Source organism: Ruegeria sp. HKCCD7559 (assembly GCF_013110575.1).
Taxonomy (GTDB): Bacteria; Pseudomonadota; Alphaproteobacteria; order Rhodobacterales; family Rhodobacteraceae; genus Ruegeria.
In genome coordinates, this window is the sequence record NZ_WVQU01000006.1 from 1 (window position 1) to 57,671 (window position 57,671).

The 57,671-nt window shown below is 57.8% G+C and carries 46 protein-coding genes (1 of these 46 running past the window's edge); 16 read left to right on the forward strand and 30 right to left on the reverse strand.

Annotation, left to right across the window (positions count from 1 at the left end):
• The 7 genes from GS605_RS15305 to GS605_RS15335 form a co-directional block, all read right to left on the reverse strand.
• Window positions 1-349, reverse strand: a 349-nt coding sequence (locus GS605_RS15305; RefSeq protein ID WP_253283319.1) for a thiamine pyrophosphate-binding protein, incomplete at its 3' end; no start/stop codon positions are given.
• Window positions 350-393: 44 nt separating this feature from the next.
• Window positions 394-1,797, reverse strand: coding sequence for an FAD-binding oxidoreductase (locus tag GS605_RS15310; RefSeq protein WP_171724526.1), 1,404 nt, complete (start codon window positions 1,795-1,797; stop codon window positions 394-396).
• A 37-nt stretch (window positions 1,798-1,834) separates the two neighbouring features.
• Window positions 1,835-2,221 (reverse strand): nuclear transport factor 2 family protein, encoded by a 387-nt coding sequence (locus tag GS605_RS15315; RefSeq protein WP_209835032.1) that lies wholly within the window; start codon window positions 2,219-2,221, stop codon window positions 1,835-1,837.
• 26 nt (window positions 2,222-2,247) lie between these two features.
• Window positions 2,248-2,742 (reverse strand): universal stress protein, encoded by a 495-nt coding sequence (locus GS605_RS15320; RefSeq protein ID WP_171636286.1) that lies wholly within the window; start codon window positions 2,740-2,742, stop codon window positions 2,248-2,250.
• Window positions 2,743-2,759: 17 nt separating this feature from the next.
• Window positions 2,760-4,100 carry a TRAP transporter large permease gene (locus GS605_RS15325; RefSeq protein ID WP_171117920.1) on the reverse strand — a complete coding sequence of 447 codons (1,341 nt, stop codon included), beginning with the start codon at window positions 4,098-4,100 and terminating at the stop codon, window positions 2,760-2,762.
• A gap of 17 nt (window positions 4,101-4,117) precedes the next feature.
• Window positions 4,118-4,654 carry a TRAP transporter small permease gene (locus tag GS605_RS15330; protein WP_171636288.1) on the reverse strand — a complete coding sequence of 179 codons (537 nt, stop codon included), beginning with the start codon at window positions 4,652-4,654 and terminating at the stop codon, window positions 4,118-4,120.
• Window positions 4,655-4,721: 67 nt separating this feature from the next.
• Window positions 4,722-5,738 (reverse strand): TRAP transporter substrate-binding protein, encoded by a 1,017-nt coding sequence (locus GS605_RS15335; RefSeq protein ID WP_171636290.1) that lies wholly within the window; start codon window positions 5,736-5,738, stop codon window positions 4,722-4,724.
• Window positions 5,739-5,895: 157 nt separating this feature from the next.
• On the opposite strand from GS605_RS15335, the gene GS605_RS15340 reads away from it, so the two are divergent.
• Complete coding sequence (locus GS605_RS15340; protein WP_171724527.1) at window positions 5,896-6,822, forward strand: LysR family transcriptional regulator; 927 nt, start codon at window positions 5,896-5,898, stop codon at window positions 6,820-6,822.
• A gap of 80 nt (window positions 6,823-6,902) precedes the next feature.
• On the opposite strand, the gene GS605_RS15345 is transcribed toward GS605_RS15340, so the two are convergent.
• Complete coding sequence (locus GS605_RS15345) at window positions 6,903-7,247, reverse strand: RidA family protein (RefSeq protein ID WP_171117928.1); 345 nt, start codon at window positions 7,245-7,247, stop codon at window positions 6,903-6,905.
• 450 nt (window positions 7,248-7,697) lie between these two features.
• On the opposite strand from GS605_RS15345, the gene GS605_RS15350 reads away from it, so the two are divergent.
• Both GS605_RS15350 and GS605_RS15355 read left to right on the forward strand, forming a co-directional pair.
• The gene (locus tag GS605_RS15350; protein WP_171724528.1) at window positions 7,698-9,737 is read left to right on the forward strand and encodes an NADH:flavin oxidoreductase; all 2,040 of its coding nucleotides are present in this window, start codon (window positions 7,698-7,700) and stop codon (window positions 9,735-9,737) included.
• Window positions 9,738-9,823: 86 nt separating this feature from the next.
• Window positions 9,824-11,842 carry a CocE/NonD family hydrolase gene (locus GS605_RS15355; protein WP_171724529.1) on the forward strand — a complete coding sequence of 673 codons (2,019 nt, stop codon included), beginning with the start codon at window positions 9,824-9,826 and terminating at the stop codon, window positions 11,840-11,842.
• 131 nt (window positions 11,843-11,973) lie between these two features.
• On the opposite strand, the gene GS605_RS15360 is transcribed toward GS605_RS15355, so the two are convergent.
• Complete coding sequence (locus GS605_RS15360; RefSeq protein ID WP_171636299.1) at window positions 11,974-12,435, reverse strand: Lrp/AsnC family transcriptional regulator; 462 nt, start codon at window positions 12,433-12,435, stop codon at window positions 11,974-11,976.
• A gap of 109 nt (window positions 12,436-12,544) precedes the next feature.
• Between GS605_RS15360 and GS605_RS15365 the strand changes: the two genes are divergently transcribed.
• The 3 genes from GS605_RS15365 to GS605_RS15375 all read left to right on the forward strand — a co-directional run bounded on the left by GS605_RS15365 (window position 12,545) and on the right by GS605_RS15375 (window position 16,321).
• Window positions 12,545-13,687 carry an amidohydrolase gene (locus tag GS605_RS15365; RefSeq protein WP_171636301.1) on the forward strand — a complete coding sequence of 381 codons (1,143 nt, stop codon included), beginning with the start codon at window positions 12,545-12,547 and terminating at the stop codon, window positions 13,685-13,687.
• Window positions 13,688-13,701: 14 nt separating this feature from the next.
• Complete coding sequence (locus tag GS605_RS15370) at window positions 13,702-14,874, forward strand: diaminopropionate ammonia-lyase (RefSeq protein WP_171724530.1); 1,173 nt, start codon at window positions 13,702-13,704, stop codon at window positions 14,872-14,874.
• Window positions 14,875-15,052: 178 nt separating this feature from the next.
• Window positions 15,053-16,321, forward strand: coding sequence for an MFS transporter (locus GS605_RS15375; RefSeq protein ID WP_171636305.1), 1,269 nt, complete (start codon window positions 15,053-15,055; stop codon window positions 16,319-16,321).
• Window positions 16,322-16,369: 48 nt separating this feature from the next.
• Here the strand turns inward: GS605_RS15375 and GS605_RS15380 are convergent, their stop codons facing one another.
• From GS605_RS15380 to GS605_RS15390, 3 genes are read right to left on the reverse strand one after another with little or no spacing between them, the layout of a single operon-like run.
• The gene (locus GS605_RS15380; protein WP_171724531.1) at window positions 16,370-17,287 is read right to left on the reverse strand and encodes a U32 family peptidase; all 918 of its coding nucleotides are present in this window, start codon (window positions 17,285-17,287) and stop codon (window positions 16,370-16,372) included.
• 4 nt (window positions 17,288-17,291) lie between these two features.
• Window positions 17,292-18,269: a peptidase U32 family protein gene (locus GS605_RS15385; RefSeq protein WP_171724648.1), complete on the reverse strand. Its 978-nt coding sequence runs from the start codon at window positions 18,267-18,269 to the stop codon at window positions 17,292-17,294.
• Window positions 18,269-18,811 carry an SCP2 domain-containing protein gene (locus GS605_RS15390; RefSeq protein WP_371807770.1) on the reverse strand — a complete coding sequence of 181 codons (543 nt, stop codon included), beginning with the start codon at window positions 18,809-18,811 and terminating at the stop codon, window positions 18,269-18,271. The genes GS605_RS15385 and GS605_RS15390 overlap by 1 nt, the downstream gene beginning before the upstream one ends.
• Window positions 18,812-18,948: 137 nt before the next feature.
• Here GS605_RS15390 and GS605_RS15395 point away from each other — a divergent pair, with 137 nt between their 5' ends.
• Window positions 18,949-20,457 (forward strand): UbiD family decarboxylase, encoded by a 1,509-nt coding sequence (locus GS605_RS15395; RefSeq protein WP_171724649.1) that lies wholly within the window; start codon window positions 18,949-18,951, stop codon window positions 20,455-20,457.
• The gene (locus GS605_RS15400) at window positions 20,454-21,071 is read left to right on the forward strand and encodes a UbiX family flavin prenyltransferase (protein WP_171724533.1); all 618 of its coding nucleotides are present in this window, start codon (window positions 20,454-20,456) and stop codon (window positions 21,069-21,071) included. Before GS605_RS15395 ends, GS605_RS15400 begins: the two co-directional genes overlap by 4 nt.
• A gap of 61 nt (window positions 21,072-21,132) precedes the next feature.
• Here the strand turns inward: GS605_RS15400 and GS605_RS15405 are convergent, their stop codons facing one another.
• The 3 genes from GS605_RS15405 to GS605_RS15415 form a co-directional block, all read right to left on the reverse strand.
• Window positions 21,133-23,550: an FAD-dependent oxidoreductase gene (locus GS605_RS15405; RefSeq protein WP_171724534.1), complete on the reverse strand. Its 2,418-nt coding sequence runs from the start codon at window positions 23,548-23,550 to the stop codon at window positions 21,133-21,135.
• A gap of 28 nt (window positions 23,551-23,578) precedes the next feature.
• Window positions 23,579-24,829 (reverse strand): aminotransferase class V-fold PLP-dependent enzyme, encoded by a 1,251-nt coding sequence (locus tag GS605_RS15410; RefSeq protein WP_171724535.1) that lies wholly within the window; start codon window positions 24,827-24,829, stop codon window positions 23,579-23,581.
• Between the two features lie 241 nt (window positions 24,830-25,070).
• Window positions 25,071-27,545 (reverse strand): CoA transferase, encoded by a 2,475-nt coding sequence (locus tag GS605_RS15415; protein ID WP_171724536.1) that lies wholly within the window; start codon window positions 27,543-27,545, stop codon window positions 25,071-25,073.
• Window positions 27,546-28,186: 641 nt separating this feature from the next.
• Between GS605_RS15415 and GS605_RS15420 the strand changes: the two genes are divergently transcribed.
• Together GS605_RS15420 and GS605_RS15425 are read left to right on the forward strand one after the other, a co-directional pair.
• Complete coding sequence (locus GS605_RS15420; protein WP_171724537.1) at window positions 28,187-29,293, forward strand: saccharopine dehydrogenase family protein; 1,107 nt, start codon at window positions 28,187-28,189, stop codon at window positions 29,291-29,293.
• An 18-nt stretch (window positions 29,294-29,311) separates the two neighbouring features.
• Window positions 29,312-30,808 carry an aldehyde dehydrogenase family protein gene (locus GS605_RS15425; protein WP_171724538.1) on the forward strand — a complete coding sequence of 499 codons (1,497 nt, stop codon included), beginning with the start codon at window positions 29,312-29,314 and terminating at the stop codon, window positions 30,806-30,808.
• A gap of 263 nt (window positions 30,809-31,071) precedes the next feature.
• Here GS605_RS15425 and GS605_RS15430 read toward each other — a convergent pair whose 3' ends face one another.
• The 4 genes from GS605_RS15430 to GS605_RS15445 form a co-directional block, all read right to left on the reverse strand.
• Window positions 31,072-31,851, reverse strand: a complete 780-nt coding sequence (locus GS605_RS15430; RefSeq protein ID WP_171636323.1) for an IclR family transcriptional regulator — start codon at window positions 31,849-31,851, stop codon at window positions 31,072-31,074.
• Window positions 31,852-31,862: 11 nt separating this feature from the next.
• Window positions 31,863-33,221 (reverse strand): TRAP transporter large permease, encoded by a 1,359-nt coding sequence (locus GS605_RS15435; protein WP_171636325.1) that lies wholly within the window; start codon window positions 33,219-33,221, stop codon window positions 31,863-31,865.
• A complete protein-coding gene (locus GS605_RS15440; protein WP_171636326.1) occupies window positions 33,221-33,886 on the reverse strand; it encodes a TRAP transporter small permease in 666 nt (221 codons plus the stop codon). Before GS605_RS15440 ends, GS605_RS15435 begins: the two co-directional genes overlap by 1 nt.
• Window positions 33,887-33,950: 64 nt before the next feature.
• Complete coding sequence (locus GS605_RS15445; RefSeq protein WP_171636329.1) at window positions 33,951-35,189, reverse strand: TRAP transporter substrate-binding protein; 1,239 nt, start codon at window positions 35,187-35,189, stop codon at window positions 33,951-33,953.
• 109 nt (window positions 35,190-35,298) lie between these two features.
• Between GS605_RS15445 and GS605_RS15450 the strand changes: the two genes are divergently transcribed.
• On the forward strand, window positions 35,299-36,894 hold the full coding sequence (locus GS605_RS15450; RefSeq protein ID WP_171724540.1) for a GMC family oxidoreductase: 1,596 nt from the start codon (window positions 35,299-35,301) through the stop codon (window positions 36,892-36,894).
• A 92-nt stretch (window positions 36,895-36,986) separates the two neighbouring features.
• Here the strand turns inward: GS605_RS15450 and GS605_RS15455 are convergent, their stop codons facing one another.
• Together GS605_RS15455 and GS605_RS15460 are read right to left on the reverse strand one after the other, a co-directional pair.
• The gene (locus GS605_RS15455) at window positions 36,987-38,228 is read right to left on the reverse strand and encodes an acyl-CoA dehydrogenase family protein (protein ID WP_171724541.1); all 1,242 of its coding nucleotides are present in this window, start codon (window positions 38,226-38,228) and stop codon (window positions 36,987-36,989) included.
• Window positions 38,229-38,239: 11 nt separating this feature from the next.
• Window positions 38,240-39,355 carry a phosphotransferase family protein gene (locus tag GS605_RS15460; protein WP_253283320.1) on the reverse strand — a complete coding sequence of 372 codons (1,116 nt, stop codon included), beginning with the start codon at window positions 39,353-39,355 and terminating at the stop codon, window positions 38,240-38,242.
• On the opposite strand from GS605_RS15460, the gene GS605_RS15465 reads away from it, so the two are divergent.
• Window positions 39,348-40,313, forward strand: coding sequence for a LysR family transcriptional regulator (locus GS605_RS15465; RefSeq protein ID WP_171724542.1), 966 nt, complete (start codon window positions 39,348-39,350; stop codon window positions 40,311-40,313). The genes GS605_RS15460 and GS605_RS15465 overlap by 8 nt on opposite strands.
• Window positions 40,314-40,394: 81 nt before the next feature.
• Here the strand turns inward: GS605_RS15465 and GS605_RS15470 are convergent, their stop codons facing one another.
• The 4 genes from GS605_RS15470 to GS605_RS15485 form a co-directional block, all read right to left on the reverse strand.
• Window positions 40,395-41,690: a glycoside hydrolase family 99-like domain-containing protein gene (locus GS605_RS15470; RefSeq protein WP_216600201.1), complete on the reverse strand. Its 1,296-nt coding sequence runs from the start codon at window positions 41,688-41,690 to the stop codon at window positions 40,395-40,397.
• Between the two features lie 129 nt (window positions 41,691-41,819).
• The gene (locus GS605_RS15475; protein ID WP_171724544.1) at window positions 41,820-43,085 is read right to left on the reverse strand and encodes a glycoside hydrolase family 99-like domain-containing protein; all 1,266 of its coding nucleotides are present in this window, start codon (window positions 43,083-43,085) and stop codon (window positions 41,820-41,822) included.
• The gene (locus GS605_RS15480) at window positions 43,085-43,999 is read right to left on the reverse strand and encodes a class I SAM-dependent methyltransferase (RefSeq protein WP_171724545.1); all 915 of its coding nucleotides are present in this window, start codon (window positions 43,997-43,999) and stop codon (window positions 43,085-43,087) included. Before GS605_RS15480 ends, GS605_RS15475 begins: the two co-directional genes overlap by 1 nt.
• 395 nt (window positions 44,000-44,394) lie before the next feature.
• Entirely contained in the window at window positions 44,395-44,670 is a 276-nt protein-coding gene (locus GS605_RS15485) for a hypothetical protein (protein ID WP_171724546.1), read from the reverse strand.
• Window positions 44,671-44,875: 205 nt separating this feature from the next.
• On the opposite strand from GS605_RS15485, the gene GS605_RS15490 reads away from it, so the two are divergent.
• A complete protein-coding gene (locus tag GS605_RS15490; protein WP_171724547.1) occupies window positions 44,876-45,730 on the forward strand; it encodes a glycosyltransferase family 2 protein in 855 nt (284 codons plus the stop codon).
• A gap of 73 nt (window positions 45,731-45,803) precedes the next feature.
• Here GS605_RS15490 and rfbA read toward each other — a convergent pair whose 3' ends face one another.
• The 5 genes from rfbA to GS605_RS15515 all read right to left on the reverse strand — a co-directional run bounded on the left by rfbA (window position 45,804) and on the right by GS605_RS15515 (window position 51,590).
• On the reverse strand, window positions 45,804-46,670 hold the full coding sequence (gene rfbA / locus GS605_RS15495; RefSeq protein ID WP_152460484.1) for a glucose-1-phosphate thymidylyltransferase RfbA: 867 nt from the start codon (window positions 46,668-46,670) through the stop codon (window positions 45,804-45,806).
• A gap of 18 nt (window positions 46,671-46,688) precedes the next feature.
• Window positions 46,689-47,552, reverse strand: a complete 864-nt coding sequence (gene rfbD, locus GS605_RS15500) for a dTDP-4-dehydrorhamnose reductase (protein ID WP_171724548.1) — start codon at window positions 47,550-47,552, stop codon at window positions 46,689-46,691.
• Window positions 47,549-48,589 carry a dTDP-glucose 4,6-dehydratase gene (rfbB, locus tag GS605_RS15505; RefSeq protein ID WP_171724549.1) on the reverse strand — a complete coding sequence of 347 codons (1,041 nt, stop codon included), beginning with the start codon at window positions 48,587-48,589 and terminating at the stop codon, window positions 47,549-47,551. The genes rfbD and rfbB overlap by 4 nt, the downstream gene beginning before the upstream one ends.
• Window positions 48,586-49,155 carry a dTDP-4-dehydrorhamnose 3,5-epimerase gene (gene rfbC / locus GS605_RS15510; RefSeq protein ID WP_171724550.1) on the reverse strand — a complete coding sequence of 190 codons (570 nt, stop codon included), beginning with the start codon at window positions 49,153-49,155 and terminating at the stop codon, window positions 48,586-48,588. The genes rfbB and rfbC overlap by 4 nt, the downstream gene beginning before the upstream one ends.
• Before the next feature lie 377 nt (window positions 49,156-49,532).
• Window positions 49,533-51,590, reverse strand: a complete 2,058-nt coding sequence (locus GS605_RS15515) for a dockerin type I domain-containing protein (RefSeq protein ID WP_216600202.1) — start codon at window positions 51,588-51,590, stop codon at window positions 49,533-49,535.
• Window positions 51,591-51,741: 151 nt separating this feature from the next.
• Here GS605_RS15515 and GS605_RS15520 point away from each other — a divergent pair, with 151 nt between their 5' ends.
• The 3 genes in view from GS605_RS15520 to GS605_RS15530 are tightly spaced (at most 47 nt apart) and all read left to right on the forward strand, a layout consistent with a single transcriptional unit that may run on beyond the window.
• Complete coding sequence (locus GS605_RS15520; protein ID WP_253283321.1) at window positions 51,742-55,656, forward strand: Ig-like domain-containing protein; 3,915 nt, start codon at window positions 51,742-51,744, stop codon at window positions 55,654-55,656.
• A gap of 47 nt (window positions 55,657-55,703) precedes the next feature.
• Window positions 55,704-56,537, forward strand: coding sequence for a SapC family protein (locus GS605_RS15525; protein WP_171724551.1), 834 nt, complete (start codon window positions 55,704-55,706; stop codon window positions 56,535-56,537).
• On the forward strand, window positions 56,524-57,671 hold the 5' portion of the coding sequence (locus GS605_RS15530) for a TolC family protein (RefSeq protein ID WP_171724552.1). Its footprint extends 196 nt past the window's final position; only the first 1,148 of its 1,344 coding nucleotides appear in the window; its start codon is at window positions 56,524-56,526; its stop codon lies beyond the right edge, outside the window. The genes GS605_RS15525 and GS605_RS15530 overlap by 14 nt, the downstream gene beginning before the upstream one ends.

Consider the following 57,671-nt stretch of genomic DNA (forward strand, 5'->3'; position numbering starts at 1 on the left):
TCTGCTCAACTTCCTGGAAACCGCCCTGACCGATGGTCTTGTTCGCCGCCTGCGGAGTGACCAGCAGCAGCGGCGTGTGGTTCCAGTAGGCGGTTTTCACGGCGGTCACGAAATTGGTGATGCCGGGGCCGTTCTGCGCGATCATCATCGACATCTTGCCGGTCGCACGGGTGTAGCCATCCGCCATCATCCCCGCGCTGCCTTCATGCGCACAGTCCCAGAACATGATCCCGGCCTTCGGGAACAAGTCCGAGATCGGCATCATCGCAGATCCAATGATCCCGAACGCATGCTCAATCCCGTGCATCTGCAAAACCTTAACAAAGGCCTCTTCCGTCGTCATTTTCATGTGAGTGTTTCCTTATCCTTTCAGGGCGCCGAAGCCCCTGTGAGTTACAGTATTTCGTCTTTGAGGTAGTAGCCGACATACGCCATGCGCTGTCCCAGTCGGCGGAAAGGCGTCAGAATGCCGTGGCTGGGCAGCGGGGACGTGAAGATCGGTAGTTCAAACGCCTTGTCTTTCTTACCCGCGATCAGCTGTGCCATACGACGCCCGGCCTGAGCCGAGTACATCACGCCGTTGCCACCGTATCCCATCGCGTAGAACACGCGCTGCTGCGGGTCCGGCTGGAAGATACGCGGCATCATATCATGGCTGACATCGACCCAGCCCCACCACGAGTAGTCGAGGTTGATATCCGTCAGCGCCGGGAACTTTCGGGCGAGACCCTTTTTCAGTAGCTCCAGATGTTTTTCGTTCTCGGCATCACGCCCTGTCACCGCGCTGCGGCTGCCGATCTGCATCCGATTGTCCGGCAGCAGGCGGTAATAGTGGCGCAGCGTACGCGTGTCGGTCAGGGGGGATTTGGTCTGAATGCCACACTCATCCAGTTCGGCCTGGGTAAGCGGCCGTGTCACCATCGAGTTGGACAGGATGGGCATCAGGCGGTGCTTTGTGCGCGTGTTCAGACCCGGCGGAGTATAGCCCGCGGTTGCCAAGGCCACCGTTTTGGCGCGGACGATGCCGCCCGGTGTGCGCAGGTGATGCACGCCGTTCTTCGTCTGCCATCCCATGACCGGGCTGCCGGTGTGAATTTTCACCCCCAGACGGCGCGCCATGTTGACGTAGCCGAAGGCCAGTTTACCCGCATGGATGCAGGTCCCGTCAGGTTCCCACATGGCACCTGCGGCCTCCATATCGCGCACGTGCTTTTCGTGAAGTTCTTCCCGAGAGAGAATCCGCGAACCATAGCCGAACACGTCGTTGAGCAGCTTGCTTTCTTTCTTGAGGGAGGGCATGACCTTGTCGCGATGCGCGATGTAGTAGTGGCCGCCTGGCTGCGGGTCGCAATCGATATCGTCCGACGCAATCAGATTGTTGAACAGCTGAAACGCTTCTGTGACCTCGGCATGCATGCGCTTGGCCACGTCCGTGCCCCAGCGCTGAATCCATTGCGACCGTTTCAGCCGTCCGGATGAGATCTGGGCCTGCCCGCCATTGCGGGTGGAGCAGCCCCAAGAGACTGTATTTGCTTCTAAAACAACGGCTTGAATGCCGTGTTCCTTGGCAAGATGAATGGCGGTGGACAGGCCGGTATACCCCGACCCGATCACCACCACATCCGCATCCATATCGCTGGACACAGGTCCATCATCGGCCGGAGGTGTTCCGGCCGTTCCAATCCAATATGTGGGCGCGTGGTCGCGATTGTGACCCGGACCCGCATCTATGATCGGGTCATATTTCGGGTCATAGCTGGCCTTGGGCCAGTGACGCGGGATGCTGTTATCCACCATTCTTGTTTTTCTCCGAGGCTGCGCGCAGGGCGGCGGATCAGGCTTTGAACATTGGACGCGTCTTTCGAAGCGCCTGTTTTACGACGATTTTACCGTCACGAACGGTGAACAGATCCGCACCTTCAGCTTCGATCCGCATACCGTTTGCGTCGGTTCCTGAGAAGGTCCACTCGGACACGGCACGATCACCGTGGACAAAATGGCTGTGATGGTCCCAATGGGCGTCTTTCATGCCTGCCCAGACGCCTGAAAACGCGGCGGCTATGGCTTCGGCACCTTCAACCTTGTTGCCGTATTTCTCGTCACCAGCCACGGTGTAGAACACGCAGTCGTCGGCGAAGTGGGTCATTACGCCGTCGATGTCATGGCGGTTGAACGCGTCAAACGTGTCCGCCAGGTCCTGCGCGGTCAGAGTTTTGCTCATTTTGTACTTCCTTGTCAGTGGGGTTGTTACGTTTCGTCCGGGTTCGGAACGATCAGTGTCGGTATCTTGGAGCGCCGCAAAACGCGTTTTGCGACGGTGCCCAGAAACGTATGCGAAAAGCCGTGATCATGCGCACCCAGCACGATCAGATCACAGCCCAGTTCGACCGAGCGGCGCAGGATCACTTCGGCCGGGTGGCCATCGGTGACTTCGACCGAGGTGATCTGATCGCGAATTTTTCCATCGTCGCCGTCGAACTGCGCCCAGAATTTGGCTTGCCGTTCGGCCAGAACCTTGCGCACCATCTCGTGACGACGCTCGATCGCGGTCTTGCGGGTTTCTTCATTCAGGATGAATATCTCCATCGTGATCTTGGCATCGTCCGACAGTGGCTCATTCACATGCAGCACGTGAATTTCGGCCCCCGTAGCCTGCGCGATGCTGGCGGCATGGCGCATGGCGTGACCCGAGTTTTCGGACAGGTCAGTGGCAAAGAGGATGTTTGTGACCATCTGTTTCATGTCGTCATCCTTTCAGATCAGTAGCCAAACAGCCGTGGGAGCCACAGCGACAGTTCAGGGAAGAAGGCGATGATGAAGATTGCAATCGTGTTGGCGGCCGCAAAAGGCAGCGCACGCAATGAGATCTGTTCGATCGTGATGTTCGAGATACCCGAGGCGATGAACAGGTTTTCGCCCAGTGGTGGAGTCTGGAAACCGATACCCAGCGTGCAGACCATCACCACGCCAAAGTGGATCGGATCGATACCCACCGAATAAGCCACCGGCAGCATCACCGGAACCAGGATCAGGATGGTGGCCAGCGTCTCCATGAACATGCCGACGAACAGCAGGAAAAAGATGATCAGCGTCCAGATGACATAGAGGTTGTCCGTGAAGCTGAGCATCGAATCCGCGATGATCGCCGGGATCTGGTTTTCCACCAGCAGTCGGCCAAACACGGTCGCGGTGAACAGGATCAGCAGAACACGGCCCGTGAGCCAGGTGGTGGCCTCGAGCGACTGGAACAGCGACTGCCAGGTCAGTTCGCGGTAGATAACCACGCCCACGAACAGGGTGTAGAAAATCGCCACGATTGCCGCCTCGGTCGGAGTGAAGAAGCCGGTATAGATACCGCCCAGGATCACCAGCGGCGCCATCAGCGACCAGAAACCGCGATACATTTCGCAGCCCACGTGACGGATCGACCAACCTTCGGAAACGCCCTTGTAGCCGCGCTTTTTCGACATGAAGAAGTTCAGGATCAGCAGGCTGGTGGCGATTAGGAAGGCCGGGACGAATCCGGCAATGAACAGTTTCGAGATCGAAACCGACTGAAAGGTTCCGAACTTTTCCACGGCTTCCGGCGGCGGCGCCATGCCGAGCGCGGCAATGCCGAAGATCACCATCGGGATGGAGGGAGGAATGATAATCCCGAGGCCGCCAGAGGACGCAGTGATCGCCGAGGCATAGCCGCGCTCATAGCCGCGGTCGATCATCGCAGGGATCATCAGCATCCCAACGGCCGCGGTTGTTGCCGGGCCCGAGCCCGAAATGGCGCCAAAGAACAGACAGGCCATAACCGTTGCAGCCGAAATACCGCCGGTGAATGGACCAGCCAGACTTTCAGCAACATTGATCAGGCGTTTTGAGATACCGGCGGCCTCCATCAGGGCCCCGGCAAGTATGAAGGCAGGCAACGCCATCAGGGGGAAAGCACCCACCGAGGTAAAGGCGATCTGCACGAATTTGATCGGGTTCTCGTCCAGGTAAAGGAATGAGACCAGCGATGCCACACCCAGCGCCACAGTGATCGGCGCGCCAATGAGCAGCAGAAACAGGAAAGACCCAAACAGGATTGTGACGATTTCGGATTCCATGGTTTATCCCCCTGCCCTTAGGATTTCTTTGCTGCTTCAGTCGCAGCTTTGATTTCGTCGAGGTCGATCTGATCGGGATCGTGAATATCCTCGCCCTTGATAAGGCGGCGGTAATTCACCTGAATGATGCGGACGGTCATCAGCGCAAACGCGATGGGCAGCACCATGTAGACGTACTTCATCTCGATACCCAGGGTCTGGGATTTCCAGAACTTGTTCATCTTGTTGAAGACAAAATCCGTCGCCAGATACAGGAAGTAGACATTGAAGAAGAGCCAGAAGAGATCGGCGAAGGCTTCGATGTATTTGATCGACCCATCGGGCAGGAACTTGAACTGGAATGTCACGCGGTTATGCGCACCTTTCAGAGCGGCGTAACTTGCGCCGAAATAGACGAACCAGACGAACATGTAGACCGAGAGTTCCTCGATCCAGCTGACCGAAAAGCCGAAGACCTCGCGCGCGATGATCTGCACGAACAAAAGGCAGACGAAGCCGGATAAGAGGATCCGGCAGATGACACTTTCTATGTTGTCCAGAAATTTCCAGAACATGTGGTTTCACTCCTCCCTGAAGTGAGAAGAGCGCCGCAGCGCTCTTCCCGGTATCGCCGTGCGACGATTATTGCTGGACCGGCTCGCGGCCGATGGCTTCAAGAACTGCATTCAGTTTCTCGACACCACCAATGGACTCGTAGAATTGCGGCCATACAGCTTCGGTCGCCAGTTGAATGAACTCGGCTTCGTCGTTCTCGGGGTCGATGATTTCCATCCCCTTGGCCGTCAGCTCTTCCTTGATGGCTGCTTCCGAGTCCCGCAGGAACTGGGCCGAGACCTGAGTGGCTTCCTGCCCTGCTTCCAGGATCATCTGCTGTTCCTCTTCGGACAGGTCCTGGAACACGGCTTCCGAGATGATCAGCGGTTCGATCGAGAAGATGTAACGCAGGTTGGTGACGTGGTTCTGAACCTCGTAGAACTTCATCGCATTGATCGTCAGGTAAGGGTTGTCCTGACCGTCAACCACTTTGGTCTGCAGGCCGGTGAAGGTTTCCGACCAGGCCATCGGGGTCGGGTTGATGCCCCATGCCTTGTAGGTTTCGATCATGATTTCGTTTTTGGGAACGCGAATGATCAGGTCCTGCAAATCCGCAACCGATTTGACCGGCTTCTTCGAGTTCGTCAGACGGCGGAAACCGGTATAGGTCCAGCCGATGATGCGCACACCGGCATCACGGATGGTGTTTTCGACCAGTTCCTGACCGATGGGACCCTGGGTCAGTTTTTCGGCATCTTCCAGGCTGAGGATCACGTAAGGCAGTGTGAAAACACCGACCGAAGGCGAGAACGGCGTGATGTTGTTGATCGCCAGCAGCGACATATCCAGCGTGCCAATCGCCGCCTCGTTCACCGTGTCCTGCTCGGAACCGAGCTGACCGTTGAGAAACAGTGTCGCGGTGTGCTCACCACCTGATTTTTCTTCGAGCGCTTTTACGAACGCGAGCCCCAGCGCCTCTTGTGCGCTGCCCGCGCTGTCGCCGACAGCGATCTTGAAGTTCTTCGCCTCGGCCGTGCCTGCAACCATCAGTGCGGCAACGGAGACGGCTGCGCTGAAAGTGCCAAGCTTTTTAATAAATGACATGGATTTCCTCCCATATGTCGTGTTTCGAGGTGCGCGCTGACCTGGGGAGAAGGTGGCCAGTCCGATTCTACCTCGGCGACACGAAGCTAACTTGCCAACTTGGTTTCGTCGTTGTTAATATTTGCGCGAAAGGTTTCATAAATTTCAAACATACGATATGAGACGGAACAAACTTGATACCCGGATCGGCGACACGGACATCCGTCTGCTGCGCGTGTTCAAAACCGTCGCGGAAAGTGGTGGCATCACGGCCGCCGAGATCGAGCTGAACATCGGCAAATCGACGATCTCGAAACACTTGTCTGACCTGGAACTGAGGCTTGGCCTAAAGCTGTGCAACCGGGGGCCGTCAGGGTTTTCACTGACGGAAGACGGCGAAAAGGTGCTGGCCGCGGCAGAAGACCTGCTTATTTCCGTGGCGCAGTTCAGAACCGAGGTCAACGAAGTCAAACAACAACTGGCCGGCAGCATTCGCGTGGCTCTGTTCGATCAATGTACGACCAACCCGGAAGCCCAACTTGCCCGCACCATTCACAAGTTCAATGAGGCCGCACCGGCGGTTCACATCGAACTGTCGCTGGAACCCCCCAACGTGATCGAAACAATGGTCATCAGCGGGCAACTGGATGTCGGTATCATCGCTTTGCACAGACCATCGGCAAGCCTGGAATACACGCCGCTCTACGGGGAAAACATGTATTTGTACTGTGGGCAGGAACACCCCCTGTTTGACCGCTCGGATCCAGAGTTGAAACTGAGTGTTCTTCGCAAGTTCAACTACGCCGGCCTGCACGTGAACTCTCCGAACCTCATCGTTGGTCAACAACTGGGGTTTCGACGTGCGGCCAAAGTGCAGAACGAACAAGCCCTTGTCATTCTGATACTTTCAGGTCGCTACCTTGGGTTTCTTCCCGATCATCTGGCGCAGGAATTTGTCGAACATGGGCTTATGAAAAAGGTTCTGCCCAAAGAGATCAAATACAGAACCCGTTTCGCGGCCGTGGCCAGAAAACAACCTGCGCCAACACGCGTGGCCAAGCTGTTTCTGGAAACTCTGGTAAAGGTACATTCTCAGGTACAGTAGGAACGCGGGCAGGACGTCTTGTTTCCCAGACCCAAACCCGCCCACGCCTGAAATCAGCACACGGCGCAAGGCCGGGCGGATCAATCGCAGGCTGCGGTAACGATCATCTCGACCTTCAGAACATCACGGGCCAGTTTCGCCTCGCCGCAGGCGCGGGCCGGGGCGTGGCCCTCTGGCACCCAGGCATCCCAGACCGCGTTCATTTCGGCAAAGTCGGCCATGTCCGACAGCCAGATCACGCATTGCAGGATACGCGTCTTGTCGCTGCCAGCCTTGGCCAGAAGGTCCTCGATCTTGGCAAGGATGTCACGGGTTTGATCGGCAACGGTTGCGGCATCGGAAACCTGACCGCACAGATAGGCGGTTCCGTTATGTTTGACGATGCGGCTCATGCGCTTGCCGGTCTCGATCCGAGTGATGGTCACGACTGCTGTCTCCTGTCACGAAAGGTATGTTCCAGTTGGGCGATAGAGCGAAACGACGCCAACCGCCAGCCCAGACCTTCAATCATCGAAAAACTGCCAGCCTGCCGCGCGGGAGTTTTCAGCCTAACAGCACGCTTATGTCCGGTGCGCGGCGACGGGATAAGCGGTTGCCAGCGCCTTGCGGACAGGTCGTTTTCGCGGATACCTTTTCTGTCCTGTCTTGCGCGCCTCGGCCAACGCATTCGGAGAAACATCGCGACTTTGGTTCACAAGGCGTTTGACGGAGGTTTCCCAGTCTGCTTTCAATCGGTCAAGAGCTTCTCCGCTCGCCCCAATATCGGAGCGCCATATGCCACCCGGCACTGCCGAAACACTGCTTTTTGCATGTCCGATGCAGGACAGCGAAGTTGGTCGACTGACGTCAATGGTTCCAACAAAGGACGGGTGGTCATGACCCGCGATGTGCTGCTGCAACCCTATCAGCTGAAGCATCTGACGCTGAAGAACAGGATCATGACGACCAGTCATGAACCCGCCTACCCCGAAGACGGTATGCCGAAAGAGCGTTACCGCGCCTATCATGAGATGCGCGCGAAAGCTGGGGTCGCGATGACCATGACGGCGGGTTCCGCCACCGTCAGTCGCGACAGCCCACCGGTGTTCAACAACATCCTTGCCTACAAGGACGAGGTGGTGCGCTGGATGGCTGAATTGACGGATGCCTGCCATGCTCATGGTTGCGCGGTCATGATCCAGTTGACCCATCTGGGGCGGCGCACGGGTTGGAACAAGGGCGATTGGCTGCCGTCGGTCTCTTCTTCGCATTATCGTGAACCGGCCCACCGGGCCTTTGCCAAGAAGATGGAAGACCATGATGTCGAACGGATCGTAAGCGACTACGCCGATGCAGCCGAGCGTATGAAGGCCGCGGGTCTCGACGGAATCGAATTGCAAGCCTATGGCCACCTGATCGATCAGTTCTGGTCACCACTCACCAATACGATGGACGCGCCCTATGGCGGCAGTTTCGACAATCGGTTGCGGTTCGGCTTCATGGTTCTGGATGCAATCCGCAACCGTGTCGGGCAGGATTTTATCGTTGGCGTCCGCTATACCGCGGATGAAGTCGAAAAAGGCGGCATCACCGAAGAAGACGGGCTGGAAATCGCCCGAAGGCTGCGCGACAGCGGTCAGGTCGATTTCCTGAACGTCATCCGCGGGCGCATTCATACGGATCCGGCCATGACGGATGTGATCCCGGTACAGGGCATGAAAAGTGCGCCTCATCTGGATTTTGCCGGGCGCGTACGAGCCGAAATCGGGATGCCGACCTTTCATGCATCGCGCATTCCCGATGTGGCAACCGCACGACATGCCGTGGCCTCGGGGTTGTTGGATATGGTCGGCATGACCCGCGCGCATATGGCCGACCCGATGATCGTGTCCAAGATCCGGGCCGGTCAGGAGGATGAAATCCGCCCCTGCGTCGGTGCAACCTACTGCCTGGACCGAATTTATCAGGCGGGTGAAGCCCTTTGCATTCACAACCCCGCTACCGGGCGCGAATTGTCGATGCCGCATGTGATCCCCGCAGCCAAATCCCGCCGCCGGGCGGTCGTCGTCGGCGCAGGGCCCGGAGGGCTTGAAGCCGCGCGGGTCGCGGCAGAGCGCGGGCATGACGTTACCGTTCTGGAAGCGGCCCCTGAACCCGGAGGTCAGGTGCGTCTGGCCGCGCAATCCCGACGCCGGGCCGAGATGATCGGGATCATCGACTGGCGCATGGCGCAATGTGCTGCGCGCGACGTCAGGTTTCAGTTCAACACGTTTGCAGAGGCGGAGAACGTAACAACCTTTGCCCCGGATATGGTCGTGATTGCAACCGGAGGCTTGCCCGAGACGACAATATTGGAAACCGGCAACGATCTGGCGGTTTCGGCCTGGGACATCCTGTCGGCAGACGTGCAACCGGGCGAAAATGTCCTGATCTACGATGATGCGGGCGACCACCCGGCCCTGATGGCGGCCGAGGTCATCGCCGGGTCCGGTGCGCGGGTTGAGATCATGACCCGCGACCGCAGCTTTGCGCCCGAGATCATGGGCATGAATCTGGTGCCATATATGCGTGCGCTGCAAAAAACGGGGGCGGTGTTCACCGTTACCCGAACGCTGAAATCGCTGGTTCGCTCAGGCAATCAACTGGAAGCGGCGATTGGAACGGATTACTCGAAACTTGTTGAAAAGCGCGTGTATGATCAGGTCATTGTCAATCAGGGCACCTTGCCTCTGGATGATCTCTATTTCCAACTCAAGCCGCTTTCGCGAAATCGTGGCCGTGTGGATCACGACGCTCTTGTCGCCAATTCGGGTGACGTGTTTCCGCAGGTGAACCCGAATGCCGGTTTTGATCTTTACCGGATCGGAGACGCCGTTTCTTCGCGCAACATACACGCGGCAGTCTATGACGCGCTGCGCCTAGGCCTTTGGTGGTGACGCCATCTGAGAATGCGTTGAACACGTACAGCCGATTGCCCGCACGGCATGAAACCCCTTATGCGCCCGAACGAAAAGGACCGGACATGAGCAATATTGAGGTCATCGAGACTGTTTGGATACCGCTGCCTGACGGCACGAAACTTGCGGCGCGCCTGTGGCTGCCGGAAAGCGCGAACAACGCCCCTGTGCCCTGTATCGTAGAATACATCCCCTATCGCCGCCGGGACAGGACACGCATGCGGGATGAAAGCATGCATCCGCAGTTTGCCGCCGCCGGTTACGCGTCGATCCGCGTTGATATCCGAGGCTATGGCGACAGTGATGGTGTTTCCAAAGATGAGTATTCGCATCAGGAGATTCAGGACGGTCACGACCTCATCCAGTGGATCGCCGATCAGGACTGGTGCGATGGAAATGTCGGAATGTTCGGCAAAAGCTGGGGCGCATATAACGCGTTCCAAGTGGCGGCGACGCGCCCTGCGGCGTTGAAGGCGATCGCACCGGTGATGGGCACAGACAACCGGTGGCGCGAGGACATCCACTTTTACGGCGGATGTCTGGCCAACGACAATTTCTGGTGGGGCTCGATCATGCAGCTGTACAACGCCATGCCACCAGACCCAGAGATTGTCGGCCCGGACCGCTGGCTTGACATGTGGCGCGAGCGGTTGGAAGGCGCCGCGTTCTGGCCGGCCATGTGGCTGGAACACCAGACCCATGACGAGATGTGGCGGCGCGGTTCGATCTGCGAGAACTATGCCGACGTGGATATACCGGTCTACTTTTTCGGCGGCTGGATGGATCTATACCGCGATACCCCATTCCGCATTGCCGAACACCTCAGCGGACCGGTCAAGATCCTGATGGGGCCCTGGGCGCATCTTTACCCGCATGAAGGGGTGCCCGGCCCCAAGGCTGATTTCGTCGGCGAGGTCATCCGGTTCTGGGATCACTGGCTGAAGGGAAAAGACACAGGGTTGATGGACGAACCACCCTTGCGTTTTTTCCTTCAAGACAGCGCAGCGCCGACCGGAACGCATCTGGAACGCACGGGGCGCTGGGTCGAAGAGCCGAGCTGGCCGTCACCGAATATCACCAACACGTCCCTGTGGCTGAATCATCTGACGCTTGAGGCAGACCCCGTTTCCGCGGCAGAGCTTGCGATTTGCTCGCCGCAAAGCTTTGGGGCGGCCGCAGGTGATATGTGCTCTTTCGCCATTCCCGGAGACATGGCGGCAGATTGCCGGATCGACGCCGCCGGCGCGTTGCAGTTCAAAGCGGCGCCACTTGAAGACGCACTTGATATCCTGGGGCAACCATCGGTCGATCTGAAGGTGTCAGCAGATCAGACTCAGGGCTTTGTCGTTGTATTGCTGGTGGACGAAGCCCCGAACGGTGCGCAGACGCTGATTGCCAGGGGATTCTGCAACCTCAACCACCGGATCAGCGATACAGAACCCACGCCGATCACACCCGGGGAAGAGATGGCTGTTACCGTCTCGATGTATGGAACAGGATATCGGGTTCCGTCAGGTCATCGCATCGTTTTGCAGATCGCTTCGGCTTACTGGCCGGTACTCTGGCCCGCCCCCGAACCTGTGACACTTACAATCCGCCCGGGTCAATCTCAGTTGCACTTGCCCATCCGCAACCCAGGCGTTGACACAACCGAACCCCGCCCGCTGCCGGAACCATCGGCGTCCGGTGAGGCCGCAAGAAAGACCAAGGTGCGCTCGGGCTCGATGGAACGCTCGGTCCACACGGACCTGACCAATGGCAAGGTGACACACAGGTTTTTTCTGGACGGGGGCGTCTTCGGGCCGGTGGGTGATTTCCGCCTGGACGATATTGGGACGGTGCTCAGCGACGTGTCGGATCGAAGATATTCAATCCATCCGGGTGACCCGCTTTCTGCTGTTGCCACGATGGAGCAGACCGCCGGTTTCGACCGTGAGGACTGGTCGGCCAGGATATGGACCTATTCCGAACAACGGGCAACGGCCACCGAGTTTCATTTGATCTCGCGCCTGAAGGCATGGTCAGGGGAGGAGCTGATCTTTGAGGAAGAGAAAGCGCATGTCATTCCGCGCAATGGAATGTAGTTGAAAACACGTTGGAAAAATTGCGTTGAGACCCGTGACTGGACTTGCCTTCGCAGTCCTGTCAACCCAACCGAATGGTCCAGACTTGCGCGGACATGTCTGGACGGTCCTGTCGTTGCACCATGTGCCGGTCAGAACCCCAAAGCACTGCCGGATTTGATGGTATCCATGGAAACGAAGGTTCTGAACTTTCTAATATTGCCGTTTTCAAAGAACATCCTGCGGGTGAAATCTTCGTAAACCGCCATGCTTTCGACGACCACGACAACCATGAAATCAACCTCTCCGGTCACGTAAAAGCATTGCTGGACTTCCGGAGCATTCAGCAGGGTTTTCTTGACGGCATCGATCTCGTCCGGGGTTTCACTGACCAGTTCAAGTTCAACGAAGATGGTAAGTTGAAGACCTACGGCCGCCGGGTCAACGACGGCCACATTGGCTCGAATCACGCCCTCGGCCTCCATCCGGCGGATACGGCGCTGCACCGAGGGTGCGGACAGATTTACGGCCTCGCCAATCTTGTGCTGCGTGGTTCTGTTGTCTTGTTGCAGAATCCGCAGGATCGCGCGGTCAAAGTCATCCAATTGCGTCATGTGAAAGAAACTTGCATGGCTTGCCACTAACTAGAGCCCTTTTTTCAGGTCACTTGCAATAAACTTGTTTCTCACATGTGAAGCAACACGTCGAAGGGGAAGTTTTGCCGTGACAGCATTGACAGAACGCCTGCGTGCGTTGCGCCATGAGTTTCATCGCAACCCCGAGCTTGGGTTTCAGGAAGTCTGGACCAAGAACCGGATTGCCGGGCATCTGCGCAACCTGGGCATCGAGGTGTTTGAAGGGGTCGGTGTCGTGGGCGTCTTGAAGGCGGGCAATGGCAATCGCGCCATTGGGCTGCGCGCGGATTTCGACGCGCTCCCGATTACTGAGGTCAATACGTTTGCGCACAAGTCGCAGAACGAAGGTGTCATGCATGCCTGTGGACATGATGGCCACACGGTGATGCTGCTTGGGGCCGCCGAATTGCTGGCCAAGGATCCGACGTTTGACGGCACGGTTGTCTTTCTGTTCCAGCCCAATGAAGAGCATGGGCTTGGGGCAAAAGCGATGATCGATGAGGGCGTTTTGCGGACCTTCCCGATTGATGAGGTTTACGGCGCGCACAATCTTCCGGGTGAGCCTGTCGGGCGGGTTTCCACCCGCGCCGGTGTCATCTGTTGCAGTGAAAGCCTGTTTGAAATCACGCTTTCCGGTCAAGGCGGTCATGCCTCGATGCCCCATGTCGGGCGCGAAACGATCACGCCTGCGGCGGAACTTGTATTGGCCCTGCAAACCATCGTTTCACGCAAGCTTGCACCTTCATCCGGCGCCGTGGTGTCGGTGACCGAGTTCACCACCGACGGGCAGCGCAATGTCCTTCCGGGGCGTACTGTTCTGAAAGGTGACGCGCGGGCCATGTCACCGGCAGACCGCAAGCTGATCGAACGCACCATGCGCCAGATCGCAGGCGGTGTGGCCGAAAGCCATGGCGTCGAGGTGAGTGTGGATTTCCGTACCGCATTCATCGAGGCAAACAATGATGCCGATGCCGCATCGCATGTCGTTGCAGCGGCTTCGGCCATGGGTCTTGAGGTGGACGGAGACCGCTCTGCCATGTCTTTCTCGGAAGATTTTGCTGAATTTGCCGCCGTTGTGCCCGGGTGTTTCCTGCTTATCGGCAACGGGACCGAAGGATCAAACGGCCGTCCGCTGCACTCGGCTGATTACGATTTCAACGACGCACTGCTCCCGCTGGGTGCAGAACTCTGGGCAGAGCTGGTACGGCAGCGCCTGCCGCTGACCCCCTGACAGGATACACGACCATGACAGAAATCATCGCCCATCAGGCAGGCAGGCCGAGCTTTGGCCCCGCTGCCGAAACCGTTTTGTCACAACAGGATTTCGATCGCGCAGCAAGGGAAATCACCCAATGGGAGGGGTATGCGCCAACGCCTCTGCATTCTTTGCCATCGTTGGCAGCCGAGATCGGAGTCGCGGAAGTCCACTACAAGGATGAAGGTCCCCGGTTTGGTCTTGGAAGTTTCAAGGCCTTGGGGGGGGCCTTTGCCGCCTTGCGTGTTCTGCAACGCGAAATATCGCGCCGGACCGGTCAGGACGTGTCATTGGAAGATATCCGTACTGGCCGCTGCGCCGACATGGTTGCCAGTATCACGCTTGTTTCGGCAACCGATGGCAACCACGGTCGGTCGCTCGCGTGGGGGTGCAAGCGGTTCGGCGCGCCGTGCCGGATCTACATTCACGCCGAAGTCAGTGAAGGCCGCGCGCAGGCCATGCGCGAACTCGGGGCCGACGTCGTGCGCATCAATGGAGACTATGACGCCTCGGTGGATCAGTGTCGGCGGGAAGCCGACGAGAACGGCTGGTTCGTGGTTTCGGACACATCCTGGCCAGGCTACACCGACCCGCCGCGCGACGTGATGTCGGGCTATGGTGTCATGGTCAAAGAAGTCGTGGATGTAATGGACGCGGCACCGACGCATGTCTTTCTGCAAGGTGGAGTTGGAGGGCTTGCCGCGGCAGTTGCGGCAGCATTGCGTCAGGCCTGGGGTGATGCCGCGCCGCGCGTCGTGGTCGTGGAACCGCATCTGGCGGCGTGTTTGTTCGAAAGCGCAAGGCAGGGGCAAGCCGCGTCCGTAGATATCGATGAAGAGACCATCATGGCGGGTTTGTCCTGCGGGGTGCCGTCACCGATGGCGTGGGAGGTTTTGCGCAGCGAAGCCTCGGACTTTCTGACAATCGACGATCAGCTGATACCGCCCACCGTCCGTCGCCTGGCGCGTCCGCATGGTAGTGATCCGGCGATCGAAGCCGGAGAGAGCGGCGTTGCCGGATTGGCCGCATTGATCGAAGCGGCCAACAACCCCGAGCTTTTCCAGAAGCTTGGATTGACGCCGCAGTCTCGGGTTTTGACGATCGGCTCTGAAGGCGTGACGGATCCCGATATCTATGCCCGGATCATGCAAGGCGACGTGTAACTCAGCCGCAATTCCTGCGGGCACAGAGGCCAATCAGCTCAGCCGAAAACCCAGTTGCAATGGGCCTTGGGACGGTTGAATCCGACATTGTGGCCCGCAACGGAGAAGTTCCATCAAACGACATCCCGATGTCGTAGGAGTTGTATACAGGCCCGCCCCGCATCAGTAGCGGTTCGCTATGATACGCGCGTTAAACGAAAACTGGGCACTGTTCCTTGGGATGTTCATGCTGATGGTTGCCAACGGTCTGTTGGCGACGTTGCTGACGATCCGGGGGGCCAGTCTGGGCTTTAGTGACTTCACGATTTCCGTCATGCAGGCAAGCTATCCCCTGGGTGCGCTTGCAGGGACGGCACTTGCCCCGAGGCTGGTCGAAAATGTCGGGCATATTCGGGCATTTTCGGCCCTCGCCTCGCTGGTTTCGATTGCGGCCATCGTACATCTGCTGACCAGCGACGCGATCAGCTGGAGCGTGATGCGTCTGTTGGGCGGATTTTGTTACCCGGGGCTTTACGTCATCACCGAAAGCTGGCTGAACGCGAAGTCCGAGAACAACATGCGCGCTCAGGTCCTGTCGCTGTATTTCATTATCCAGCTTGCCGGCCCGGCGCTTGGCACCGCCATAGTAGGCTTTCCCGACCCCACTGGGAACCTGCTGTTCGGGCTTGTTTCCATCCTGATTTCGCTTTCGATCGTGCCGCTTCTTCTGTCGGGCAACAAGGCGCCGGAATATGCCGCTCCGGAACGCATGTCGGTTCCCGTGCTTTACAAGGTTTCGCCCATCGCAGTCATCGGTATCGTTCTGGTCAGCATCGGTGTCGCGGCGTCTTATATCTCGTTGCCGCTTTATGCGTTGCAAAACGGCTTTACGACGGCGCAGGCGTCAGGGGCGCTGGTGGCGGCGCTGATCGCCGGTGCGGTGGTGCAATACCCGATCGGCTGGCTGTCTGATCACACCGACAGACGCTATGTGGTCATCGGGCTGGGTGTCGTTACGACCCTGTCCAGTCTTTGGATGGCCATCGATACGTCGCCGTCTCATATCGTCTATGGTTTTGTTCTGATCGCAATCGGGCTGTATCCCGCGTATTCGATCCTGACGGCGCATGCCAATGATCAGCTCAAGCTGTCTCAGATCGTTCCCGCCAGTGGCACGATGGTGCTGCTGCTGAATGTCGGCCTGCTGGTGGGAACCATGCTGGGGCCGAACTCTATCTCATTGTTCGGCGGGCGCGGTCTTCCGTTTCTTCTGGCGGCTATCGGTATTGCGGTCGCCCTTTTCGCATTGATCCGGCGTGTTCAGGTGGCCGCTCCCACCGATACCGGCGATGTGCAGGTCGTGGGGATTATCGGCACCGGGCAACCCGGGGTCTTGCAGGCCGAAACCTGGGTTCAAGAGGAAGAAACCCGGACAAACCCGGACTCATCCCAAGGGTTCAAAGCATAGGCTGTTTCATTCGCGTCCGGCGCGACGGACGCCGTGCCGATGCGGCGGTCAAACCGAGATCGAAGCCGCCTTTGATGTACCGGACCATTCTGCACCGCAGGACCCCGTCAGAAATCCGTCGCTCAACCGAATATCAGGATCAGCGCCACGCAGGGCGCACTCCACTTCTCCTTGGGGAAGATCACCGTCGATACGTTTTCGATACAGTTCGCACAGTTGACGGAATCCGCCAGATTGCGGCGACAGACGCAACGCCGAGATGCCAGCCTGTTTCAGCAGGTCGATCTGATGATCCGTACAGGCATGGCTGTCTGACAGGGTCTGCACACCGTTCATGGCCATAAAAGGCTTGCCGTCACCGGTCAGAACGTCCAACCCGTCCGGATCGTCTTCGCAGGCAAACTGGCAATTGTCCTTGCTGCGCCCATGCAATCGCGCGTGGTAACAGCGCCCGGAAATGGCCAGCGGCAACCTGCCATGCCCCCATATTTCGATCGCGACGCCCAAGTCCGAGGCAGCTTGCGCCAGCGTTTTGACCGAAGCGATGGGCAGTTCCGGCGGAAGACAAACCCGGCGCGCACCCCGAGCAGCCAACCATTTCAAAGTACCTTCGTTGTAGACATTTACCAGCGGGCCAACGGCAAACGTGCAGGTGCCGGGCAAATGTGCCAGCGCGGTCAGATCGTTGATCTCGACCATGACGCCCATTTCTGCAAGCTCAGCCGTGAGTTTGCGCTCGCGTTTCAGGGTCACAAGGGCCAGGCTTGTCAGCGCAACCTCTTTGCCCGCCTCCACCAGCCGGGAAATCGCCGCAGGGATACGATCCTGGTAGAACGGCAAGCGCTTGGAACAGACCAGTTCCCCAAGCACGACGCGGTCGACGGGCGATCGGGCCAGATCATCATAAAATGCAGCCCAGGTTTCGGAGGGCCAGAAGAACTGGTTCGGGCCTATTGTCAGTTCCATCGGATCACCTCCACGTCTTTTTGTAAGCGCCGGTCGTCATGGCCTGCCCTTCCGACAGTCGCGCAAGCATACCTTCGGGCATCGGCTGGCCTGACTCCAGCGCATCGACCGCGGCGCGAAAATTCCGAACGACCTGTGCGACATAAGATTTTGACCGCTGGCGCCCTTCGATCTTCAAGGCTGTCACACCTGCCTTTTGCAATTGCGGGATCAGCCGTTCTGCGTTCAAGCTGACGGGATCCTCGAACAGGTGCCCGGTTTTTTCACCTGCGGAAAAACACCCTTTGCACAAAGTCGGATACGGTGCGGGCTCATCCCGTTCGACCCGGTGGATCAGGTACCCGCCAAGGCGCGCGTTCAACGCGCCCTGTTCTTCTTGATACTGCACATGGCTGGCAGGGGAGCAGACACCATTCATGTTTGGAGACAACCCGGTGGCATAAGAGGACAGCGAGCATCGCCCCTCGGCCATGACGCAAAGACCGCCGAACACGAAGACTTCGGTTTCGACGTCGGTTTCAGAGTTGATCGCGGCAATTTCCGGAACGGACAAAACGCGCGGCAAGACCACCCGCTTTACACCGAAAGTTTCGGCATAGAAATTGATCACGTCAGCATTGGCCGCCGCGGCCTGCACGGACAGATGTCTGCGCAGCTTGGGATGATGTCGCGCCGCGTAGTCCAGCAAGCCCAGATCGGCGAGAATGACAGCATCTGCACCGCAGGTTTCGGCATCCGCCACCGCTTGTTTCCAAATCCCTTCGTTGCCTGCCTGCGGGAAGGTATTGATTGCAATCAAGACCTTCGATCCGTGATCATGGGCAAAGGAAATTCCGGCCCGCATTTCAGCGCGGTCAAAGTTGAGCCCCGGAAAGTTCCGCGCATTGGTTTCGTCATTGAAGCCACAATAGACCGTGTGAGCCCCGGCCCTGACGGCTGCACGCAGGGCCGCGGGCGTTCCCGCCGGGCAAACGATTTCCATTACCATAGAATCGCGTCCTCGGGTCGGGTCAGGCACAGGCCGGTCCGACGCTCTGCAAAGGCGATGATCTGCTTCAGCTGGCGTTCAAGCGGGCCGGAAAGGGTTGCGGCCTCGTGCGCGAGGTCCAGCTCTGCGTCGTCAATTGCGTTGCGCAGCGCCAGTGCCGCGGCTGTGTCGCCCTCGATCACCAGATCGCGCGAAAAGAACAGGGCGTCACCGTCAAACGCTCCATGTACCAGCCCCAACAGCGCCGCCAGTGGGCCGGAAATTCGCGCGGCCCCGTCCACGCGCCCGCGGCTCAATCTTATACTCGGTGCGCCGTCATTCGGTTCGAGCAGAAGGACAACGGGCAGATCCGTTGGATCAAGCACAAAGGCTGCCCGGCTGTATTCCCCGAGCCGGTTGAGCAAATCGGGGTGTTTCTTGGTTATTTTGCGGGAAAACGCCGTCAGTGACAGCGACAAGGGTGCAAGCGGAACAAACCGCAGGGCTGCGGCCAAAGCGGTAGGGCATTGCGGTATCTGGTTTAGGGGATCGGACAAACAGACCTCCTGCTGTCTCAACAAAGTGAACCGGTGCGGCCTTCCTAAAGCCGCCCCGGCGCCCGGGACTTGACGGTTGTCAATTCGACCGGTCTCTTTCGCTGCTAGAGGGTAGGCACCATCGCCGGAGCAAACCCATTCGCACTCTGCCGCCATATCCCAGCCTTCGACATTTTCTGAAATGGTGTGAAGAAAAAGGGCAGTTCAGGCGCATCGCCGAACCGGTTTCCGTGCGCCATCAAATGACCGCTGTCCACCGCGCCGTGTTAGAGGCCAATGGGCCCGTGTTGCAATTCGACACGCCGACGGGCGTGCCCTCGGGGCAGTGCAACATGCCGGTTGTGGTCAACCTGTTCGGAACTTCGGAACGCGTCGCCGCCGGGCTGGGCGTTTCTTCCGATGGGCTGGATGATCTGGGCGCGTTTCTGGCCGCGCTTCGGGCCCCGACGCCGCCGGGCGGGTTGCGGGATGCGCTGTCCCGGTGGCCGATGCTGAAGGCCGCATTGTCCACACGACCGAAGCAGGTCAAAACCGCCGCTGTTCAGCAGGTTTGCCACAGCGGAGCCGATGTTGATCTTTCTGCGCTGCCGATCCAGACACACTGGCCCCGGGACGCGGGGCCCCTGATCACCTGGCCTGTGGTCATCACCCGCCCCCGTGGCAGCGAACCCGACGCGGTACAAACTTACAACGCCGGCGTTTATCGCGTTCAGGTGCTGGACCGGAACCGTCTGATTATGCGCTGGTTGCCACATCGCGGCGGGGCTGCCCATCATCGCAGTTGGGCGCAGCACGGCGAAAAGACGCCGGTCGCAATAGTTCTGGGCGCAAACCCCGCGACCTTGTTGTCGGCGGCTCTGCCCCTGCCCGAATTGGTGTCTGAGCTGACATTTGCCGGGGCCCTGAACCAGAACCGGCCACGATTGGTTCCGGCCAAATCCGTCCCTCTGCTTGTACCGGCAGATGCCGAGATCGTTCTGGAAGGCTGGGTGTCGCCAAGCGAGACAGCACCCGAAGGGCCGTTCGGGGATCATACCGGGTACTACAACCCCGCCGAGCCGTTTCCGGTGATGCATGTCACGGCCGTGACCCATCGCGAGGCACCACTGTATCTGTCAACCTATACCGGACGCCCGCCTGACGAACCTGCGATCATTGGCGAAGTGTTCAATCGATTGGCCTTGCCGACCATTCGCGCTCAGATCCCCGAAATACACGACCTTTGGCTGCCGCCTGCCGCCTGTTCCTATCGCATCGCCATTGTCGCTATCGACAAGCGATATCCGGGCCAGGCCCGGCGTGTGATGATGGCGCTTTGGGGGATGCTGCCGCAATTCAGCTATACAAAGATGATCGTTGCGGTAGATGCCGATATCGACCACCGAAACTGGGACGATATCGCCTGGGCGCTTGCCACGCGAATGGACCCGGGCCGCGATGTGATGATCCTGGACAGGACACCCATGGATTATCTGGATTTCGCCTCGCCGGAACCCGGTCTGGCCGGAAAGCTGGGCATCGACGCCACGACAAAAACAGGCAGTGAAACACAGCGGGAATGGGGGACGGTCATGCGCACCGACAAGGTTGATCACGCATTTGCGGAAGACCTGATAGACAGATTGATGCCAGAGCTGAGAACATGACGAAAACCCGAGTAGTCTTAGGTGTGTCAGGCGCTTCCGGTGCGGTTTTGAGCCTTGCGGTCGCACGACATCTGACATCGGCGGATATCGAAATCGACCTGGTCGTCAGCCCCGCCGCCCGTCTGACGCTTGCGCAGGAATGCGGCCCGGATGCCCTGAAGGAACTGCGGCAGTCGGCAACCCGTCATCACGCGCCCGCCGATATCGGGGCCAGTATAGCGTCCGGTTCGGTGCCGGTATCCGGGATGATCGTCGCGCCCTGTTCCATGCGCTCATTGGGTGCGATCGCGCATGGACTGGACGACAACCTGCTGACACGCGCGGCGGGCGTTCAGCTCAAGGAACGACGCCCACTGGTACTGCTGACACGAGAAGCGCCGCTGACACTGGCGCATTTGCGCAATATGACTGCGGCCGCAGAAATGGGAGCCATCATCCTGCCCCCTGTGCCTGCCTTCTATTTAAACCCGGTCAACATAACCGAAATCGCAGATCAGATCGCAGCGCGCGCTGTTGATTGTCTGAAGGTTTGCGCACCGGCCGCGAAACCGTGGCATCCCGAAACCGAGGCGGACCCTGTCGAACGGTTCGAAAGCAAATTGCACATCCCATAGCCACAGATCGCGGATGAGATCTGCGGCTATGGGATGAACTTGATCCGGCGGGCCGGTTGTTTCAGTCGCGCAGCCTGCCGCCCAAAGGATCGAACGGCGCCTCTGCCAGCACCCGAGCCTTATGCGGTTTGCCAATCACCTGGATCACCACTTCATCCCCTGGCTGCGCCACCTCGGGGTTGCGGAAACCCAATGCCAGAGATTTCCCGACTGAATACCCGTACGCCCCCGATGTGACACGGCCGACAGGCGCACCATCAGGTGTAAAGATCGGCTCACTGCCGGTGGCGTCGGCATCCTCGGTCACGTCCAGTTCAAAGATGGACAGGACCTCGCGCGGAGCTCTATCCTTGATGGACAGATAGGCGTCTTTGTGCAGGAAATCCTTGTCCAGCTTGATCAGGCCCGTCAGCCCGACCTCTTGCGGCCAGTATTCCTGGGAATATTCCCGCCCCCAGGATCCATAACCCTTTTCGATGCGCAGCGACCCAAGCGCCCGTCCACCCACGGGGCCGCCACCGCAGTCTTTGGCGGCTTCGAGCAACGCAGAGTAAAGCGCGACCTGATCGGTTTCGGCGCAGTGCAATTCCCAACCCAGATCGCCGGTAAAGCTGACCCGGATGGCCACGCAATCAACACCTGCTACGGTGATCTTCCGAGACCGCATGAAGCGGAACGCTTCGTTGGAAAGGTCTGCATTAGTCAGGCGCGCCAATGCCTCGCGTGATTTCGGGCCGGCGATGTTGAACCCGGCGATGCGGTCCGTTGCGACGTCAAGAGTTGTGCCCTGAGGCATTTCCACCATCTGAAAGAAGCGCTGATGATAGCGTTCAGCCATGCCGGAGCCAATCATCATATATTCGTCTTCCGCCAGCTTGGTGACGGTGAAATCCCCCGCCACGCCACCGCGGACCGAAATCAGCGGCGTCAGGCAGCTGCGCCCAATTTCGGTCGGCACGCGATTGGCCACCAGGCGGTCCAGCCAGTCGTAGGCACCAGGCCCCTTGATCACGTAATTGGCGAAGTTCGAGATATCGATCACGCCCACGCTGTCGCGCAGCATCTGAACCTCGCGCCCGACCGGATCAAACCAGTTCTGGCGGGTGAAACCAGTGGTCTCTTCGGTGCCGGGTTCATCGGCAAACCACAACGGGTGTTCCCAGCCACAGTTGAGACCAAAGACACAGCCCATCTGTTTCTGCATCTCGTAGGCGGGGCGCACACGGGCCGGGCGGCCTGCACTGCGTTCTTCATTCGGGAAGTGAATTTTGAACCGATGGGTGTATGCGTCTTCGACCCGGGCCTTGGTGAACTTTTTGTCGGCCCAGTCGCCAAAGCGGGCGAGATCCCAGGCGAACATGTCATATTGCGGCTCACCCTCGATCATCCATTGCGCCGCCAGCAGCCCCAGCCCGCCGGATTGCGAGAAGCCGGGGATCAGACCGCCGCAGAGGAAATAGTTCTTCAGTTCGGGCACCGGCCCCCACAGCATATTGGCATCGGGCGACCAGATCATCGGGCCGTTGATTACCCGTTTCACCCCGGCTGTGGCGGCAACCGGCACGCGTTCGGTGGCGCGGATCACATTTTCCATGATCCGGTCCAGATCGTCGGGAAACAGATCATGCGCGAAGTCAAGCGGCGTACCGTCTTCGGCCCAGAACTTCATGTCTTTCTCATAGGCCCCGATCAGCAGGCCGTTGCCCTCTTGTCGGAAGTAATACTCGCCGTCCCGGTCGGCGATTGACGGCAGACGACGGCCCAGACTGGCCACTTCGTCGATGCTTTCGGTCACGAAATACTGATGTTCGGTCGGTTGCAGCGGCAGGGTCAAGCCTGCCAGCGCCGCCACCTCGCGCCCCCAGAGGCCCGCCGCGTTGACCACCCATTGGGCATGAATGTCACCCTTGGGCGTACGAACGATCCAACTGCCATCGGGTTGCTGTTCCGTGGCGATCACCGGGCAGAACCGTTCGATGGTGGCCCCCATCGCACGGGCCCCGGCGGCATAGGCATGCGGTACGCCGGACGGGTCCACATTGCCGCCATCAGGTTCGTACATGATGCAGCGGATGTCATCAAACTGCGCCAGCGGGTGCAGCTCTTTGGCCTCTTCCCGGCTGACCTCGTGAAAATTCAGCCCATAAAACCGGGCCTTCGCCTCTTGCAGGCGCAACTGTTGCTCGCGCTCTTCGGTCTGGGCCAGATAGAGCGATCCGGGCTGGAACACACCACAGCTTTGGCCGGTTTCCTTCTCCAGCTCTTTGTACAGGTTCATCGTATAGTGCTGGATGCGGGTGATGTTGTTGTTGTCATGCAGACCGTGGATGTTGGCCGCCGCGTGCCAGGTCGATCCGCTGGTCAGCTCATCGCGTTCCAGCAGGATCGAGTCCGTCCAGCCGAGTTTGGCAAGGTGATACAGGATCGACGTACCGGCAAGGCCGCCGCCGATGACAACAGCTTGTGCATGGGTTTTCATGAGGGAATGTCCTTGGATATGGCGCGGCTCAAGCGGCGATTTCTTTCATGACGGCAAGGAATTTGGCGACTTCGCCGATCGAGTTGTAGTGACACATCGAGACCCGTACGCAGGCATCATAGCCAAGCGGTGTCAGGATATTGCCGGAATAGTGGTCCGCCTTGCGCAGATGCGTGCGGATACCGTGTTCGTTCAGCCGTTTGACGACCTCGGACGAGGCCACGCCTTCGACACGCAGCGATACCAGACCTTCTCGTGCCGGGTTGTCGGCCCCGCCCAGAATGGTGACTTTTTCCATCTCGGCCAGGCCGCTCAGGTTGCCGGTGCCGTGGATCATCGCGTCGGTCAGCGCCTTTTCCTGCGCATGGATCGCATCACCCGCCGCCAGAAACTTGCCGCGCCGGTCTTCGGCATCGCTGACCTGACTGCCCAGCCATTCGAAATAGGATACGACGTCGGACATCGTGGCATAAGCTCCGGTGTCGCGCGTGCCCATTTCCCAATTGTCCGCGGGGCCATTCAGCAAGGCGTTGTGCTCCAGCGCGGTCAAGCGATCAGAGATCCAGGCCACGCCGTAGCCATGACGCGAAAACACCTTGTAGGGCGAAATCACATAACCATCGACGTCATAGGCGGTCAGATCGATCCGGCCATGCGCTGCGTGCTGGATGCCATCGACGATGATGAAACAATCCGGAGCCACGGTGCGGATGGCCTGAGAAACGGCGGCGACATCAACGCCCATTCCCGTCACCGGAGAGGTATGTAGGATCGTCGCCACTTTGGTATCCGGTGTCACGGCCGCGGCATAGGCTTCGGCCGAGACGGTGCCGGTGGCGTCATCATGGGGTACCAAAACGTGGGTTTGCCCGGAAATGCGGGCCCAACGATCACAGGCCGAACGCGTCGCCGGGTGTTCCAATGTGGATCCCAGCACAACGCCCGGACCCGTTCCCAGACATGCGTTCATGATCAGCCGGAACAACAGTTCTGTACCGCTTTCACCCACAAAGAACTGCCCGCCGGGTGCGTTCATGAAATCCCGCATATCCGCCTTGGCCGCGTTGATCGTGGCGACCAGCGCATGGGATCCCGGATTGTCGCGCCCCTGGTTGTCCGGGATGGCGGCGTAACGAACCGAGCTTTCCAAAACTGAATTCAATGTCAGTGCGCCTCCGGCATTCTCGAAAAAGATCCGCTCACCCTGTTCGGGGCAATGATCGATCTGGGCAAATCGGCTGCGGATTTGGTTCAGCAGGCTCTCTGATATTTGGCTCATGGTCAGTGGTTCTTGTTTCGTTGTGTGTGCAAAGCTGTGCTTTGCCGACCCTAGGACGGTTCTTGCCGCAAGACATGCAAAAAAAACTGTGGCAAAGCGGTTGAATATTCTGTGCAAGTCGCGCGGGTGCCAGTCCAAAGCTTGTCACGACAGATATTGCCCATCGCCAGGCCCGGGAGCCCGTGCCTGCGGCGGCGGATGGCATATCTTCTTGATTTCCGAACCGTCTGTGGCTGGTCGGCTACTCGGGCAAGTACTTTTCCGACCAGCTTTCGGCGGCAGATCCAGCAGAGATCATCGCGTCGATATCCTCATCTGCATAACCGACGTTTCGCAGAATGCTGCGTGTATCCGCGCCGTATTTCGGCATCGGTCCGGGAATGACGATTCGGGCGCGTTCGGGTCGCACGGCATTTGGGGCAACCAGATCGCACCACCGGCCCATGGGATGCATGTCATGCCGAATGACGTTGAACGTTCCCCGCGTCAGGTCGATATTCCCGGCGCTTTCCGGCTGCAGCACGGCGTCGCGCGTGTCATGCAACGATCCAAGAGGCATGACAGTGCTGGCGGAACCGGAAAACGCCTTTTGCCAGTATTCAACAGGTTGCCTTGCAAAATGATCCGCAAGCGCATCCGGCAATTCCTTTTCCGGCATATCGGCCACGCTGGCGAGGTCCGAGACACGGCGCAGGGCTTTGCGTTGTTCGGTGGGTGCAGCAAAGAACATCCACCCGTCCGCCGCGCGGTAACAATGGTAGAATGGTCCCCAGCCCATAGCTGCGCTCCCGGCCGGTTCGTCAAAGGGCGCGCGGCCTTCGAAATCATACATCAATTGCGCCTGAATGAGGTTGCCGGCCGCCGCCAACGCAGCCCGCGCAATCCCGCCTTTGCCGGTTTTCTGCAATCTCAGCAGGGCCGCACCAAGCGCAACACATGCGCAATAGCCGGTCAGAACGTCAATGGTACCGAAATGCGCATGCTCTTCGGGCGTGGCCATGCCACCGCCAAAACGCACCATGACCCCTGTCGCCGCCTGCGCCAGGTCGTCATACCCCAGATGGTCCGATTTGGGTCCGCGCGCAGGACCGCCAAAGGCATCGAGTTGCACCAGTATGAGACGGGGGTTGATCGCCGCCAGCTCTTCCGCGCTCAACCCCAGGGCATCGCGCTGCTCATCCGTGCCGTTTATGGTGATGACATCCGAGGAGTCGATGAGCCGCCGTAACGCCCGCTTCCCGTCATCCGAGCTCAGGTTCAGCAAAACGCTTTGTTTTCCACGATGTGCGTGCAGGCCGAAAACCACGGTGTTCCACGGATCAACTGATGGCTCTGCCGGCTGAACGGAAGTCACCTGAGCGCCAAATCGTGCCAGCGTGGACCCGACCGTCGGACCGGCGATCACGTTGGTCAGGTCCAGCACCTTCAACCCCTCCAGCCAGCCCTGACCGCTTGCGGCTGGTGGTCCGCTGCGCGGCGGTTCGGCAAGGATCGTTGAAACGGGTGCGTCATCGGAATCGGGGCCCGGTTTTTTGACCAGCGCAGCGCCATCATCCGCAAGCCACGCAACATTTCCCATCTGCTGCATCTTCCCATGACGCGGGTCCTCTACCTCCAACACCAGGCCCGAGGCCAAAGCGTGCGGATCGGCCAGCCATTCCTTGCTGAACCGTTGCGCCGTTCCGGGCGCCTTGGCAGACCCGAAAAGGGCTTCCCACTCATGAGAGGGCCTTGTCAGAAAGGCCTTTTTCATTGCGTCGGATACACGCGCGCGATCCCTTGCTCCGACAGGGTAGTTGCGCAGCGACCATTCATCCGGCCAGTCTGCGGTATCGAGATAGGCGTCGAAGTCCGGCAATTGATCGGCAAGGTGTTTGAGGCCAAGCGTCTCCAACACCCGCCGGGGATGTGTTTTCACACTGCCCGCCACCACATAGAACCCACGCCCGTCGGAGCAGGTATAAGTTCGATAGAAAGGGTCCAGGAACTCTTCCAGTTCCGCAAAGCTCAGATCCATTGGCAAGCCTTCGGCTGCGCGCCTGTCAAGTTCCACTTCGCGAGGGGACTTGTAACGTTCGGGATAGTCTTCAATCTGCTCACAGTTATACACCAACCCTTCCAGCAAGGCCGAAGCCAGAGGCACCTCGATGTGGTCGCCTCCGTTCCGGTCACGTGCAGCCAAGGCGAACTGCACGGCCATCGCGCCGAACGAAGCGCCATAGGCGGATGCCAGCGTCAAAGGTGAAAAGGATGGGTTGATGCCCATCAGGCGCCGGTTCAGCCCCATATCCGTGAATTGCCCAGTGCGGGCCGCGATCACGGCTTCCCACGCCGGAAGATCGGCCAGCGCGGGATCGGTTGAGGCAAACCCCGGCAATGACAATGACACGATGCGCGGATTTATTTCGCGCAGAGCTTTCGGACCCAGGCCCAGCCTCTCCATCACGCCGGGCCGGAAGTTCTCGATCACCACGTCAGCCCGCGCCACAAGTTCGCGCGCGACCTGCAAACCCCCTTCGGATTTGAGGTCGATCGTCACGGCGATTTTGCCACGTGACAGCATGTCTGTGGCCGGTTCTTTCAATCGCGGGCCACAGGGCGGGTCGATGCGGATCACCTCTGCCCCCAAATCAGCAAGCATCATGCCAACCAGTGGACCAGCCAGGTATTGGCCAAAATCGAGGACACGAATATGATCGAGTGGCCTTGCAGTCATTCGTTGTGACCCTCCCAGGGTGTTTGGTGAGTTTGTTGCGAATCGGCGTGCAGGCAAGAGGTCACAACGCCCTTCTCGGAACAGGCTGAGTTTTCGGGCTTGGGACATAACGCGATCAATGCAACACCTGCCCTTGTTCAACACGCGACAAGGCGGCCACGGCCGAGCTTCACAGCCTTCTCCGGCGACCGCTGGGCGTACCATGCAGCCGAGCAATGCCAAGAAGTTGTTCGATTTGACCAAACCATGTCGCAAACGAGAAACACCGCTCAAAAATCCGCGTGTGACGCGAACTTGGAAGCGCTTCGAGGCTTGGATGGAAGCGGATCAGTCGGCTTGAAAGATCACCGGACCGTTGCGCCCGGCAGTCAGAAAACAAGTTATTGGAATCGCTCAAGAACGTGACGCTTCCCAAGTGTCAGGCAACACAAGACAAAAGGTCACGGCGCAATCGGGCCAAGGGCCACGTTGGCACGTGGCAGGACCTGTCGCGACACATGGCCGGCAATTGCGCTTCCGATATTTTATCCCTTTTTCCGACAAGATGACAATCTTCTACATCAATTCGTCAAATTGGCACCTATGAATTGTCGTGGCCGCGCGTCACGCTTGGGACAGGATGGGAAACAGCGGAGATCTTTATGTCCTGGAATGTGTGCGTTGTCGGCGCTGGAAAGATCGGGCAGATGATTGCAACCCTGTTGAAAGGGTCGCCGAATTACTCTGTGACGGTCGCTGATCATGATCTGAAAGCGCTTGGTGATATCTCGAAGATGGGCATTGGAACCAGACAGATCGATGCCAATGACGCGGACGGGCTGGCCCGGGAACTGACCGGTTTCGACGCAGTCATCTCGGCAGCGCCGTTCTTCTTGACCCCTTCCATCGCCACAGCGTCCAAAGCGGCGGGGGCGCATTATTTCGACCTGACCGAAGATGTTGCGGCCACGAATGCGGTACGTGAACTGGCCGGGGACAGCGCAACTGCGTTTATGCCGCAATGCGGTCTGGCGCCAGGTTTTGTCGGCATCGCCGGAGCTTCGCTGGCGGCGGAGTTTGACCAGATTGACAGCCTGCACATGCGGGTGGGGGCATTGCCGCTTTATCCGACGAATGCGCTGAAATACAACCTGACCTGGTCCACCGACGGGTTGATCAACGAATATTGCAACCCATGCGATGCCATCGTGAACGGCAAGCTGGTCAAGACCGCGCCGTTGGAGAACTACGAGATTCTGGGCCATGACGGCGTGGAATACGAATGCTTCAATACCTCGGGCGGTCTGGGCACGTTGCCGGAAACGCTGGAAGGCAAGGCGCGGGATGTGTCCTATCGCTCGATCCGCTATCCGGGTCATTGCGATATCCTGAAGCTGCTTTTGAACGATCTGGGACTGGAACGCCGCCGCGACCTGCTGAAAGAGATATTCGAGGCCGCCCTGCCCCGCACCGATCAGGACGTGGTGCTGGTATATTGCACCGCAAAAGGCGTCATTGATGGCGTGCTGCGCGAAAAGTCCCTGATCAACAAATCCTTTGCCCGCACCATCAATGGACAGGTCTGGAGCGCTATTCAGGTCACGACCGCCGCAGGCGTGCTGGGGGTGGTCGATCTGATGCGGATCGGAGCTCTGCCCTCGAAAGGCTTTGTCCGGCAGGAACAGGTCAAGCTGGACGATTTCCTCAACACTGAATTTGGCCAGCTGTATCGCGCTGGCGACGTCACCGAACAGAATAAGGCGGCCTGAGATATGAAAGACATCGTAATGACAGCCCAAACCACGCTTGCAAACCTGGATCTGACCGAGGCCCAACTAAAAGGCGGCACGCTCAGGGTCACGTCGCCGATTGACGGAAGCCTGCTGGCCGAAGTGCACGAGACGCCGATCTCGGACATGGACGCCATCTTTTCCCGAGCCAAGGCTGCGTTCAGGGAATGGCGCGTTGTCCCCGCCCCGCGCCGGGGTGAACTGATCCGCCTGTTGGGTGAAGAGCTGCGCGCAGCCAAGGACGACCTGGGTGCTCTGGTCAGTTGGGAAGCGGGCAAGATCACCTCGGAAGGTCTGGGCGAAGTGCAGGAGATGATCGACATCTGTGACTTTGCCGTCGGCCTGTCGCGTCAGCTTTATGGCCTGACCATCGCGTCCGAACGTCCCGGCCACCGGATGATGGAAACCTGGCATCCTGCTGGCCCGGTTGGTGTGATTTCCGCGTTCAATTTCCCGGTTGCGGTTTGGTCGTGGAATGCTGCTCTGGCCATCGTATGCGGTGATCCGGTGATCTGGAAACCGTCCGAAAAAACCCCGCTGACGGCGCTGGCCTGTCAAAAGATTTTTGAACGCGCCCTGGCCCGATTTGGCGATGCGCCGGACGGTCTTCTGCAAACGCTTATCGGTGGCGCCGATCAGGGAAAAACACTGGTGGCCAGTGAAGATGTTCCGGTGATCTCGGCCACGGGATCGACCCGCATGGGCCGCACTGTCGCCCCCATCGTCGCACAGCGCTTTGGCAAGTGCATTCTGGAACTAGGTGGCAACAACGCAATGATCATCGGCCCTTCGGCTGATTTGGAGATGGCCGTGCGCGCGATTGTCTTTTCGGCAGTTGGTACCGCCGGTCAACGCTGCACCACGTTGCGTCGCCTGATCGTGCACAACTCGATCCGCGAAGAACTGGTGAGCCGTCTGAAAAAAGCCTATTCGGGTCTGCCCATCGGCAATCCACTGACAGACGGCACGTTGGTTGGGCCGCTTGTGGACGAAGCCGCGGGCGCGGCGATGACCGCCGCTTTGAAAGCGGCCGAAGCGGAAGGCGGTTCGGTGTTCGGCGGCAACCGCGTTACCGAAGGTGTTCCGGCAGGTGTATACATGGAACCTGCGATCGTCGAAATGCCGGGTCAGACCGCGACCGTGAAAACCGAAACCTTTGCGCCGATCCTCTACGTCATGGGCTATGACGATTTCGACGACGCGGTAGAGCTTCAGAATGACGTACCACAAGGCCTTTCATCCTGCGTGTTTACCCTGAACATGCGCGAGGCCGAGCAGTTTCTGTCTGCGGCCGGATCCGATTGCGGAATTGCCAACGTCAATATCGGGCCCTCAGGGGCAGAGATCGGTGGCGCCTTTGGCGGAGAGAAGGAAACCGGCGGCGGGCGCGAAAGCGGCTCGGACGCGTGGAAAGCCTATATGCGCCGTCAGACCAACACCGTGAATTACTCGGCCGAACTTCCACTGGCCCAGGGCGTCAAATTCGACATCTGAGTATCGCTGGATAGTCGTCGGGCAAAAACTTGAAAGGCCAGCAAAAAACACCACCCGGGACGCCCAGTCCCGGGTACTTTGTTCTGCATGTTGAGGCGGTCTTTTGGCCAAGGGTTCCGATGCCGGCGCGACGACGGCCATTCCGGTGCTGATGGATTGTCTTGTGTTTCGGCAAGAGGCCTTCCGAGGCTTTGCGGCATCCTCGATACAACTGCCACGAACGGCCGTCGGCCTGATTATTGCCGGTTATCCCGTTGCGCCATTTACTCGCCCAACAGCTGCGACAGTTTTTCCGCCCCCCGGCGCAAGGTGTCGAGAAATGACTTCAGACTGCCGACATCATGCCGTTGCGTCGGGGCATGAACTGAAAGCGTGGCAACCAGCCTGCCCTGCGCGTCCTGCACCGGCACGGCGATCGCCACCATGCCCGCCATGAATTCTTCGTCGTCGGTGGAAAATCCCCGCTCGGCCGTGATCTTGATTTCACTCAGCAGGGCCTTCGGCTCTGTCAATGAACGGGCAGTCTGCTCTTTTAGCTTTCCGGCTGACAGAAACCCGTTCAGAGTTTTGGGGCGCAAGGTGGAAAGGTACATCTTGCCACTGGCCGTGCAGTGGAACGGCACCTGGGTTCCGATCGGCAATTGAATTCGCAACGGCCATTTGGTTTCTACCCGGTCAAGATAGATCATGCCTTCGCGATCCGGGATGGCCAGATTGCATGTTTCGCCCACTTCGTCGGCCACGCCGCGCAGGATGGCGAGACGCGCGGTCCGCAGATGCTCGGCGGACATGGTATTCACGGACAACAGCCGCAGTCTTCTGCCCGGACCATAGGACCGTCCGTCAAGATCGCGTTGCAGGAACCCTTCTGCCTCTGCCGTTTGCAGCAAACGATGGATTGTGGGTTTGGCCAATCCCAATGCATCGATCAGATCCGAAGGTTTGACCGCAACGCCGCGCCGTGCCACCTCTTCAAGGATCAGCAACAGGCGCAGGTTGGTGGGAATCTGAGTTTCTCTGTCTTTAGTATCAGTCTCGGCCATCCTTCAACATTCTAGTTATTTGGCAGAAGGATCAAGGCCAGTTCGGGCACCAGCGACACCAATATCCAGACCGATAGCAGGGCCACCAAATAAGGCACCGTATAGCGCAGCAACCGGAAGTACGGCACGCCCGTCACGCCTGAAGCGACATACAGGTTAAGCCCGTATGGTGGTGTGATAAACCCGATGGATGCACCGACCAGGAAGATGACTGAGAAATGAATTGGATCAATTCCAACCGAGGCTGCGATTGGCGCAAGGATCGGGGCCAGGATGATGGTGACCGGAAGGCTTTCCAGCACCATGCCTGAAAAGAAGACGATCACCATCGATGTAAACAGAACCGCATGGTACCCCCCCATGGAGGTCACGAAGTTTCCGATTGTTTCCTGTGCGCCAAGTAGGGACAGGATCTGCTGCATCACAACCGAAATTGCGATCAACGGGGCCAGGATACCCGTAATCTGGGCAGACCTGATAACGATTGAGGGGATCTCTGGGATCGTGAACCCCTCGACCACGAACATTTCAGCGAAGCTCTTTTCGGTTGGCGGTATATCGTTCCGGGCCCCCATGATGCGGTTGATCGGGTAGCTGACCAGCCCCGCAATGACACAAAAGCCCACGGTCACGCCAGCGGCCTCTGTCGGAGAGAACTTGCCGGTATATATGCCCCAAAGCACAAGCCCGATGGCGAAAAAGCCGAGCCAGGCCCCGAAGGCGGTTTTCAGCACCCGGTTCAATTGCAGTGGGATCAGATAGCCCCACCCGTTCATGCGGCAGATGATCCAGCACGCCAGCTGCATCCCGATGACCATCAGCGCACCGGGCAGAATACCGGCCACGAACAATTCGGAAATCGGCAGGTTCATCAGAAAGCCATAGACGATGAAGATGATCGAAGGGGGGATGATGATACCGACAGTACCGCCCGCAGCAGCGGTCGCGGCGCTGAACCGTTCGTCATAGCCGCCCTTTACCATCTCGGGGTGCAGCATCGACCCGATGGTCGCCGTCGTGGCCGAGTTCGACCCCGAAATCGCCGCAAACAGCCCGCAGGCCCCCAGCGACGCCATTGCAAGTCCGCCGCGTATCCAGCCTAGGCAGGCATAGGCAAAATCACTGAGCCGTCGCGCGATGCCGGATTTGTTGATCAGGTCGCCGGTCAGGATGAACAACGGCATCGCCAACAGGGCGAAGCCCTTGTTGAAGACGTTCAGAAGTTCGGCCCCCATATTGTCCAGCGTCAGACCAAGAACAAAGGAACATCCAATGACCCAGTAACCGATGACCAGCAGCACCGGCACGCCCAGCATGAACAGAAAGGTGACCCCCAGCGAGATCAGTGTAACAAGTGTTCCGTCTGTCATCAGTCTGCCCCGATCACGGCCTGCTTGATCAGCGGCTCGCCTGTTTTCCAGTTGTGCAAATCATCGGCGAGGTTCTGAAACACGCGACCGACCATCAAGAAGAATGACAATGGTGCAGCCAGCAGGAACCACCACTGCATGATATTGTCCGTGCCCAGTACGATCTGAAAGTTCGAGGCCGAAAGCGCCACCAGTCGCGAGGTGGTCACGATGACGATCACCGCGAAGATGAACCACAGCACCGCGTCAAGAAACAGGCAGGCCAATTGCCCGCCGCGGGGCATGGCGGTGCGGAATTCACTGAAACTCAGATGCGTGCGCAAGCGTACGTTGTAGGACGCACCAAACCAGGCCATCACCATGAAAAGAAGCGGAGGAATGGTTGTGGACCAGGGTTCCTGATCATTGAAGACAAACCGGTCGATCACGCCCCAGAAGATGATCAGTGCGATGGCAAGATAAGAATACACCATGACCGACCGTTCCAGATGACGTTCGATCAACGGCACCATGCGATAGATCAGCATGACCAGCAAACCCCCGATCGCGGCAACGATCGCACCAACGATCCAAGCCGCGTCGGATTCCAGAGCAAGTTGAATCTCGAAAGAATCCTGGCTGAGAAAAGCGCTGAATATTGCGCCAATGTCTGCCCAAAGTGACATGAAGCCCGTCCTCCCAGTGGGTATTGATTGAACCGGCCCGTTCGGGCCGGTTCTGGCAGTCTAATCAGGCCTCGCCCTTCCACCAGCGGCGCGGCTCGACATTTTCCGGCAGCGTGTCCGCTGGGATCTCGCGCGCGATGTCGTAGATCTCCTGGTAAGTATCGATGCCACCGGCCCATTTGTTCAGCCGCTCGCGCCACTGCGCCCACGGCTCGGGGTTGTAGTTCGGAGCACACATTTCTTCGGCCAGCTTGATCTGGTCCTCCGGCAGGAAGGCCGGGCGCACGCCGTTTTCCGCAAAAATGGTTTGCGGCAATTGCGGATCCGAGAATCCGACCGTGTTCAGCAGTGCCGCCTCATTCGCGCCTTGGATCAGGGCCTGGGTGAAATAGGACGATTCCATCACGGCATCCTGCAATTCACCGCCCAGGCCATCGAATACTTTGGCAGACATCGAAGTGTGTTCGGTACCGCAGAAGAACTTCAGGTTCACCGATTGCGAAACCACAGGCGCCATGTTCGCATATGCCACCGCCGAGGCCCAGGTTTCCGCACCATCGATCAGACCGGTCTTGAGCGCATCCAGCGTTTCTTCCCATGCCACCGGAACAGGGTTCAGGTTCAGCAGTTGCATCGCGATCCGACCCAGCTGCGTACCGGTCACGCGGTTCTTGGTGCCGAACAGCTCTTCCAGCTTGGTGACGGTCGGCTTGTCGGCAAAGGTCGAGCCCATTTGCAGACCGCGCAGTTCACAATGGGTGAACAGGAATTTCAGCCCGTGACGCTTTTCAAGCGGGTCGCGCAAGATGCGCTGGCTGGCGGGGCTGTAGAAGAAATGATACTGCGCCGCCCGGCTGGGGAACATGTAGGCATAGTCCAGGACGTTCAGATAAGGCGCACCGCCGGCCGAATTCTGGGTCGAAGCTGCGTAGATATCGACGATTCCCTGCTGGGTTTTTTCAACACAGCTGAGTTGTCCGCAGATCTGGTTGTCGCCGATGAACTCGATCCGAATCTCGCCATCGGTGCGTTCTTCGAGGTCGCGTGCAAATTCGATGGCGCCGGCGCGCTCGATCAGCAAGTTGCGGGTGTTGAAGCCCGACGCACCAAATTTCAACGTGTACTTCGGTTCTTTCGAAAAGCGTTTTTCATACGTGGATTCCGCCGCCTGCGCCAGATTGGCCAGGCTCATCGCACCGCCAAACCCTCCTGCTGCAAGCAGCGTCGAGCTCATGCCATAGCGCCCCGCTACCCGGAAGAAATCCCGCCGCGAAATACCACTCAGTTTCCGACCAATCTCCATTGCTTACCTCCCTGTTCGCAATTATTGAGACGTTTTGTATCAAAAAAGGCTAGTATATTTCTAGCATCTTGCATAGAGTTTTTTTCAACGACGTTGGAAGGAGGCGGTCATGGAAGTGGATTATGCGGTAGTTGGCGCGGGGTCTTCGGGCTGTGTCATCGCCAATCGGCTCAGCGCCGATCCCAACACTACCGTCGCGCTGTTAGAGGCCGGCGGCCGCGACACCAACCCCTGGATCCACATCCCGGTTGGCTATTTCAAAACCATGCACAACCCTTCGGTGGACTGGTGTTACAGGACCGAGCCCGATCCGGGCCTGAACGGGCGCTCGATCGACTGGCCACGCGGCAAGGTGCTGGGCGGCTCATCCTCTCTGAACGGTCTGCTCTATGTGCGCGGCCAAAAGGAAGATTATGACCGCTGGCGCCAGATGGGGAATGTCGGCTGGGGCTGGGACGACGTGCTGCCGCTGTTCATACGCAGCGAAGATCAAGAACGCGGCGAAGACCCGTATCACGGTGTCGGTGGGCCGCTGTCGGTGTCGAACATGCGCATTCAGCGACCGATCTGCGACGCTTGGGTCGCGGCAGCGCAAGCCGCCGGATACCCGTTCAATCCGGATTACAACGGCGCAGATCAGGAAGGCGTAGGGTATTTTCAGCTGACCACCCGCAATGGGCGCAGGTGCAGCTCGGCTGTGGCGTATCTGAAACCCATTCGAAACCGACAAAACCTGAACATCATCACCAACGCATTGGTGACACGCATAACGCTGGATGGAAAACAGGCGACCGGACTTGTCTATCGGGATCGCGCAGGCAATGAGAAAACCTTGAACGTTCGGCGCGAAATCATCCTGTCCGGCGGTGCAATCAACTCTCCTCAAATTCTGATGCTGTCGGGTATCGGCGACCCGGACCACCTGAAGAAAAACGGCATCGATCCGGTCCATGCCTTGCCCAATGTCGGCAAAAGACTTCAGGATCACTTGCAGGCCCGTCTCGTTTTCAAATGCAATGAGCCCACATTGAATGACGAGGTGCGCAGCCTGATCAATCAGGCCCGTATCGCGCTCAAATACGCTTTGTTCCGCGCCGGTCCGATGACCATGGCGGCCAGCCTTGCGACCGGATTCATGAAAACGCGCCCGGACGTAGAAACACCCGACATTCAATTCCATGTACAGCCGTGGTCCGCCGACAGCCCCGGCGAAGGCGTACACCCGTTTTCCGCCTTTACCATGTCCGTGTGCCAGCTGCGGCCGGAAAGCAGGGGTGAACTGCATCTGAACGGCCCGGATCCATCACAGCATGTAAAGATCATTCCGAACTATCTGTCGACGGAAACGGATTGCCGAACCATCGTTGACGGCGTGAACATCGCCCGCAGAATCGCACAGCACAATCCGCTGGCATCGAAGATTTCCGAAGAGTTCCGCCCGACATCCCAACTCTCGAACGACGATTACGAGGGCACGCTGGACTGGGTCAGATCGAATTCCGTGTCGATCTATCACCCAACGGGGACCTGCGCGATGGGTACGAATGAAACCGCAGTCGTAGACCCCGCGCTAAAGGTGCGCGGCATCGGAAACCTGCGGGTCGCGGATTGTTCGATCATGCCGGAAATCGTCAGCGGCAACACAAACGCCCCCGCGATCATGATCGGAGAAAAGGCGAGCGATTTGCTTGCCGCCGGAACATAGCGCGGCAGGCCGCGTATCCGAATGCCAGGAAAACTGGGCAACTCGGCTTGCGTATCTTAGGGATATTCCGGTGATGCCATCCCTTCCCAGACCTAGCGCAGAGGCGGTGTCAGCCACTGCGCCGACATCCCATAGTTGGAATTCTTCAACTCCTGTTTGGCAATGGCCTGAAGATGGACCTCATCCGGTCCATCCGCATAGCGCAACGCCCTGGCCCAAGTGTAACTGTCGGCCAATGGCGTGTCGGGTGTCATGCCCATTGCGCCAAAGACCTGCATTGCACGATCCGTAACCTTTGCATGTACCTGGGGCGCCACGACCTTGATCAGGGATATTTCGCGGAAGGCCTTTTTCGCCCCCACCTGATCTATTTTCCAGGCCGCCTTCAGGGTCAACAGCCGCGCCTGTTCAATCTCCAACCGGGATTTGGCGATCCATTCACGGATCACGCCTTGTTCCGAGAGTTGCTTGCCAAAGGTCTTCCGTTCCTGAGCACGTTCCACCATCAGGTTCAGTGCCATTTCCGCCGCCCCGATCGAGCGCATGCAATGATGAATTCGCCCGGGCCCAAGCCGCGCCTGAGCCAGTGCAAAACCGCTGCCATCTTCGCCCAGCAGATTGCCGACCGGGACGCGCACGTCCTTGAACACCAGTTCAGCATGGCCTTCGGGATCGTGCATGTTCAGGATCGTCGGATTGCGCACGATCTCCAAACCGGGCGTATTCTTTGGAACGATGATCATGCTTTGCTGTTTATGGCGATCGGCGTTCGGGTCGGTTTTGCCCATGACGATGAAAAGTCTGGTGTTGGGGTGGCACGCATTGGTGATGAACCACTTGCGGCCATTGATGACGTATTTATCACCCTCGCGCCGGATGGATGTTGTTATGTTGGTCGCGTCCGAACTGGCCACGTCGGGTTCGGTCATGGCAAAGGCCGAACGGATCTTGCCGTTCAACAGCGGCACCAACCAGTCTTCGCGCTGCTCGGGTGTGGCGAACATGTGCAGCAATTCCATGTTCCCGGTATCCGGCGCGTTGCAGTTGAAGACTTCCGAAGACCAGCTCACCTGGCCCATCAGCTCGGCCAGGGGCGCGTAATCAAGATTGCTGAGCCGCGTTCCGGGCTCATCATCCCGCAAGGAGGGCAGGAACATGTTCCAAAGCCCTTCGGCGCGGGCCAGCGACTTGAGGTCTTCCATGAACGAAACGGGGAAATTGCCGGCTTCTATTTCCTCTTTGTGGTCGCGAATGCGCGGATAGATATGCGCCTGCATGAAGGCTTTCAGCCGGTCATGCATTTCCGTGGCGCGTGGCGATGGAGCAAAATCCATTGTGATCCTCTTCAGTGCGTTGCAGCAGCGATTTCGTCGAGCGCCATTTGCGCCAGAGGGGCCACCAGCCCCTTGAACGCCATTGCGTTCTCGTTCGATGCGTTTCCCGCCAGCGCACGGCTGTAAACACCCTGTGCAATCGCAGCCATCCGGAAAAAGGAAAACGCCAGATAGAAGGTCCAGTTTTCAATCTCTGGCAGGTCACGCAGCGAACAATACCGCTCGATCATCTCAGCTTCGGAAGGGATGTTCAAAGCAGCGCGATCCAGCCCTTGCAGCCCCCGGATCAGACCGGTGGGCGGCAATCTGAGACACACACAGAAATAGCCCAGATCAGCCATCGGGTGGCCCAGCGTCGACAGTTCCCAATCCAGAACCGCGGTGATCTGCGGGGCATCCGAAGCGAAGATAAAATTGTCTATGCGAAAGTCACCGTGGATCAGACTGACCGAACCGTCACCATCGGGCAGGTTGCGGGACAGCCAGCCCATAAGCTGTTCCATCTCGGGAAGATTACTTGTTTCTGCGGCCCGATACTGTTTGGTCCAGCGGCTGTACTGGCGTTGGAAATAGTTTCCCGGCTTGCCGAAGTCCGACAGGCCGACGGCGCCTGTGTCAACCGAATGCAGCGCGGCCAGAACCCGGATCATTTCATCGAACACCTGATGATGGTCGGCCACCTCCAACTCGGGCAGCGCCGGGTTCCAGAAAATCCGGCCCTCCTGGAAGCTCATGACATAGAACATGGAACCGATGACATCCGTGTCCTCACACAGCACGTAAGGTTTGGCGACCGGAACCGCAGTGCCATGAAGTGCCCTGAGAACACGATATTCCCGATCCACGGCATGGGCCGAAGGCAGCAGGTCACCTGGCGGTTTGCGGCGCAGCACGTATTTCGAACCACCGGCCTTCAGCAGATAGGTTGGGTTCGACTGCCCGCCCGAAAACTTCCGATAGGACAATGGGCCGGCGAAACCTTGGATATGGCGCCCCAAATATGTCGAAAGCCGCTCGGTATCGAGTTCGAGGCCGGATGAGGTCATGCATGAAACTCCGTATTCCGCCGGGATACCATTCAGCTTACCGCCCTCAATGACATTTGTGAAATTTACTTGCATGATCATCAGCATAATTCTGGTGAATGACATGACGACCAAGCTCAACAAGATCGACCTGAACCTTTTTGTTATTTTTGACGCCATCTATACCGAACGAAATCTGACCCGCGTTGCCGAACGCCTGTCGATCACGCAACCGGCCGTCAGCAACGCCCTGACCCGGTTGCGCAAGACACTGAACGACCCGCTTTTCGTGAAGACCGGCACGGGGATGCAGCCCACGGCGCTGGCAGAGAGCATTTCGGACAGGGTCTCAGCCGCTCTTCACCAGTTGCAAGCCGCATCGGCGCAGGGTGAACGGTTTGACCCGTTTACCAGCAAACGGCTGTTCCGGGTCAGTTTGGTCGACCTTCACAGCCTCATCATCCTGCCCGGGCTTTTGTCCGGGTTTCAATGCACGGCACCCCAGGTCGAACTCAGCCTCGTGCGCATTCCCCGTCGGGATACGCGCAAGGCGTTACAGCAGGGCACGATCGACATCACGTCGGACATTCCGATGCCGGACAGTTCGGATCTGATCAGCCGGACCATCATGAAAGACCGCTATGTCTGTGCCATGCGGCCCGGCCACCCGCTGGGTTCGGGCCCATTGACGCTGGAGCGTTATCTTCAGCTGACACATCTGCATGTTTCCTCACGGCCTCAGGGGGCGAGCCCGGTCGACATCGTCCTGCGCAAACTAAGCGCACGACGCAAACTCGGGATTCAGATGCAAAGCTATCTGAACATCCGGGATATTCTGCACAAGACAGATATGGTTGCCACGCTGACCGAATGCAGCGCGCGTGAAATGGGGCTGCGCATGTTGAGGCTGCCGGTTGATGTGCCTCCGATCGAACTTCGCCTTTATCGGCATATCCGGTCCGACGGCGACGAAGCCGTACAATGGATGTTCGACCAAATTGCAGGTCGCACCGTCAGAGCGAACGATACGGAACAGCATCATAGGGTCGATCAGAATTGATACGCAACCCCGGGCAACGTGTGACGTCCGGATATCAGAGGCGCCAACCGTCAGGTCCTCGAAACCTCAAGGTCGAAAACATCACGTGTTGATCTGACTTTCAGATTTCTTGGGTAACGCGTCATACGTCGCCTGAAGATAGGCAAAGCCATATCTTCGGTCAGGCTCCAGATGAGTCCCCTCTGCCCACTCGTTCCACGCGTTTATGAAAACGATTTTTTCGTCGGCACTGTATTTTTCCTGCGCAAGAACCTGGCGACACAAATGTTCCGTCCAGCGCTTGTAGGCATTGATTGTGAACCGTCCCATAATCCGAGGGGCATCCTGATTGCGCGCGGTATTGTCCCATGAGAGCGTGGAGGACCGAAACAGCTTGTACCGGGGTTCCGGCTTTTGAAGCTCTGCCTCGACCACGGCCTGGTAATCCAGAACGGCACCCGTGAACTCTGGATTGTAGATCCCCATCTCATCCGTGATGTCGGTGCGCTTTACCTGATGCGGAGGGAACTCCATAGCAGCGTCAAAACCCAGTTTCTCAGGATCGCCGATATCAAAAGTCTGGGCAGCTATGAGATACAGGTCCGGCTCGCCCCAGCTTTGTGCCTCTTTTCGCCAAGCTGCGGTCGTTTCCTCGATATTCGGTATGATGTTCGCTCGGTAAACGATGAAAACCGGCTTCCCATCTATCCGAACGTAGCGCGGATCATCAAAGTATTTTCGTATATGACGCAGAAGGTTCAGGGAATCCTCGATCGAATGGTTTTGCGCGATAAGAACGTCGTGCGCCCGCCCGTCCCAGCGGCGCGTCCAGTTTTCATTTGCCCATGTCAGACAAAACGGCATGTCGACTTCCGGATTGCCCAACATTTGTTCGAGCGGGTGCTCCATCAAGGTCTTTCCACCGAACCAGTAGTAGTAATAGGAGAACCCTCCTATCCCGTATGACTTCGCGATCCGCGTCTGTTCGACCATGATTTCTGGCAACCGCAAGTCGTAGTAACCCAGATGAATCGGACAATGAGGTTGGTAATGGCCCGGATAATTCGGGACGGCCTTTCCGACATTGGACCATTCGGTAAAGCCTTTGCCCCACCATTCATCATTCTCTTTGAAGGGATGAAATTGCGGCAGGTAATGCGCAATTGCCCGTACTGCGGGTTCAGCTTTCGCAGGCGGGTCGAAGGGTTTGAACTCTTCAGCCTGACCGATGGCTTCAAAACCCTGCCTGTTGGATTGCCCCGGTTTGTCCCAACCCCGTTTGGGGTCTCTTTTCTTGGCTGAATTTCTGAACCGCCTTGCCGTACGTGGCGACAAAGGTGGGCTGAGTTTCGACGCAGCGGTCAGCAAATAGTAAAGCAGGGTATCTTTGATGGACATGCAGTTTCTCGTACTAAGGCGCGTCGTGCCGACTATGACAAAGAAAACCCTTTTTTTCACGCAAAGCACGAGACTGAGTTGCATGACAAGTACTTGGGACTTTCATGCAACTCAATCCGGCGTGGTTTTCTATTTTGTGCGGGCCGCGGACAGCCATTGTTTCAGCAACCGACCGCTGACCGTATCGCGCAAAAGACGGAAAGCCCGTTTGGCCAACGGCTTGTTGGCACCATATGGAACAGGATGCGCGATGCCTTCCGTGGTTTCGCCACGGCGCGAAATTTCCGGGACACCCACATGCGTCCAGTCGATCAGCTTTGAACCTTGGAGAGCGGCCTTGGTGGCGTGCAAAAACGCATGCCCGTACTCGCGATCCGGTTCCAGGTGACATCCTTCAGCCCATTCATTCCATGCATTCACAAAAACGAAACGTTCCTGGTCGGGGAAATCCTGAGCGGTTTGGTGCAAGGCCCGCGAAAGCCAGTATTCATAGTTTTCCGGCGTTCCGTTCAAAACGACCATGGCATTTTCCTTACGCCGGGCCGTGTTGTCCCAGGACGGAAAAACCGATCGATGAACGTTGTTCTCAGGCCCATAGCTGTGACCCAGGTACTGTTCTGCGATCGCAGAAAAATCAACACAATGGCCTTGGAAATCGTCGAACAAGTCCACTTCTGGCGAGAGGTTGGGCACGTTGATGCCGTGGGGCGGGAATTCCACACCGGAATCAAACCCGTATGACGCATAGTCCCAGTTTCGGTGCGTAAGCGCACAGGTCAGATGGATTTTCGGAATTCCGACAGACGCGCAATAGTCACGCCAGACCTGCACGGTTTTGCGCGAGTTCTTCAAATGCTGCGGCCGATAAACAATCAGGATCGGAGCGCCATCTATTGTTATGTAGCGGGGATCCCGGAAAAACGGCTCGATCGACTTGATGAACTCCAGATCATCCTCGGGCTTGTACTTCTGCTCAATGAGAATCTCGTGCTCGGCCGCATCCCAGCGGCGCGTCCAGTTCTCATTCGCCCAGCAAAGACAGAACGGCATATCGCTTTCGGGATCCGCAAGCATTTCGTCGACGGGCCGCTCAAGAAGTCTTTTCCCGGAAAACCAGTAATAGTGGTAGCAGAATCCATCAATTCCGCTGGCCTTGGCCATCTCGATCTGCTCAAGCCGCGTTTCGCGGACACGCAGGTCATAATACCCCAGATCCGTAGGAAGATGAGGCTGATAATGCCCGGTGAAAAGCGGCTTGGCTTTTGCGACATTTGTCCACTCGGTGAACCCTTTGCCCCACCATTCATCGTTTTCCGGGATCGGATGAAACTGAGGAAGGTAGAAGGCAATTGTCCTGATGTTGCCGAATTCACGATCCGTGGTGTTTGAGGACATTACTTCTTCAACCCCAACAGCCGCGCCAGCGATTTTTTTTTCTTCTTGGCCAGTGGGCCGGGCTCGACTCGGGAAGCCTTGCTCGTGTCCACCGGCCCGATAGTCGATTGCAAATCAATCTCTTCGGACAGGGGCAGGCCTGCCATCATGTTGGTCCAATGCTGCCGGGTCTCTTCATCGGGTTGTTCGACGGGCAGGCCCATCAGGTAGATGTCATTCTCTGCGCGTTCCTTGGGGACCGATCTGCTTACGACCTGGAAGACATGGGAATAGCGATTGCGCTGCAACGCGGCCTGAACATCCTGTGGCAGACGGCTCCAGCGTTGACAAAACTCAGTCATCTCTGGCGTACGAACCACAAATTCGGCTTGTTCAATGCTCATACCCCGCGAATTAAGCAGGTGCTGAACGTTTTTGATGCCGAAAAACCGGACATGGGTCCGATCCAGCAGGCCCCAGTCACGGTATTCGAAATCTTCATCGACAAGACAACCGGCAATGGCTGCATGGCCAACATGCGGCAGCGAAAGAATAACCGATCCCGTGTCGTTCAACAGCGATTTCATGCCTGAAAGTACGCTCCAGGGGTCGTAAACATGTTCCAGAACGTCCGCTGCGATCACGTAGTCGAATACCCCGTCTTTCTCGCGAACGATGTCACTCCACGAAGCATCGTTGAGATCCATCGGGTACACAGAACGTGCGAACGGCTTTAGCTTTTCGATCGCCGAAGGGTCGATCTCAAGCGCCACAACATCACATTCCAACGTGCCGGAAAGATGTCGCGTGATCGAACCTGGCCCGGCCCCGATCTCAAGCACCTTGGACCCGGGCTTTACCATGCGCAGCACGCGCGCGGGTGCTACATCACTGTTCATGTCAATGTCGTATTCGTAAGTATGTCTATCGCTCACTGTAATTCTTCCGTGATGCTTATTTCGTGCTTCAATTCGGCTGCTATATAGTTTGGTCTGGTTCTGCAATCCCCAATACCAAACCGATACCTAAGGCTTTGGATGTTGTACCCAAATTATGTTCAACTCAGAGAACACTGTTGCACAAAACTCCCCCAGCGGCAATGACCACTCACCCGGGGATCATTCACACCAAGGGCGCCACGCAACCTTCTTCAAAGAACCATGTTTTGACAGGGTTTTATTTCGTGGCCTTTTCTGCAAAAGAAGCGGCATCCGCGTGGGCGTCGGGTTGAACCTCGTGAGCTCCCGCCGCACTTCAGTTGAGGTATGCTTGATACGCTTTTCAACAGCTTACCGATATCACTGGAAACCACGGCTTTGGCACTGTGAGATCATGCGAACGCGCGCAGGGTGTTGAGCGCACAGGCTTGCGTCCGCAACCATTTGCAGAACGTTCTGAGAACCGCCAACGCCTTCATTCCGGCAAGTGGTTGGCGCCGGAATTTCGATATCACCTTCAAGACATGTTGCGATTTACTGGTTTCAACCCGACGACTGGCAACAATCTGCTCATTCACCACGGCCACCGGAAATCGAAAATTTCCAAAGAGGTAAATCTTATCACTCTGATCAAACAGGCATTGCATCCCCTGACGCGGCTTCGCCATCCGGCCGCGCTTGATGATCGGTTTCCCGCCTTCGCTTCATAGGGGCAGAACCATTTCAATCATTTCTCAGATTGTCGTCGCGGAGCGCACAAGATCACGGACCGCTGCAGCAGCCCGGTTCCGTCGTACTGTAACCGGGGTTGACCCTGACTGTGTTTGAGAGGAAGTAACGATCAGGCCCATTCCACAGATACGGCAGGCAGGATTGTCACAGATTACGATCATAAGCGTTTGTTACAACAGCAGTGGCGTGCTGCCGGAGATGCTGAATTCCGTCCCAGAGGGCGTGCCGACAATTTTGGTCGACAATGGCTCGGATGATATTGAAGCGGTTCGGCAAATGGCCGAGGTACATGGCGCAACTCTGATCGAAAGCCGCGACAACATCGGGTTTGGCCGCGCATGCAACCTTGGTGCCGCCAAGGCAACAACGGACCTGCTTTTATTTCTGAACCCGGATTCCCACTTGCTGCCCGGAGCATTGGACGCGTTGCAAGAGGGGGCTGACAATCACCCGGATGCGTCAGCCTTCAACCCTGCAATTCTGGACCGGAAAGGGGCACCTCGTTTCAGGCGATACAGTGTGATCATTCCCCGAAATGAAACCCTGCCCAGGAAAACAGCCGATTCCGACTTTGAATTGCCGGTCCTCGTCGGCGCTGCGTTCCTGGTCCGCCGCGAAGCGTTCGAAGAGGTCGGCGGGTTTGATCCCGAAATCTTTCTGTATCATGAGGACGATGATCTGAGCCTGCGGCTCAAAGCCGTTTGCGGGCCGCTGTACTATGTCCACAACGCTCAGATGCGCCACGCCAGAGGCAAATCCTCGCCGGGAAGCCCAGCCATCGCTGGCCTGAAGGGCTGGTATATGGGGCAATCACGCGTTTATGTCGCCCGCAAGCATGAAGTCCCGATGGCTTTTGGTCGAGCCCTGGCATCGGCGCTTCTGCAAATGCTGTCACCGGTTGTGTTGTTTTCTACGAGAAAACGCGCCAAACAATGGGCCTTCTTGCGTGGCGTTTGGCATGGCCGGAATGTCCGACCAACCCCGTTCAGACCTTGATCACAAAGCGTGAAGCAGCTTACCGCCCGTGCAAATTTCCGCTTGAACACATAACCATGATACAGTTCGCGGCCTAGCTCAAAAGCCCTTTCAGATAGGTGCCATACGTGGACTTGGCGAACAGTCGCGCACGCGCCTCAAGAGCCTCGTCGTCGATCCAGCCATTCGCCCAGGCGATTTCATCCAGGCTGCCGGTCTGCATACCCTGACGTTCCGTGATCGTTCGCACGAAGTTTCCCGCATCCAGCAAAGACCCGTGCGTGCCGGTATCCAGCCAGGCAAAACCGCGTCCCATGGTCTGCACATCCAGCAAACCTTCGTCCAGATACATTTCCAGCAGTGACGTGATTTCCAGCTCGCCGCGATCTGACGGTTTGACCTCATGCGCGCGGGCCGGAGCGTCGCCATCCAGAAAATAAAGACCTGTCACCGCGTAGTTCGACGGAGGCACCTTGGGTTTTTCGACGATCGCGCGGGCTTTGTTCCCTTCGAAATCCACAACTCCGTAGCGTTCTGGATCAGCGACCCGATATGCAAAAACCGTACCGCCGCGCTTCAGTTGATCCGCCTCGAGCAGCAGGTCCGGAAGGCCATGTCCGAAGAAGATGTTGTCACCCAGAATCAACGCTGACGGGGCACCGTCCAGAAAATCCTCGGCCAGTGTATAAGCCTGCGCCAGACCGTCAGGAGACGGTTGCACAATCCATGTCAGGGACAACCCGTATTGACTGCCATCCCCCAACAGGCGCTGAAACTGATCCTGATCCTGGGGGGTGGTGATGATCGCGATTTCGCGGATCTGCGACAGCATCAAAACACTCAGCGGGTAAAAGATCATCGGCTTGTCGTAGATCGGCAGCAATTGCTTCGATATCGCCATGGTGATCGGGTAAAGCCGGGTTCCGGACCCACCGGCAAGAATAATGCCTTTGCGCTGCATAATCTGTCCTTTCAAGGTTCAGCTGGTCGCTGACTTCAACTCGTTCAATATCTCGGCTAGTCCGGCTTTCCAGTCGGGTCTCTGGATTCCGAACACATTTTCCAGCCGCGAACAGTCCATACGTGAGTTCAGCGGCCTGGGCGCTGGCGTTGGGTAAGCCTCGGTTGGAATATCCTCGATTTCGACCGACAAGCCGGATTGAGAAACAATTTCACGGGCGAAATCCGCCCAGCTGGCATCGGGTGCACCGGAATAGTGAAACACCCCCCCTTTGGCTTCGAGGCCGGCCTTGGCCATTTTCAGCAAGGTTTCGGCAATGTCGGCAGCAGGTGTTGGCCCGCCGATCTGATCTGCGACGATAGTCAGCTTGTCACGGGTTTCTGCCAATCGGAGAATGGTCTTTGCAAAGTTCTTTCCGTGTGCCGAAAACACCCAGCTTGTGCGCAAAATGGCATAGTGGCCGCCAGCCTCTGCGATCTGGTGTTCGCCGTCCAGCTTGGTTCGACCATAGGCCCCCAAGGGCCCCGTGGGGTCATCGGTGTTCCAGGGGGTCGGACCAGAGCCGTCAAAAACGTAATCCGTGGAAACATGCAGAAAAGGCAGGTCGCGGGCCGCGGCGGCACGCGCCATTGCACCGGGTGAATCTCCGTTGATCCGTTGCGCCAGGTCGCTTTCTTCTTCGGCCTGGTCCACCGCCGTATAGGCGGCCGCATTGATGATCACGTCCGCATCCGTATGCCGGATGGCGTCTGCACATTGCGACGGGTCAGACAGGTCCGCCGCGGCGCGATCAAGAGCTTCAACCAAGACACCATGCGCCTGTCCGCGACGCCGCAACTCGGTCGCCACCTGCCCCCCGTGGCCGAACACCAGCGCCTTCATTTGGCAACACCCAGCCGCTCACCCACGCCACTGCGGGCCTGCAAGGCGTTCAGCCATGCACTGTTGTCCAGATACCACTGAACCGTCTGTTCCAGCCCGGTTTCGGGCGTGTAGGAGGGACGCCAGTTCAGTTCGGTGCGAATCCGGGTCGGATCGATGGCATAACGCTGATCGTGACCCGGGCGGTCAGCGACGAACGTGATCAAATCCGCATAGGGCGTTTCACCCGGCTTGAGGCGATCCAGGATCGAACACAGCATTCTGACAAGATCAAGATTGGTCATCTCATTCTCGCCACCGATATTGTAGCTGCGGCCCAGTTCACCCTTTTCGAGCACCAGCAACAGGGCTTCGGCATGGTCATCGACATGCAGCCAGTCGCGAATGTTGTCGCCTTTCCCGTATATCGGGATCGGTTTGCCCGCCAGCGCACTGAGGATGACAACGGGGATTAGCTTTTCCGGAAACTGGTAAGGGCCGTAGTTGTTAGAGCAATTGGTAAGAACCACTGGCAGGCCGTATGTTTCACGCCACGCCCGCACGAGATGATCCGATCCCGCTTTCGAGGCCGAATAGGGTGAGTTCGGCTGGTATGGGCTGTCTTCGGTGAAAAACCCGGTTTTACCCAAGGACCCAAAGACCTCGTCGGTTGATATATGGTGAAACCGAAAATGCTCGGGCCGGCCGGCACCCACCCAATAGGCGCGTGCGGCTTCCAACAATACATAGGTCCCGGTCAGGTTCGTGTCGATGAACGCGGCTGGGCCATCGATCGAACGGTCAACATGGCTTTCAGCGGCCAGATGCATGATCGCGTCTGGCTGGTGTCTGTCCAGTATCGCCGACATGGCGGCGGCATCCCGGATATCCGCATGTTCAAAAACGTATCCCGGCGCATCCGCGACAGAGGCAACATTGTCCAGACAGGCCGCGTAGGTCAGGGCATCGACATTGACGACCGAATGCCCATCGGCAATCGCACGACGGATAACGGCAGACCCGATAAAGCCCGCCCCGCCCGTAACCAGAATTTTCATTGTGTGTCCTCGAATACGAAAGGAGATTCAATTTCGCGCAGAAGTGGTGCGATCCGATCTTTCTCGGACAGCTGGGGTTCTGAGTTGCTCTGTGGCCATTCAATGCCGATATCGGGATCGTCCCAACGAACCGCGCCTTCAGTTTCCGGCGCGTAGGTATCAGAACACTTGTAGACGATCTCGGTCTCCGGCTCCAACGTCACGAACCCATGCGCGAACCCCGCAGGAACCAACAGCATCCGCCCGTTCTCGAAACTCAGTTCTTCGCCGACCCAGTAACCATAGGTGGGCGAACCTTTGCGGATATCGACCGCGACATCAAACAGCCGTCCACGACCGCAGCGCACCAGCTTGGCCTGCGCTCTTGGCGGAGCCTGAAAATGCAATCCGCGCACCGTGTTCACCGTGCTCGAAAGGGAATGATTGTCCTGAACGAATTGCGTATGAATCCCTTGTGCCGCAAAGCTGTCGGCATTGTAGGTTTCCTCAAAGAATCCGCGGTGATCGCCAAAACGCTTCGGGGTGATCAGTTTCACTTCCGGAATGGAAAGCGCCAATATTTCCATTGTTACTAATTTTCATCTCTGTGTTGAAGTCTCGGCCTGCTATGTCACATTTGCTCCACCGACGCCAAGACCTATGTTGTCCGACCAGCAATTTGAGCGGCTTATCGGCTCCAAAGGTCAGGCGATTATCGCAGGCAACTTGCGATTCTGATAGAATTCATTGAAATTATTGGACCATCTGCAAATGAAAACACAGGGATGGAACAGATAACGAAGCCGCCGGCGCGACAACACTTGGGCCGAAAGCTAAAGCACTGCGTCATGGGGCGGCATCCGAGCGCTGAGGCTGGGTCGTGTCGATTTGGCGGCAAAAGCCAATCCGCACCTTACCGCTAAAAAAGATACAACTTTGCTTTCGCCTAGATATCTTTCGGCACTCAGGCCGCTTCGAGATTTCCCAACAGGATGGAGGTCATGTCCACGTTGATGACCCCATCCACCGCCACAACATCGACACCCGTCTGATAGGTTACATTGTCCTTGGTTATTCCGGAAAGGTCCGCGTTCTCATCCAGAAATACCCATTCAGGGTCATGGGCCGTGGGCTGCCCGACGGCGACTTGCAAAATTGCAAGCGCATCCAGGGCGTTCACGGTGCCATCCCTGTTGACGTCTGCCGCTATCAGGTTTTCCGCGGTCGCTGGACCCCATGTCGGGTCAAGACCAACCGAGATACGCAACACTTGCAAAGCGTCCAGCGCGTCAATCTTCCCGCTTGCCGTGGAATAGTGTTTGGTGATGTCCAGCACTCCGGGAAAGGTGCCATCGGGCAATTCCAGATCAAACCGCCCCTGACTATCTGCGGTGGCGGATACCGTACCCCCGCCGTCCGGCGTGAACCGGATTTCCGCATCCGTCAGCCCCGGATTCGCAACCTGGCTGTCCACCGTAATATGCCCGACCAATCCATCAGAGCTGCCCGGTGACAGCCCGCCCAGGTCCCCGAAATCTACCGGGATATGATCCGGTCCGGCGAAGCCTGCGCCAAAGATATCCGTGCTTGTCAAAGCGCCGCCCGACGCGGATTGGACCTGCACGATCTCGCCGCGATATTCGATCTGAGCCCCGTTTGCTGTGCTGGTAAAGGTCAGTTGCTGAGGCGACCGCAACAGCAGGTAGTCGAACATATCCAGACGATCCAGGCCCGCCTGAAAATCGGTTATTGTGGTCAGACCGCTACCGGACTGCATCACGAAGATGTCGGCCCCTGCACCACCTGACATCGTCGTCGCACCCTTCCCCGCGATGAGAATGTCGTCTCCGGCGCCTCCCAGAAGAGTCGTGTCCAGAATACCGCCGCTGAGGATATCGTCCGACGCGCTCCCGTTCACGGTACCGAACCCCTTGCGCACCACCCCCAGATCATCGACCGGGACCGTCAGGACGTTCACCCCGGCATCCTGTTGTGATGTCACGAGAATTTGCAGCTCGTCGCCCACATGTGCAACCGCCAGCGATTCGACATTCTGCAATCCACTGGCCAGCGTATCCGCGAAACTGTCCATATGAACAAGTTGACCTTCGGGTGTCAGAGTGAACAGAGACAGGCCATCATCGCCGCCGCCTGCAACCACAAAGACCCGACCGTTCACGTCTATGACCGCCAGATCCTGAACGGATTCAAACCGCGTATGAAGCGTATCAAGCACATGGTCCGTCGCCTTTAAACTTCCATCGCTGCTCAATTGAAGAACACTGAGAGAGTTGCTGCCGGACCCTGCCACCACGACCCAGGATTTGCCGTATGCCTCTACGGTCTCGACATCTGTTGGGGTTGAAACACCTAGGGTTCCGAGAGCCGAGTCATTGTTGATCTCGGTTAACGTGCCGGTGCCGGAATCGATGCGATATGTCGAGACAGAGTTTGTTGCCGCGTCACTTGAGATCAGAAAATGTTCCGAACCCGACCGCAACGTCTGCATGGCATCCGCCGTACCGGCAATCAAACCCGCAAGACTGAGCGTCCCGTTCGCGTTCACATGATAGGTTCCGATATTGCCAGTATCCTCATGCGCCATCGCAAGGACATCCGAAGACCCCAGTGAAAACTGTATGATGGCCGAGATATCTCCGCCTCCGTTGAGCACACCCGTTTCCTTCAGGTTACCGATCGTTCCGTCCGCGTTCACGTCATACCCGACCAGGCCCGTGGCAGTATTGATATCCAGCGCGATCTGCTCGGTTCCCGCCAGCGTTATTGGCGTGGCACTGCGCCCCACCTGGAAGGTGATCGAACCGCTGTAATACTCGGTATCAACCAGCTGCGGCAGGGCACCGTCGGCCAGCCGCCAGACCGCGACACCGCCACCCGGGCCGGTCACCGTGTAGAGATACGTATTCCCGTTAAGCGTTTTTAAAGCCGTATCGCCGATACCTGAATCGAGCGCCGTGCTCCCCGTTGCCACTACACTTTCGAACTGAAGCATCACAGCCATCACCTCCTGCGCCACCCCTGGCAGTTACGGCAAGATGACCAGATGAGCAGACCGAAACCGAAGCAGAATTGTGGTGAAAACGAGAAGTTCGGTTTCAGTTTAACTCAATTTTTTCAGGTCCGATCGCAACGGCAACAAATGGGAAAGACAGATGAGCAAAACGCCAAACAGCACATCCTTTCCTGTTGCGATGATCGCGGACTCCACATGCGAGGGCAAGATGACCAAAGCACCTGAGGCCAACAATCGTCCGGCGGCTGACTCAACGGACGGAGATCGCAAATCTCAAGTTCAACAATGGATCAAGGGAAAGCTTGGTCGTTGGGCGGGTCGCGGCGCGGCTGGCGGCCTCATGTCCACATTGATGGCCTTGCCTGCCTTGTCACAAGCAACCATCGAAGAGCTTTACGCCTTCCAGTTTGCAGAGACAATTCCGGGTGTGCGCTCCGCCAAGTTGCTGAAAAACGGAGATGTTCTTCTGAAAATGGCTGACAGTCGGACGATGATCGTGGCGGCGGAAAACGTGCAGGTCCTGGACAGCGGCGCAATCATGATCGCAGAAGAGGCGGTTGCTGAAATCGCCCAGTTCAGCGCAGCTGAAGCTGGCGCAGCAGCTGGCGGAATCAGCGGCGCCGGGGCTGCACTGGGCGGCCTCGGGCTGGCTGGTGCAGCTGCCGCTGCGGGCGGAGGTGGCGGCGGCGGCGGCGGCGATTCCCCGGAACCTGTCGCGCCAGAGCCTAAACCCCAACCCCAACCGGAACCGAGCTATACCAGCCTGAACCTGGCCGAACTTCAGGCAACGGCATTGAACAGCGCCCTTACCAATGCTGCCGCACCCGAAGGAACATCGACAGTCGAGGTCACGATAGGTTCGCTTGTCAAAACCGTAACGCCCAACGATGACGGCAGTTGGAGCGTTTCTCTCACGTCGGCCGAAGCCAATGCGCTTCCGCAAGGCGTCTCTACGGTGACAGTCAGGCATCTGGACGATTCAGGCACGGAACTGTCAACCGAATCCGTCAAGTTCGATATTGATACAATTCCTCCAACCCTGTCGATCAGCGGGTTTTCCGATGGCGCTGTTTTGAATTCGATCGAACAGGCAACGGATCTGACGGTCACCGGAACAACCGATGCAGAAGACGGGCAGACCGTTACCGTCTCAATGAACGGGCAAAACTATTCGGGCACGGTATCCAACGGACACTGGAGCGTCACTGTCCCGGCGGCAGACCTCTCGGCCCTTCCTGATGGCGCGACGATTGACGTTACCGCGGATGTTGCCGACGCGGCGGGAAATTCCGCACCACAGGCGAGCGGAAGCTTTGATACTGATTTCACTGCACCAACTGTTTCTCTGGATCCCGTGGCTGGCGGCTCGATAGAACTGATCGACGTAGCCGGCGACCTGGCCTTGACCGGTTCCACCACGGCAGAGGATGGTCAGACCATCATCGTCACGTTCAACGGACAAGTGCATACAAGCACCGCGTCTGGCGGAAGCTGGAGTGTAACGATCCCCAATTCTGATTTGAGCAGTCTTTCCACCGGAGTGCCGGCATCTGTTCTGGTAGCCGTCGAGGACGTGTCGGGCAATCCGGCAGTACCGCTTCTTGTATCGGTTCCCGTGGACCTGACCGGCCCTTCCATTTCTATATCACCGCTTCCTGTTGGGTCCGTACTGAACGCAGCCGAAGCCGGATCCGACTTGACCATCAGCGGGCTGACGTCAAACGTTGAGGATGGTCAGCAAGTTACTGTAACCCTCGATGGTCAAACATATTCCGGCACAGTATCTGGCGGGGCCTGGAACGTGACTGTGCCAGCTGGGGATCTGGCGTCCTTGTCGGATGGAGGCAACTTTTCTGTTACCGCAGATGTCGACGACGCCAGTGGCGTCACGGCACCGCAGGCCGCAGTGACATTTTCCAAGGATGTGACCGCGCCGACGCTTAGCATCGACAGTTTCTCGGACGGAGCTGTCATGAACGCATCCGAGCGGGCCACGGATCTTTCCATCTCGGGCAGTACGACAGCTGAAGACGGACAAATCGTAACCGTCAGTCTGAACGGGCAGTCCTATAGCGCAACGGTTTCTGGCGGCAATTGGAGCGTAACCGTACCTGCTTCGGATCTGGCAGGTCTTTCTGACGCGGCGACCGTCACCGTAACCGCGGATGTCTCGGACGCTGCCGGGAATCCGGCCTTGCAAGCGAACAACAGCTTTACCACCGATTTCACGCCACCGACGATCGGAATTTCAACCGTATCCGACGGGGGCGTCATGAACGTCGTTGAACAAGGAACCGACCTGACGGTGTCAGGAACGTCCGATGCGCCCGACGGAACAGTTGTTACCGTCGAAGTCACGCGCGCTGACGGCACTACGGACGTCACCGGAACGGCGACAGTAACCGGGGGTACTTGGACCTATACGGCAACCGTGACAGATTTGTCTGCCCTGCAAGACAACGAGACTTACAATATCAATGCGTCGATCTCGGACGCGACGGGAAACCACAATCAAACCACGACAAGCTTTGCCACTGACTTCACAGCACCTTCAATAACCATAAACAGTCTGCCTGTGGGTGCCGTGTTGGACGTGACCGAAAGGGGTGTGGATCTTGCAATCTCAGGCACGACCACGGCTGAAGATGGCCAGACCGTTTCGGTCACATTCGGCGGGCAAACCTATACTGGCGTCGCATCAAATGGCTCGTGGGCAGTTACCGTTCCAGCAAATGATCTTGGAATGCTCTCTGACGGAACGAGCTATTCCATTTCCGCCACTGTTGACGATCTGGCCGGAAACAGCTCGGCCGCGGCGAACAGCTCACTTTCCACAGATTTTCGCCCCTTGTTGACGTTGAACGATGTCGGGGTCAACAATTCGATTGGTCTTGCCGATGCCAAGGCCTCCGGGATTACTATCGGCGGGTCATCGACCGGATTGTCAGTCGGCCAGTCGGTGGATGTCACGTTAAACGGCAGTTCGGTCGGATCTGCAACGGTGGCCGCAGACGGATCCTGGTCGCTGGCTGTCGCGGCGTCCAACTTTTCGGCAGTAGAGGCAGGTGATGACCTTGTCTTTTCCGCGCAGGCGACAGTTGCGGGTAGACCAGATCCGCTGCTGGTTTCCGAGCAAGCCGTTGCGCACGAACCCGCCGCCTATGTGATTTCTGAAGTTGGGCGCTCGGGATCTACAGTGACGTTCGCAATCTATGCCGAAGCCGACCGCGATATCTCTGATGGTCTGGCGTTGACGGCAGAGCTCGGATTTGACCCTTCGGTTGTCACCTTCAACTCTGCATCGGTTTCGGAAAACAACGCCTTCGATTTGTTTTTGGCCAGCCCAGGCGCCGGGGGCGCGACGAATTTTGCCGGGGCCGCGACAACCTTTACAGATCTTTCTCAGCCGCTTGTCACTTTCACGATGACGATCCAGGACTCCAGCCAGCCTATTGAACTGACGATCAAAACGTCTGATGGCGGGCCAACGACAGTGCAGTTTGGCACCAATGGTGATGACACGCTCAACGCTGCGAATACGGACACTATCACGCGCGGCGGTGTCGGCGACGATACCATTGATGTTTCTGCAGCAGGGCGAGACATCGTCGTCTTCGAGGCGGACCCGGCCAGCAATGGTACAGATATTGTGACTGGCTTTACGATTGGCCCGGCTGCGGATGTAACTGACGCACTGATGTTCCGCGGGCTGGACACCAATACGCTCCGCGGTGATGGCACCGGGTTCGAATTGCTTTCCACCGGGGACACGTTGGGCACAAACACCGGATTTGTCGGCCTCAGCACGGTACTCACAGACCTCAACCTCAGCACAATCGAAGCCGCTGTCGAGAGTCTTGCCGGAGCCATGGCGGGCGATGAACTTTACGTGATGGCAACCGACGGAACAAACAGTGTTTTGGTCAAGGTAGATTTCCAGGCGGCGAACGATGCCAGCGTTGAAACCGTGGCCACGTTCCAAGACCTGAGCGATCTGAGCGGCCTGACCGCAGATAACATCCTGCACACCGACCCGACCGGGGCAACGGCCTGATCCAGACCGGCGCACATACAGACGTAATTCAACATCATGAGGCAGTTATGGCACAGAATGGCTTAACTCCGGTCAGTCTTGGACGACATGGTCATCGGTTCTGGCGGCGGTTCACCTCGTTCGATTTCGCAGGGACTATGGCAGATTGCCCTGTGGTCGAAGCAGAAATTCTTCAGGCCGCCGCCACATTTCCAATCACTTTTCGGAAATCTGAACACGGCTTTTACCCAGTGGCTGTTTTGTCCATGCAACCAGACCAGCCTACGCCATTTGTATCAGCACATGGCAAATGGCTGGCGACTTATGTGCCATGCGTCTTGCGCTGTGCTCCGTTTCGGCCACGACTGATTGAATCGGATGGTGACGGCAGTGACGAATTGCTTGTCGACGAAACGGCGGGGCTTATCACTGACAATCCGGAGGACGAGGTATTCTTCGACAAATCTGGGCAATTTGCGCCGGAACTGAAAAAAGTCGCAGCCTTCTTTCGCGCCCTGAAAGAGTCGATGAAATACACAACTCATCTGTGTCGTGTTCTTACTGACATGGGATTGTTTGGTCCGCTTACCTCTTTTCAGGGGGTTGAGTTCCCGTGCGGGCATTTTGGCGTCACGCAGAAAGCCCTGGAGAAAATTCCCCGCGCGCACTTGTCACTGCTTACATCGAATGGGGGTTTGCGACTGATTCACGCTCATCAGATTTCGCTGACCCATAGTATCTGGCTGACACATGCACATGCTCGCTCACATCGAGAAGCTGATGGTTCTCTGACACAACAGACCACCGGTGTTTCAGGGTTCTTGGACGCGTTGGTTGCGGCGCAACAGAAAGAAGAAGCCATGGACCATTGCAGTCAGGAGGGTCATCATGCGTTCCTGTAAAGCAGTGTTGTCCTGGGTTGCGTTCGCTCTGCTTGCAATAGCGTTGTCCGCCTGCACGCCCCCTCCTGATTTGACTCCAGTGGCAGTGTCCTTGGCACCCGGGACCACCGGTGCAGGGGCAGCAAAGCGATCGGCAAAGCTCAGCAGTAGTGCATTCGGGCAACGCGTGCGCCAGGCGGTGGAGACAAGCCCGACACTGGCGCAAAGTAATACCAGGATGGATATCGCATCAGCCAATCAAGATGCAGCGGAAGGCGCCTTTCTTCCGCAGATCTCGTTGGGAATAAATGCACGGTCCGAACGGGTCGAATCTGATATTGCAGATGTTTCACCCTATCTGAGAATTTCACAATTGGTTTATGACGGTGGGGCTGCCTCGGGGGATCTGACGGCAGCCCGGGCACGTGTTCTGGAAACACGGGGCGATCAGATTCAGACGGCATCGGCCACGGCGCTGGCCGCCATCGAGACCTATGTGCTTGTCATTGATCAAAGAAAAATACTCCGCATCGCGGCCGACAATGTCTCGGTTCATGAAGAACTGGTGCGTCAGATTTCGGACCGCACAGCGGGCGGCGCCGGTTCAAATGCAGATGTTCTGGCCGCTCAGTCCAGAATGGCAGATGCACGCACAAGACTGGCTGACGCGCGATCACGAACTGATCGGGCCGAAGCGCGGTTTCGAGAAGTGTTCGGGACTTTTCCCGGATCATTGCCCCCTCCTGTACCAGCCCCACCGCTGAATAGAAGTGATGCCCAGGTCGTGATGAACAGCCCTCAGATCCGTAGGGCGGATGCCAGCTTGCTGGCAGCCAAAGCCGAATGGTCGGCCGCTCAGGCACGTCGCAAACCGAACGTTCGGGTCGCCGCATTTGCCAACCAGGATGACACTCGGGATGCAAATTTTGGCGTGGATCTTTCTTTCAACTACGAGCTGGACAGCACCGGCCAACGCCGCGCCGCCATCGCCGCCGCAGAAGCAAAGGTGAAAGAAGCGGAGTTCGCGCGAGAGCAACTGGTTCGCGAAATCATGCGGGAGCTGGGCTTTATTCGATCCGATCAAAAAGCAGGCGCGGAACGGCTGCGCGCGGCCCGTATTGCGGCAAGTGCCAATGCCGACAGTGTTGCTGCATC

Bases quoted from the DNA above. Each gene is read 5' to 3' on its own strand.
- GS605_RS15430 (WP_171636323.1), bottom strand. From the start codon at position 31,851: ATGGCCGAGACTGATACTAAAGACAGAGAAACTCAGATTCCCACCAAC.
- GS605_RS15380 (WP_171724531.1), bottom strand. From the start codon at position 17,287: ATGGAACTGACAATAGGCCCGAACCAGTTCTTCTGGCCCTCCGAAACC.
- GS605_RS15325 (WP_171117920.1), bottom strand. From the start codon at position 4,100: ATGGAATCCGAAATCGTCACAATCCTGTTTGGGTCTTTCCTGTTTCTG.
- GS605_RS15420 (WP_171724537.1), top strand. From the start codon at position 28,187: ATGTCCTGGAATGTGTGCGTTGTCGGCGCTGGAAAGATCGGGCAGATG.
- rfbD (WP_171724548.1), bottom strand. From the start codon at position 47,552: ATGAAGGCGCTGGTGTTCGGCCACGGGGGGCAGGTGGCGACCGAGTTG.
- GS605_RS15405 (WP_171724534.1), bottom strand. From the start codon at position 23,550: ATGAAAACCCATGCACAAGCTGTTGTCATCGGCGGCGGCCTTGCCGGT.
- GS605_RS15360 (WP_171636299.1), bottom strand. From the start codon at position 12,435: ATGACGCAATTGGATGACTTTGACCGCGCGATCCTGCGGATTCTGCAA.
- GS605_RS15425 (WP_171724538.1), top strand. From the start codon at position 29,312: ATGACAGCCCAAACCACGCTTGCAAACCTGGATCTGACCGAGGCCCAA.
- GS605_RS15320 (WP_171636286.1), bottom strand. From the start codon at position 2,742: ATGAAACAGATGGTCACAAACATCCTCTTTGCCACTGACCTGTCCGAA.
- GS605_RS15525 (WP_171724551.1), top strand. From the start codon at position 55,704: ATGGCACAGAATGGCTTAACTCCGGTCAGTCTTGGACGACATGGTCAT.
- GS605_RS15445 (WP_171636329.1), bottom strand. From the start codon at position 35,189: ATGGAGATTGGTCGGAAACTGAGTGGTATTTCGCGGCGGGATTTCTTC.
- rfbB (WP_171724549.1), bottom strand. From the start codon at position 48,589: ATGAAAATTCTGGTTACGGGCGGGGCGGGCTTTATCGGGTCTGCCGTT.
- GS605_RS15355 (WP_171724529.1), top strand. From the start codon at position 9,824: ATGAGCAATATTGAGGTCATCGAGACTGTTTGGATACCGCTGCCTGAC.
- GS605_RS15515 (WP_216600202.1), bottom strand. From the start codon at position 51,590: ATGGCTGTGATGCTTCAGTTCGAAAGTGTAGTGGCAACGGGGAGCACG.
- GS605_RS15520 (WP_253283321.1), top strand. From the start codon at position 51,742: ATGAGCAAAACGCCAAACAGCACATCCTTTCCTGTTGCGATGATCGCG.
- GS605_RS15435 (WP_171636325.1), bottom strand. From the start codon at position 33,221: ATGACAGACGGAACACTTGTTACACTGATCTCGCTGGGGGTCACCTTT.
- GS605_RS15350 (WP_171724528.1), top strand. From the start codon at position 7,698: ATGACCCGCGATGTGCTGCTGCAACCCTATCAGCTGAAGCATCTGACG.
- GS605_RS15485 (WP_171724546.1), bottom strand. From the start codon at position 44,670: ATGGCGAAGCCGCGTCAGGGGATGCAATGCCTGTTTGATCAGAGTGAT.
- GS605_RS15470 (WP_216600201.1), bottom strand. From the start codon at position 41,690: ATGTCCATCAAAGATACCCTGCTTTACTATTTGCTGACCGCTGCGTCG.
- GS605_RS15375 (WP_171636305.1), top strand. From the start codon at position 15,053: ATGATACGCGCGTTAAACGAAAACTGGGCACTGTTCCTTGGGATGTTC.
- GS605_RS15310 (WP_171724526.1), bottom strand. From the start codon at position 1,797: ATGGTGGATAACAGCATCCCGCGTCACTGGCCCAAGGCCAGCTATGAC.
- rfbC (WP_171724550.1), bottom strand. From the start codon at position 49,155: ATGGAAATATTGGCGCTTTCCATTCCGGAAGTGAAACTGATCACCCCG.
- GS605_RS15385 (WP_171724648.1), bottom strand. From the start codon at position 18,269: ATGGAAATCGTTTGCCCGGCGGGAACGCCCGCGGCCCTGCGTGCAGCC.
- GS605_RS15460 (WP_253283320.1), bottom strand. From the start codon at position 39,355: ATGATCATGCAAGTAAATTTCACAAATGTCATTGAGGGCGGTAAGCTG.
- GS605_RS15410 (WP_171724535.1), bottom strand. From the start codon at position 24,829: ATGAGCCAAATATCAGAGAGCCTGCTGAACCAAATCCGCAGCCGATTT.
- GS605_RS15340 (WP_171724527.1), top strand. From the start codon at position 5,896: ATGAGACGGAACAAACTTGATACCCGGATCGGCGACACGGACATCCGT.
- GS605_RS15370 (WP_171724530.1), top strand. From the start codon at position 13,702: ATGACAGAAATCATCGCCCATCAGGCAGGCAGGCCGAGCTTTGGCCCC.
- GS605_RS15475 (WP_171724544.1), bottom strand. From the start codon at position 43,085: ATGTCCTCAAACACCACGGATCGTGAATTCGGCAACATCAGGACAATT.
- GS605_RS15450 (WP_171724540.1), top strand. From the start codon at position 35,299: ATGGAAGTGGATTATGCGGTAGTTGGCGCGGGGTCTTCGGGCTGTGTC.
- GS605_RS15415 (WP_171724536.1), bottom strand. From the start codon at position 27,545: ATGACTGCAAGGCCACTCGATCATATTCGTGTCCTCGATTTTGGCCAA.
- GS605_RS15455 (WP_171724541.1), bottom strand. From the start codon at position 38,228: ATGGATTTTGCTCCATCGCCACGCGCCACGGAAATGCATGACCGGCTG.
- GS605_RS15330 (WP_171636288.1), bottom strand. From the start codon at position 4,654: ATGTTCTGGAAATTTCTGGACAACATAGAAAGTGTCATCTGCCGGATC.
- GS605_RS15465 (WP_171724542.1), top strand. From the start codon at position 39,348: ATGATCATCAGCATAATTCTGGTGAATGACATGACGACCAAGCTCAAC.
- GS605_RS15400 (WP_171724533.1), top strand. From the start codon at position 20,454: ATGACGAAAACCCGAGTAGTCTTAGGTGTGTCAGGCGCTTCCGGTGCG.
- GS605_RS15335 (WP_171636290.1), bottom strand. From the start codon at position 5,738: ATGTCATTTATTAAAAAGCTTGGCACTTTCAGCGCAGCCGTCTCCGTT.
- rfbA (WP_152460484.1), bottom strand. From the start codon at position 46,670: ATGCAGCGCAAAGGCATTATTCTTGCCGGTGGGTCCGGAACCCGGCTT.
- GS605_RS15440 (WP_171636326.1), bottom strand. From the start codon at position 33,886: ATGTCACTTTGGGCAGACATTGGCGCAATATTCAGCGCTTTTCTCAGC.
- GS605_RS15315 (WP_209835032.1), bottom strand. From the start codon at position 2,221: ATGAGCAAAACTCTGACCGCGCAGGACCTGGCGGACACGTTTGACGCG.